Raw genomic sequence first — 57,060 nt, forward strand, 5'->3', positions numbered from 1 at the left:
GCCCAATGCTGCACCAGTGAGTAGGACATCACGACGCGCATACATGGAAAAGCCCCTGTCATAAACCGGAAACTTTCAAGGCTAGCCGTGATGGCGCAAGCTGTCGGGGCATTCTGTATCTGGATGTTTGGCCGCTTGGCCAGGGTCAGCCGAGCAGCAGACGCAGGTCCAGCCCCTGTTCAGTCATCGGCGGGCACCAGTAATAACCGCCAGTCAACGGCCGGCTGAAGCGATAGAGGGCATCCACCACGCCGTCTTCCAGGCCGCTCATGCGCCGCAGCTGGACATCGAAAGCGTCGAACGAACGGCCAAGCGCGACAAACGCCAGGCCTGCGCCGCGGTCGTCAGCCCACGACACCGAACGACGCACCATGAACGCTTCCGGCGCGTAGCTTTCCTGGGCAGTACGTTTGACGTGCGCCGATTCCGGCGCATCGTCGAGCTCTTCGTTATCTTCAAGCCGGCGGCCAATGATGTCGTCCTGCTCGGCCTGGGGCAGCGACTTGAAGTAGCCGAGGTCATGCTTCCACAACTGGAACGCTGCGTAGCTCGAACCCGCCAGGCCGGGCTCAGCGTCGGCGACGATGGCAGCCTCGACCGCAGCGTCGTCACTTGGATTTTCAGTGCCATCTTCGTAACCGGTAAGGTCTCGACCGCCCTGGTGCAGGAAGCCGTCGATGCTGTCGACCAAGTGCAGCGCCGGCGCCAGCTGAGCGATCAGCGCCTGGCTGCGCAGATACAGGTCACCACGTTCTTCGCCACGCAGCCACAGCCACAGCGCGTGCTGGGTGCTTGGGTTGTGTACCACTGCATCGAGCTCAGGAAACGCCTGCAAACCCGGAATTGCCCGGCCCAGCGCGGTCGCCATTGGCAGGCCGACGCCAGCAATCAGGCTGCGCCCGTCGACTTCGGCGAGCAGCGCATCGAGTACGCCAGGCAGGGCTTGCGCGCTGTGCAGGGTAAAAAACAGGTGACGGGCATGAACCGGCACCGGGGTGGCAAGCAGACCTTGCTGGAACGGCATGACGGGCGAATCCTCGGCAAAAGCGCGAATCCTACTGCGCTGATGGCTCGACCGCAACGCGGCCAGATCGCACAGCGCAGGCTGATTGCCATGGATCCGTTAACAAAACTTTACCAAGGCATGGCGTATTGCGATTACCTCTCATCAAAAGCCACCTACACTGCTCGCAATCCATTGTTCGAGACTGCCGCCATGACCGCCTCACCTTTGCTCACCGCCATGCTGCCGATCGCCTTGGGGATCATCATGCTCGGCCTTGGCCTGTCGCTGACCCTCGCTGACTTTGCTCGGGTAGCCAAGTACCCCAAACCGGTGGTCATCGGCCTGGCGTGCCAGATCCTGCTGCTGCCATTGGTGTGCTTCCTGATTGCCAATGGCTTTGGCCTGGAGTCGGCACTGGCGGTGGGCTTGATGCTGCTGGCAGCCTCGCCGGGCGGTACTACCGCCAACCTGTTCAGCCACCTGGCACACGGTGATGTCGCGCTGAATATCACCCTCACTGCGGTCAACTCACTCATCGCAATCCTGACCATGCCGCTGCTGGTCAACTTGTCGCTGAGCTGGTTCATGGCCTCTGATCAGGTCATTCCACTGCAATTTGCCAAGGTCATGCAGGTGTTTGCCATCGTTCTGCTGCCGGTGGCGCTGGGGATGATGATCCGGCGCTGGGCGCCAACCTTTGCCGGGCGCATGGAGAAGCCGATGAAATTGGTGGCGGCCTTGTTCCTGGCCTTCACCATCGTTCTGGCGCTGACCAAGGATTGGCAGACGGTGCTTGAGTACGCGCCAGTGGTGGGGGCGGCGGCATTGTTGTTCAACCTGCTGAGCCTGGGGGTCGGCTACTACCTGCCGCGCCTGCTGAACATCCCCAAGCGCCAGGCGATCGCGATCGGCATGGAAATCGGCATCCACAACGGCACCCTGGCGATTGCCTTGGCGCTGAGCCCGTCACTACTTAACAACCCCACCATGGCGGTGCCGGCGGCCATCTACAGCCTGATCATGTTCTTTACCGCCGCGGGCTTTGGCTGGTGGGTCAGCCGTGGCCACCAGGCTGAAGGGGTTAGCGAAGGACGCCGCGGAACGGTCGGCGACTGAAACGGTTATTTGAGCGCAGTTTTGCTGCGCTCACACAATTGACGCCTGAGCACGCGCAGGGGCGGCGCATAGAAGAAGCCAAACGACACGCAACCCTCGCGTCCCTTGACTGCGTGATGCAACCGATGCGCGCGGTGCAGCCGCTTCAGGTAGCGGTTGACCGGCCGCAGCCGGCGCGGCCAGTGCCGGTGAAACAGCCCGTCATGGGCCACTACATACAGCAGGCCGTAACCTGCCACACCCGCGCCAACCCACTGCAGCGGCGCATGCCCGGCCTTGCCCAGCGTTACCAGTGCTGCGGCAATCAACGCAAGGGCCGCAAGGTAGACATCATTGGTTTCCAGCACGCCCAACTGCGGCTGATGGTGCGAGCGGTGCAACCACCAGCCCCAGCCATGCATGATGTATTTATGCGCGAGCGTGCCGACGCCTTCCATGGTCACCAGGGTGCCGAGCAGGACGGCCAGATTGAACAGCATGGGAGAATCCGCAGTGAGTGGGCAAAGCAGCAAGGTTACCACTGCCCGCTGTAGGCTTCAGCCTGCCAGACGCAGAGAAACGTCGTTATGAAGCCATTGTCATGTTACTGCCGCTGACCCTCGCCCAGGTGTATACCGCAGCAACGCTATGGTGCACGGCGGCAATCGGCGTGCTGTGCAGCGTTGGTCTGTTGCTCGAGGCGACGCTGGGCAGCCTGGTAGTGCGCGCGCAGGTACTGGGCAACGCTCAGGCCGCTGCTCAGCTGGAGCGTCTGGTCAGCCGGGTGAGTCTGGAAAAAGGCGTGAGCGCGGTGCGCTGGTAAGTTCGCGAGTCGGCAGCTGACTGAACGCTGATCAGCCCTGCGCCTGGGCCATGCAATAGCGGTCCCGGCCCTGGCGCTTGGCTTCGTAAAGCGCGGCGTCGGCTTCAGCTACAAGCGCTTGCGAACTGATCGGTTGCTGCGCCGGATGAGCCACCGCGATACCGGCGCTGGCCGACACTACGCCAAACGGGCTGCCGGCGTGCTCGATAGCCAACCGGCGCAACTGCTGCAATGTCTCCTGCACGATCAGGCCGGCCCCATGGCCATCGGTGTCAGGCAGCAACAGGGTGAACTCTTCCCCGCCATAGCGCACCGCAAGGTCCGCGGGCCGCTTCAGCGCCTGCCCCAGCACTTCCCCGACCCGCCGCAAACATTGGTCGCCTGCCAGGTGGCCATATCGGTCGTTATAGGCCTTGAAAAAATCCAGATCCATCATCACCAGCGCCACCGGATAGCCTTGCCGCCGCGCCCTGGCGATCTCGACATCCAATACGGCGTCGAGCCGGCGCCGGTTGCCGAGCCCGGTCAGGCTGTCGGTCAGCGCCAGGTCCTTGAGCGTCTGGTGCGCCTGGTGCAAGGCGCGTTCGATGACAATGCGCTCACGTAGCTGACGCAGCACCACCCAACCGAACAGCGAAAGCCCGATCAACAATATCAACAACACGCCGATCGACTTGATCACATCCTGGCGCCATGCCGCCAGAATCGCATCGCGCGACAGGCCGGCCTGCACCACCAACGGGTAACTGGTCAGCCCACGGTAGGCATACAGCCTGGGTGTGCCGTCAACCACCGCTACAGTCTCGACCATGCCCTCGTTGGCATACGGCAGGTAGTTGCGAAACACTTCGCTGTCTGCCAGGCTGCTGCCCAGCACCTGCTTGACAAACGGCCTGCGCACCAGAATCGTACCGTCGCGCTTGGCCAGCACCAGCGCGCCGCTCTGGTCGATCTTGAAGTCGCCGTAGTAACGCACGAACCAGTCGACCTTGATCGTGCCCAACAGCACCCCGGCAAAGCTGCCATCGGGATAATTCAGACGGCGCGAAATGGGGATGATCAATTCTTCGGTAGAGCGGCTCTTGACCACCGAGCCGATCCTGATCTGCCGGCCCGTATGCTCACGGTGATAGATGAAGTAGTCGCGGTCGGCATTGTTGGCCTTCGGCGCTGTGACCGTATGATCGGTTGCCAGCCAAGTGCCATCCGCGCCGTACACGAACAGGCCATGCAACTGTGGCATTATTTGTACTTGTTGGCGCAAGAGGGCGTGCAGCCGCGGCCGATCGAGGTTGGTGAAGCCATCGCCCTCGAGGCGTTCAGCCAATGCGGCGGTAATCGCATCGACCTGCCGTATCGAGTCCTCGGCGTGCTGAGCACTGGCTCTGGCGAGGTTGACCACCGAGTTTTCAGCAAAGATGAAGGCTGCGCGATAGTCACGCCAGATCCGCCAGGCCTCGGTCGCGACGAATACCAGCATGACCACGGCCATGAACGCCAACACCAGGCGAAACATCGCCACGGCGCGGCCTTCACTGCTGGCAGCGAAAAGGCCGTGCTCATCAGGCTTATGGGTAAAAGGCATGCAAATCCCTTACGCTCGCTTGGCCTTTGACTATAGATCAGCGATGTTTGCGCGTACCCAGTTCGATCCAGGTCGGCGCGTGGTCACTGGCCTTGGGCTCATTACGGACCCAGGCATCGACGCCCGCGTTTTTCAGATACGGCACCAGCTCGGCATTGAGCAACAGGTGGTCGATGCGCAGCCCGGCATTGCGTTCCCAATGCTTGCGAAAGTAATCCCAGAAGGTAAACACCTGCTCATCCGGGTACAGATGCCGCAACGCATCCGTCCAGCCCTGATCCAGCAGGCGTTGGTAGCAGGCCCGGGATTCGGGCTGGAGCAAGGCATCCTTGCGCCATGAACGCGGGTCATAGATGTCCTTGTCGGTGGGTACCACGTTGAAGTCGCCGGCGAGCACAGTTGGGTGGCCGCTGTCGAGCAGCCCCTGGGCATGTTCGATCAGGCGCTCGAACCACTCCAGTTTGTAATCGAACTTTGGTCCCGGCTGCGGATTGCCATTGGGCAGATACAGGCACGCCACCAGCACGCCGTGGACAGCGGCCTCGAGGTATCGGCTCTGCGGATCATGTTCCATGCCTGGCAAGCCGCGGCGCACCTCCAGCGGCTCGGCGCCGCGGGCCAGAATCGCCACGCCGTTCCACGACGGCTGCCCCTGAAACAGGCAGCTGTAGCCTGCTGCTTCGATGGCCTGCAACGGAAACGTCTGATCTGGCGCCTTCAGCTCCTGCAAGCAGGCAATATCCGGCTGCTCCCGCTCAAGCCAGGCGAGCAATGCCGGCAAACGGCTGCGGATGCCGTTGATATTGAAGGTGGCGATCTTCAGCGCTTTCATGTGTCAGGGTCGTTGACGTGGGCCTGCACAGCTTCCTGCAGGGCGTTGACATGGGCCTCGTCGGCCAGTTGTTTCAGCGCCAACCAGTCGTCCCAGTCCAGCCCGCCGTCATCGCGCAAGGCTTCAGCCGTGCGGATCAACTCGTGGTGATAGGCGTCGGGCGACTCGCGCCGGTAGCTGACGTCATCATATTGCGCGTACCAGGCCGCCAGTTCGGGAATGCTGCGTTCAATGCTCATGCGTTTACTCCTGCCTGAACCTTTGAATGTCTGAACCCTGCTCGCCGCGCATCGTTCCCATTAGTGCGCCAGCGGCACAACGACAACAAAAAAATTAAACCTTTGCTGCATGCCAATGCTCAACCTTAGGCGACATTGACGTCGCGCCAACGCAAAGGTGTGAGAAATGAACAATCTGTTCCTGAAACGAATCGGACTGTCCGTCGCCCTGGGCATGGCCTCTTTGCATGCAATGGCGGCAAGCTCCGACGACTTCGTTGACGCAGCTGCCGAGTCCGGCATCGCTGAAGTCGTGACCAGCAATCTGGCTCTGGAAAAAACCCAGAGCGCCGACATCAAGACCTTTGCCCAGCAGATGGTCGCAGACCATACCAAGGCTAATCAGAAGCTCGGCGACATCGCCAAAAAGCATGACATCAGCGTGCCTGACGAGGCCGCGATGACCGACAAGGTCAAGAAAGTCATCCTTGAATGGCGTGACGAGTCGTTCGACAAGTCGTATGTGAACAACCAGGTCGCTGCGCACGAAAAAGCCGTCGAGCTGTTCAAGAAAGAGGCTGCTTCAGGCGACAAGCCAGACCTGAAAGCCTTCGCTGGCGAGACCCTGCCGGCACTGGAGAAGCACCTGGAGCATGCCAAACAGCTGCAGACTAAATACGACAAGTAACCCGAATTGGCGAGGCTAAGTATTTATGAGTAACGACCCACTTCGTGATGAAGTTCTAACCCGCCTCTTGCACGCGCACCCGCAAGGCCTGGGCAAGGAAGTGCTGGATAACTATCGCGGCGAGAAAGTCGTGGCCGGTATGCTCAAGACGCTGCAGGACGACGGCTTGATCCATGATGGTAGCGTTGAGGTTGATGCCGAGCATCAGATCAGCGTGCAGTATCCGATCAAACTGTCCAGCGCCGGCGTCGAAGCCGCCAAACGGGTCGAAGCCTAATCGACTCGTTCGCTCCTGCACCTTGTGCAGGAGCAGCTCGCGCCGCCAAGGCGCGAGCTTCCCTTCTTGAATTCCTGCCTTAGTGCTTCTTCTCGATATCGCGCGGCGGAACTGCTGGGCCCTGTGGGTCTACCTGCGGATCGTCCAGGTCTGGCGAGTCCGGATCAAAACCCAGGTCGTTATTTTCAGTGGCCTCATCTGAAGAGTGCGGGCCCCTATTCGGGTGCTCGTGCTCGTGGCTTTTCTCGTTGGACATGCGCAGATCTCCCATGAATGTCTATGGAAGAACCCTGCACAGCGGTAAAGTTTGATTTATTAATCCGCGCCCACATCACCGCGCTGCAAACTGGCCAGAGCATCGCTGCGGCTGACCAGCTCTGCCTTTAGAAAATCGAGCTGGCGGGCCTGCTCGGCGCAAAGTTCGCGCTTCTGCTCCAGTTGCTGCGTTTGCCCTTCCAGCTGGCGGCGCACTTCGTCGCTGGCCCCCTGCGCCTGTGCCAGAATCGTGCGCAAACCCTGCACCTGGGCGTCGCGCTGCTCCAACTGATCATTGATGACCTTGAGTTCAGCGGCGGCCTGGCGAGCCTCTGCCTGCAAACGCTCGTTGTCGCGATGAAGGCGAGTGGCCTCTTCCTGCCTGACGATCAAGCTCTGCTGCAACTGGCGCAGCTCTACCTGCAACTGCTGTACCTGCCCCTCGTGCCGGCGCTGCTCCTGCTCACGCTGCTCGCGGCTGGCGGTGCGGTAGTGTTCAAGTGCGTCGCGAGCGTGGCGATGCTTGTCCTCAAGCGAAGTGATCTGCTCATCCTTATCGGCCAGGCGCAGCTGCTGCTCGCCAAGCGCCTGATTGAGGCTGGCGCTGCGCAACTGTTCGGTTTGCAACGTGCTCTGGGTGGACGCGAGCTTTTCCGACTCGGCCTGCAGGGCATTGGTCTGAATCTGGATTTGCTGCTGCGCCGCAGCGAGTGCCTGCTGGGCGATGCTCAGCTGAGCCTGGAGCTGATCACGCTGCTCGGTGAACTCGCTTTCAGCTGCTTCGATGCGCGCATCGCTCTCCTCTCGCAACTGATCCGCCAGTTGTTCGACGAGCCGCGCCAAAGGCTCACTCAGGTTACCGGCAGCCAATTGGGTCGCCGCCGGATGCTCGCTCTCAAGTTCCTTCAAATAACGGTGAATGGTGGTCTTGGAGCCGGTATTACCCATTTCGATACGTACCGCATCAATGCTCGGGCGCTCGCCACGGGCAATCAAGGCCTGCCGCGCCTGCTGCACTAACGCCTTGTTGATTCCGCCCCGGGCCATGTCTGCTCCTACGATTTCGTAATGTGGTACGTACTATGTAATTACATATTAATTATCTACCTACCGACGGGCTTTAACAAGCCGTTGCTAACATTCAATAATCACGGCTTATCGCATGTGAGGGCGTTTAATCTGCGCTGCTCAGTGAGTGGACACAGCCGAGCTGTACAAACAGTCGAAATCGTAGTTTTGCAGGGTGTACAGCCCTGAGTAGCAAATCGCCACTAGTCATAAGGCTGTCATTCAACTGTCGTATTTTCAGGGGACTACTCAAGGCCGGGAAACGAACAGCAGTGATCCGCCTAACCCCCTCCTCTGCAAAGCTCCTGCCGCTGCTTCTACTGATGCTGTGCGCAGTCACTCTCACCTTTCTCTGGGGGCTGCATGCAACCCAGAAGAATGCTGCGCACCAAGAGGCGCTTGCGGCCAAGGCCGCCGAACATCTGAACCTGGCCAGCGTTGTCGCACAGAGCCTGCGCCAGTTGGTTGATCGTGCTCAGGCTGTGGGTCGCAGCACTCTGCAAGACGTGACGAAGCCGGCTCAGGATCGCCTCAGCCTGGTGAAGATCCTGGCCGCAGACCCGCTGCTTAAACGCATGAGCCTTTACGACAGCAACGGCGCACGGGTCTTTTCCAGTGATGCTGACGAACCGCAACGCCTGCCCAGTGAGTGGCTCGACCAACTGAAAACCCATGTGGCGCGCTACGGCTTGAAACCCTTCCTGGCACAAGCGCTGCCCAATGCCAGCGACACGTCGGAGCGACCCGTGCCGTTTCTAGTGCCCCTGTCCAACCTGCCTGGGCGCCAGATCGACAGCGTACTGTTGGTGCATCTGGACATCGGCTACCTCGCGCTGCTGTTCCAGCACATCGATCTGGGCGCCAGTGGCTTCATGCGCTTGCTGCAGGATGACGGCCAGGAGCGCCTGCGTATCGATGGCAGCGGCGTGGTGGTGACCGGCGAGGCGCTGCTACCGGTGCCGCCAGCCACTGGCGCAGACGCCGGCAGCCTCACTCAATTCGCCGCGGATGGCACCTATCAGAGCTTGTATCGGCGAGCCGCAGATCGTGGTTTCAGCGTTGTTGTCAGTCAACGCCACGAAGAAATCCTCAACCCGAGCACAGCCAACTTCGCCCGCCAGTTCTGGCTGAACCTGTGCATGACCATCATGATCCTCGCCAGCCTGGCCTGGAGCCTGCGTTTACTGAGCAAGCGCCAGGAGGCGTTCAGCGCCCTGGAGCAGGCGCAGCAGGTCAACCAGGAACTGATCGAGCGCCTCGAAGAGGCCCATCGGCGCAGCAGCCACGCAGCGGCAACCGATCACCTCAGCGGCCTGCATAACCGTCGCCAGTTCGTCGAAGTAGCCAGCAAAACGCTGACCCGCCAGCGCGGCAAACGCCGTTTGAAGGCGATCCTGTTCATTGATATGGACCGCTTCAAGTCAATCAACGACTCGCTCGGCCACCGCATCGGCGACCTGCTGTTGCAGGCCGTGGCCGGGCGCATTCAGCGCATGCTGGAAGACGGCGACGAGGCTTCGCGCTTCGGCGGTGACGAGTTCGTCGTGCTGCTCGCTGGCGAGCGCAGTGAAGACCAGCTCGACAACTGGGTGCGCGCTCTGGTCGAAAAGCTTTCGGCCACCTACGCGCTGGATGGCCAGGAGGTCAATACCAGCCCCAGCGTCGGCGTCAGCATCTGCCCGCGCGACGGCCAGGACATCGACGCGCTGATCCGCAACGCCGACGCCGCCATGTACTCGGCCAAGCAGGCGGGGCGCGCTCAGTATCGCTTTTTCGACCCGTCGCTGAACGTTAGCGACCTTCACGCGTTCAACCTTGAGCAGGCGTTTGGCAGTGCCCTGGCCGAGCGTCAGTTCGTTTTGCATTTCCAGCCGCAGATCCGGCTCGACAACCTGCAGGTGGTGGGTTACGAGGCCCTGGTGCGCTGGGATCACCCAGAATTCGGCCTGCTCTACCCTGACCGCTTCATCGGCCTCGCCGAGCGCAGCGGCTTCATCGTCGCGCTGGGTTGGGAGGTGCTGCGCATGGCCTGTGAGGAACTGGCCAGCTGGACCGCACGCGATCCGCACACACGGATCGCCGTCAACGTCTCGGCGCTGCAGCTGCGCCAGGCCGATTTCAGCGAACGATTGTTGAATGAGCTGGACCAGCTCGGCATCGCTGCGCAGCGCCTGGAACTGGAGATTACCGAGACCACCGTGCTCGATCCGGAAGGCACTGCGGTCGATCACCTGCAGCGCCTGCGCGCCGCGGGTATCGGCATCAGCCTGGACGACTTCGGCAGTGGTTACGCCGGCTTCGCCCATCTGCACGCGCTGCCCCTGAGCAAGTTGAAGATTGACCGGGCACTGATCGCGCCGCTATGCAACAGCTACGATGACAGCCCGATCGTGTCCTCGACCATCATCCTGGCCAAACGCCTGGGCCTGGAGGTAGTTGCCGAGGGCGTCGAAACCCGCGAACAGGTGGTCTGCCTGAAGCTCGCCGGCTGCGACATCGCCCAGGGCTACCACTTCAGTCGGCCGTTATCGCCTACGCAACTTCACGAGTATGCGCCCTTCAAGGCCATCGAAGAGCAGCTCTGCCTGGAGCACTGAGGCTGTACTGACGCTTGACCAGCCCCCACGTTGGTCAGCAGCCTGCGGCTGGTTTATTGTGTGGGCTTCAGTTCACCACAATCCTGCCCCCATGACCGACATCGAGCGCTACGTCCGCGCCGCCACGCGTGACAATACCCGGCGCAGTTACCAGGCCGCCGTCGAGCATTTCGAGGTGCGCTGGGGCGGTTTTCTGCCGGCCACCGCCGACAGTATCGCCCGCTACCTGGTCGAGCACGCTGAACAGCACGCGGTCAGTACGCTGCGCCTACGCCTGGCGGCCCTGAGCCAATGGCATATCAGTCAGGGCTTTCCCGATCCGACCAAGGCACCCTTGGTGCGGCAGGTCCTGCGCGGCATACGCACCTTGCACCCGGCGCCGGCCAAACAGGCCGCGCCGCTGTTGCTGCAACATCTGCAGACCGCTGTCGCACGCTTTGAACAAGAAGCGCAGCTGGCGCGTGAACGAAATGACATGCCCGGCTTGTTACGTGCGCGCCGGGATGCGGCCTTGCTACTGCTCGGTTTTTGGCGTGGCTTGCGCGGCGATGAGTTGGCACGCCTGCGCGTCGAGCATATTCAGGCCCAGGCCGGTGTCGGCCTTACCCTGTACCTGCCGCGCAGCAAAGGCGACCGCGAGGCACTTGGCGTACAGCACCGCACCCCGGCGCTGAAAGCGTTGTGCCCGGTGACGGCGTACCTGCAATGGCTGGAAGTGGCGGGCATTGCCCATGGCCCGGTGTTTCGCAAGCTCGATCGCTGGGGCAACCTGGGCCAGGCGCCACTGAACAGCAACAGCCTGATTGCCGTGCTGCGTGGCATGCTCGAACGCACCGGGGTGCCCGCCTCACTGTATAGCGGCCACTCATTGCGACGCGGTTTCGCCACCTGGGCCACAGCCAATGGCTGGGAGTTGAAGTCGTTGATGAGTTATATCGGCTGGAAGGACGCCAAATCCGCGCTGCGCTACATCGATGCAGCGCAGCGCTTTGGCGATCTGGCAGTCCTGCCCATTGCTCAGGAGCGCTTGCTCATTCCTTGAACGGATGGCGGGCAATCCCCGCCACTTCCGGGCGGATCATGTACAGGTCACCTGCATCCGGATAGTCGAGCAGCTGCGCCGGGGTCATGCCAAAGCGGGCGGTGGTGATGTACAGCGTGTCCAGCTCCGGGCCGCCAAAGCAGCAGCTGGTCGGCCGCGGCACCGGCATTACCACCTGGTCGCTGAGGTGACCGTGGCGGTCATAACGCAGCAGGCAGCTGCCGTTGAACTGGCACATCCAGATGCCGCCTTCCTTATCTAGCGCAATGCCATCCGGGCGACCCAGCTCGGCCGGGGTTTCGGCAAACAGGCTGATCTCGCCCAGCACGCCACCGGCGAGATAATCAGCACGGTAGATCGAACGCGCCACCGAATCGACGAAGAATAGCGTCTGGCCGTCTTGCGACCACGCCAAACCGTTGGGCAAGGACATCTCGCGATGGATCACTTCGGCATGCATTTCGTGATCGAAGCGGTACAGTGCGCCGGTCTTGCCGCTCGGGCCTTCGTCCATCAAACCGGTTACAAAATAGCCTTGGGGATCACAGGCGCCGTCGTTGAAGCGGTAGCTGGAGCGGTGATGCACGGGCGCCGAATACTGACGCACCTTGCCTTCGCCAAGGTCCAGCAGCGCAGCACTGGCATCCTCGGTGAAGATCAGATTGCCTTGGTCGGTCAGGGCCAGAGCGCCAATTTTCGCAGCGGATTCGTAAACCCGTTCGACATCGCCCTGCGGCGTCAGCCGGTTGATGCGGCCGCCGGAAATATCGACGAAATAGAGTAAGCCGCTGTGCGCATCCCAGACCGGGCTTTCACCAAGGTCGGCACGGGTACGGGCGACTTTGACTGGCGCGTAATGGCATTCCTTGATGCGACTCCAGCGCTCGGCGACTTCGCTGAGGCTGGCGGCTTCTACCCGGGCCAGATCGCGAGGATAGCTGACGCCGCTGTTCTCGCAGAAGCGTGTAGCGGTGAACTGGCCGTTGCTGGCGCGCAGGATGTAGCCGGTGTCGCGGCACAGTTCACTGGCCAGGTAGAGCAGGCCTGGGGTCACCCATCCAGGCTTGAGGTCCTCACTGGGCTGGCTCACTCCCCACATGCGGGTCTTGGCCACAGGCGAAATCGCATTGACCAGGATGCCGTGGGCCAGGCCTTCCATGCTCAGCGCATTCATGATCCCGACCTGGGCCATCTTGCCTGCGGCATAAGCCACTAGCCCAGGCTGGGCATAGCGCTGGTACATAGCGCGATCAGAGGTGGTCAGGACCACCCGCGGCGCCGCCGAGCGCTTGAGGTGCTTCCAGGCGTGCTTGGCCAGCCACACCGGCGCATGCACGCTGATGCCCAGCGCACGCTCGAGAAACGCCTCCTCTTGCTCTTCGATGTCCTGATAGCCGACCCAGCCGGCGTTGTGAATCAGGATGTCGAGTTGGCCGAACTGCTCGATGGCAAGGTCGATCAACTGCTGGCAGCCGGCCTCATCGTCCAGGCGGCCAATGTGCGCAACCGCCTCGCCACCCTGGGCCTTGAGAGCCTGCAACGCTTCAGTTACCAGTGCCTGATCTTCGCCTTCGCCGGCGCGATCGGTGCCCAGGTCACTGATCACTACCCGTGCGCCCTGAGCCAGCAGTGCCTTGGCATAATCCAGGCCAAGCCCCTGGCCTGCACCGGTAATAATCGCGACTTTATTTGTGAATGGCATCGACGAATCCCCCCGATTCTCATCCACAAACGATAACAATAAAAAAATCAATGACTTAATACTAAAAGCATGCAACCTTGATATCTAATAGATATCACCGGGACCCTGCAAGCGGATGGCTCCGCCCGGCCGGGTTACTCATATAGATAGCGCCAGTACTGGCGTCCAGGCTTCTGCGCCGCCCAAGCACACATTATGATGGCGCGCTTGCAGAGGGCCTGCGAGCCCACGCCCCTGCACCCGTTCGCCTCGATGAAGGAAAGTAGAATGATCGAGACCCGTTTGCTCAGGCAGTTCATCGCCGTGGCTGAGGAGTTGCACTTTCACAAGGCAGCTATTCGTCTGCACATGGCGCAGCCGCCTTTGAGCCAAGCGATCAACCGCCTCGAGGACAAACTCGGCTTCAGCCTGTTTCTGCGCAACAAGCGTGGGGTCAAGCTGACCGCCGCTGGCATGGCATTTCTGGAAACCGCTTATCGCACCCTCAAGGAACTCGAGCAAGGCATCGAGTACGCCCGCAATGTCTCCGAGGGCGTGTGCGGCAAGCTGACCATCACGGCCATTTCGATTGCCTACTACGAGTCGCTGCTGAACTCGCTGCGGCGCTTTCGCGAAAGCTACCCGAACGTGCGCCTGACCATTCGTGAAATGCCGTCGGCGTCCCAGGCCGCCGCCTTGTTGGCCGGCGAAGCCGACATCGCCTTCATGCGCAAGCTGCCACTGCCGCCAGATATCATCGAATCACGCCTGATTCTCAATGAACAGATCGTGATGGCCTTGCCGGCCCATCACGAAAAGGCTCGTCACGCCAACGTCGACCTGCGCGAATTCGCCGAAGAAGACTTCGTATTCACCCCGCAGGCATTGGGTAATGGCTACTACAGCCAGCTGATGGCGCTGTGCGAGTCGGCAGGCTTCTATCCCAAGGTGGTACAGGAAGCGTCGCAGATCCACACCTTGATCGGCTTGGTGGCCTGTGGCTTCGGTGTGGCCCTGGTGCCTGAATCGATCGCCAACTCGACGCTGCGTGATCGGGTCCTGTTCCGCCCGATCAAGCCCATTGGCGATCAGCCCAACGCCAGCATGGGCCTGTACATGAACTGGAGCAACCAGAACGCCTCGCCGGCGCTGGGCAGTTTCATTTCGATGCTCGACCTCGGCGCACCCAAGCGCTTCAGCGACACCCTCCTCGACCTCGCGGCCCAGGAAAGCATCCTCAAGCGCGACCTACACCGATAGCTGGTTGTGCCGCAGCCAGGTATCCAGCGCCAGTGCTGTTTCCAGGTTGTTACGGCGCAGCTGCGAGTTGAAATAGCCCTCGGCGTGATCCAGTTGCGTGATCAGCTGAGCTCGATCGATGACCGCGAACGCCGGGCTGTCGGCCGTTGCCAGCAGCTGCCGGGTGCGCTCGCGCAGAAAGCGCTCGTAGGCCAGGTTTGCCGAGGTCGGATAAGGGCTTTTCTTGCGCGCCAGTACGGCCGGTGGCAGTAGATCAGCCGTCGCCTGTTTGAGCAGCCACTTTTCCTCGCCTCCTCGACCTTTTATCGACCACGGCACGTTGTGCACGTACTCGACCAGCTCATGATCGGTATACGGCACACGCACCTCGAGGCTGGCGGCCATGCTCAAGCGGTCCTTGCGGTCGAGCAGGATCGGCAGCCAGTGGTGCAGGTGCAGGTGGCTGATCTCGCGCATGCGCCGCTCGACAGCGTCGTCGCCCGGCAGATGCTGCACTTGATCCAGTGCCTGGTGATAGGCGCTGTCCTGATAGCCGGCAAAATCGCAGTGGCGGTTGAAGTCCGGGTTTATCAGTTCTGCCTGCAGCAGTTGCATCCGTGACAACCAAGGCATCCGCGCCGCAGCGATGGCCTGCGGATCGCGACACCAGGCATAACCGCCAAACACCTCGTCCGCGGCCTCGCCTGAGATGGCCACCGTCGAGTGGCCACGGATGGCTTTGAACAGCAGATACAGCGAGGTATCGACATCGCCAAAGGTCGCCGCTGAATCATTGGCCAGGTACACCGCCTGCCTCGCCTGATCGGCAACCAGCTCGCAGTTGTCGATCAGGATGGTCTGGTGCTGGCTGCCGATATGCGCGGCGGCGGCCAGGGCATACGGCTCGTCGCGCTCCGGGCGGAAGGCATCGGCCTGGAACTGCTCGGCCTGGCCGACGAAATCCACCGAGAACGAATTGACCGTACCGCCCTGTTCGGCTTGCAACTTGCGCTGGGCCATCGCTGTGAGAATGGTCGAGTCAAGCCCGCCGGACAGCAACGAGCATACCGGTACGTCGGCATACAGCTGCTCGCCCAGCGCTTTACCCACCAGTTCGCGGGTGCGCTCAATGGTGCTTTGCAGGTCGTCTTGATGCTCACGTCGTTGCAACTGCCAATAGCGCTTGAGCTTGACCTGGCCGTTCGGCCGCCACGATAGCCGATGCCCCGGTGGCAGCTCACGAATGCCGCGCAGCGCCGTGCGCGAGCTGCCCCGCGACAAGCTCAGGGCATCGACCAGCCCCACCACGTCGAGCCGTTTGCTGAAATCCGGATGGGCCAGAATCGCCTTGATCTCCGAGCCGAACAGCAGGCCCTGGCCATGTTCGGCGTAGTACAGCGGCTTGACCCCGAGGCGATCGCGTACCAGCAGGAAGTGCCCGTCCCGCTCGTCGAACACGGCAAAGGCGAACATCCCCGACAGCTGCTCGCTGCAATGCTCACCCCATTCCAGGTACGCATGCAGCACCACTTCGGTGTCGCTGCGGGTCTGGAACTGATGCCCGGCCAGACGCAGCCGCTCGCGCAATTCGTTGTGGTTGTAGACCTCGCCGGTATACACCAGCGCCACTTGCTGGCCATTGCCGAAGCGGTAAGTCATCGGTTGTACGCCGCCAGCAAGGTCGATGATCGCCAACCGCCGGTGGCCGAGCAAGGCATGCCGGTGGCGCCAGCTGCCGCTGGCGTCCGGGCCGCGCAGGGCCAGGGTGGCGGTCATTGCCGCCAGCAGCGGCGCGTGTTGCTCCAGGTCGCGACTGAAGTCGACCCAGCCTGTAATTCCACACATGGTTGCCGCTCCTTATTGACCAGCCTCAGCGGCCGGCACCCGCCCGACCAGCGCTTGCAGGCGCTTGGCAATGTCCAGCAACTGCCGCTCGCTGTCGCGTCGGCCCATGATCTGCACCGACAGCGCCGCCTTGCCATCCGGGCTCAGGCATATCGGCACGGTGATGGCCGGAAGGCCGCTGAAGCTGGCCAGCGGGGTGAAGCTGATTTTCTGTGAATAGTCGCCGTCGGCAGGCGATGGGATGGTCGAGTCGCCGGGCTGCGGATCACGCCGGTCGAACGGCCGATTGGGGTCCATCGGGAATACCACGAAGTCCACCTGGGCGTTGTCGAACCAGCTGTCGATACCCGCTCGAACGCTGTCCATACGTTGCTGGATGGCGTTGTACTCTTCCTCGCTGACACCGGCACCGACGGCCAGTGCGCTCTGCGTCGACCAGTGCAGTTCGCAGTCGAACACCTGCTGCCACGCCGCAGAGGCCAGCCACGCATCACGGGCGCAGAGTTGCCAGGCGTCGCCGCGGCACGCCCACAGTTCAGGCATGTCGACATCACTGTCGGCCATTTCAAGCTGCACCACGGCGCTGCGCGCCTGAGCAAGCATGGCGAGCATCTGCGCGCTGGTCAGGCCCGGTTCCTGCACATGGCTGAGGAAACCGACCCGGTACTGCTGCTTGAGCGGCAGCTGCTCGCCGAGCAGACCATCGATGCCAAGCATCGGTAGCAGCAGGTCGAGGTCATCGGCGCTGCGCGCGACCCAGCCAAGGGCGTCCATGCGCGGAGACAGGGGGAATACGCCGGCCAGATTCCCGGCCTTGTGCGTCATGCGCAAGCCGACCATGCCGCAGTGCGACGCAGGCCAGCGGACCGAGCCGAGCACATCGGTGCCCAGCGAGATATCACACAGCCCCGCCGCCACCGACACCGCCGAACCGGTGCTCGAACCCGAAGGGTCGATGCTCGGGTACAGCGGGTTGCGGCAACCGCCACCAAAGGCGATGTTCAGTTCTGTGGTGGTTACCTTGCAGGTCAAGGCCACCCGTGGGTCCAGCCAGGTCAGTGCTTCGGCGCTGCGCGCTGGGTAGTGGCGGTAGCTGCGCAGGCCCAGTCGGGTCGGCAAACCCGCAACGTCGACGGTGTCCTTGACGCCCAGGCGGAACCACGGCGCCTCGGCCGGGCGGGTGCTGACCAGGCAACGGTAGTGGCCGTCGGCATGCACCGCCCATTGCTCATACTGCGCTGCCCAATCGGCGGCCAATGCTTGATTGGCCTGCAGTTGCGCATAGCGCTCACGCAGGGTCAGGGCCAGGTAATTCGGCACCTGTTGGCCAACTGCTGCGGGACCGCAGTTGGCCAGGTAGGCGTCGATAGCATTTTCGGTTTTAACGTATGACATCGGTGTATTCCTTGACAGTTGATGCCGCCGCCCAGGCTTGTGGCTTGCCTGTGGCAGACAGCGGTAAGTGATCAACGTGATGGATATGCAGCGGCCGCGGCGTGCCGGGCGGGAGGTGAGAAAACGCAGCCAGCACAGCCCCGCTGCTGACTGACGAATCGCCCAGCACTATGGTGTAGGCCTCGCCACGCAAACCGTCGCGTAGCGGCACGCAGGCCAGGCTTGCGCAGCCCAGCAGCGTGCCCAGTTCGGCGCCTAGCCGGGCCAGGTCGAGGCGAACGCCATTAACCTTGATCAGGCTACTGACCCGGCCCAGCCACTGCACCCGGCGCGGGTCGAGCACCTGCACCAGGTCGTCACAACAGTGGCTTGGCGCTGCGCAGGCCTGGCCCTGCTCACAGGCAATGCGTGGGCTGGCAATTTCCAGGGGCGCGGGCTGGCCTGCGGGCGTCAGTAGCTGAACGTCGTCAAGCAAAGTCCACGGCTGCTCCGGCGTGCTACTGGCATCCAGTTCGCGGACGGCAATCGCGCCGGTTTCGGTCGAGCCGAGCACCTCGATGAAACGCACCTGCGCATCGGCAAACTGCTGGACCACAGCCAGTGCGCCGGGTGGCAACATCGATGCGCTGTGCATGACCAACAGCGGGCGCTGGCCAGCCAGGCGCTTGAGCAGTGCTGGCAGCAGCTTCCAGGTACTGGCGATGGCCAGGATCACGCACTGGCCCTGGCCAGCCAGCGTTGGCAGTTGCTGTTGTTCGAACGAGCACAGCTGTAGCGCCGCCCCATTTACGCGCGCACCGGTTTCGCCGAGGATCTGCCCGTAGCTGTGGCTGACCGGGGCAAAGCTGATGATCTCGCTGACCTCGGGCGCCCAGCGCTGATAGATCAGCCGCGCCTCCTGCTCCATCTGCGCGCGGCTGCGCAGCCACTGGCGCGGCGCGCCGCTGGAGCCGGAGGTATGGAACATCTGCTCGGCGCTCACTCGGCGGCCTGCAGGGTGAGCTGGTCTTCGACCTTCTGCGCAACGAAGCGCTGCATCTTGTCCAGGGTCTCGAACCAGAAACGCACATCGTCGCTGAGGTAGTCCACCTCGATGCTGAACCGGTCCTCGACGGCAGTAATCACCTCGACTGCCATCAGGCTGTCGAAGCGCTCACCGAGAAAGTCGCGAAAGCTGGCCTGGCTGTCGATGCCGAGGACCTCGGGGCCGAGCAATTGGGCAAGCGTCTGGCGGATCTGGAGTTCGATGGAGGGGGTATTCACGAGCCGGTGCTTCCTTGTTGAGTGCTTGCGTTGATCAGTGCCGCGCCCGCGCTGTAGAACACCTGTTCAGGCGCGATCGGGTCAAATTGCAGATAGATGAAAGCTGTGCTGTAGCGGCTGCGCAGCCCCGCGTACAGGCCGTCGGCCAGGGTCTGCTGCGCGAGCATGTCGCGCTCGCTGGAGAGCGTGATGCGCACATGAAACTGCGCAGGCTGGCCGTCACGGTCCTGGCTGGGCAAAGGCATGCCGGCGCTGAACACGCAGTCCAGCGGCAGCGGCGCGAAGAACACCATGCAATGCGCGGGGTCGGCGCCCAGGCTCTTGAGAACGCGGGTAAAACCCAGCGCAATGCGCTTGCGCTCGATCAGCGGCAGCGGCGCGCAGGCGACGGTAATGGTCGGCATGCTTGGTGTCCTTATGACAGTTGCAGGTTGGGCAAATGGCGGCGGCGGCCGTCGACGAATGCCTGCAGCAGACGGCCCAGGCAGGCTGACAGCGCATCGCTGCCCTCCAGATACAGCGGCGACCAGGCAAAGCCTTGCGCGGTGCTGACCTTGTCGAGGAAGAAGCGCAGGTGAGCGATGTCCACCGGCAGCTCGAATGCCAACGCCATGGCCACCGCCTGATAGGTGCTGAGCAGGTCGGGGATACGTTGACCGTGATTGGCGAAGCCACCCTGACGAACCTTGTGCGCCGCCAGCAGCACAGCCGCAGCCTGCTGCACGGGTTGGCCGAGATAGGCAAGACAACTGAGCGCCTGCAAACCGGCGCGCAGCGATGAAGCGCCTCGCGGATAGGCGCTGTAGGTCAGACGCCCGCTGTCTTCATGCTGGCAGCTGCCGATAAACCGCTGCAGGCCATCCAGCGCCACGCAGCTGCTGTCTCCCAGCGACTGCAGGATGGCCACCGCGGCTGCAGTCGAGACCATGTCCGAGCCGCGTCCTTCCCAGAAGCCAAAGCCGCCATCCGGGTTTTGCAGCGAGGCCAGCCATTGGCCGATTGCCTGACGGGCCTGTGGCTGCTCGGCAAACGCCCCGGCTGCCAGTCCCCAGGCGGTGCAGCGCACCTCGGCACCGCGCCCGGGCATGTACATGATCCCGGCCTCGTTGGGCATCTGGCAGCCTTCGATCCAGCGCAACGCCGCAGCACGCTGGCCGCCGTCGAGGGTGCCGCCGAGGATCCCGGCGGCGCTGGTCAGCACATCCGCCGCCGTGCTCGCTTCGCGGTAGGTGTAGCCGCCACCCGGTGTGGCCAGGCTGGCGATATAGTCAGCGACTTCATCGGCCAGCCAGGCGACTGGCTGCCCGAGTGCTTTGAGTGAGCCCACCGCGCAGAACACCGCCCAGACGTCCTCGCCGTCATAACCCTGCCAGCGGACAAAACCGCCTGCGCCGCTGCGGCGGGCAACGATCCAGTCGCTGCAACGCTTTGCGTCCAGTGGTAGTGCGTGCAACTCTGCCAGGCTTGCAGTTGCCCGGTAGGTTGCCCACAGGCACGCCGACTCGGCCGACGCGCTGAAGCGAAAGCCGCCGTCAGCCAGCTGCTGCGTCTGCAACCAGGCGACCAAACGCGTGCGGTCCCACGCAGGCGCCGGCAGCCCGGCTCGTTGCAGTGCGCGGGCGGCCATCACGCCATAAAAGCAGGCGCGCGTATCGGCGACATCGCGCTCGGCAAACTCAGCCGACCAGCTCAGGCCACCATTGGCGCATTGCAGACCCTCAAGCCAGCGGTACAGCGGTTCACGCTGCTGGACCTCGCCTTGGCAGACTTCGAGCAACGTGCGCAAGGCGTAGTGCGTTGCCCAGGCATCTGCCGTCTGACCCGGGCACATAGCGTAGGCGTCGCCGTCGAACAAGGTGTGCAGCCATGCGGCAGTGGCGTCTGTGTCGCTGACTGTCGCCGCCAGATCCTTGAGGGTTTCGGTGCAATAGAAAGTGGCCCAGGCATCGGACGGCATACCCTTGCTCCAGGCATAGCCGCCATCACGGTTGCGCCGTGACTGGATATACGCCTGCAGCTGCGGCACATCGGCACTGCCCAGGCGCTCGACCCAGGCCAGGCTGCGGATCGCAGCGTAGGTGCACCAGAGGTCAGCCTGATGATTGGCCAGGCCCTGCCCTTGCGGAAACTTCGGCAACAAGGCGCTCATTGCGCACCGCCGACAAAGCGCAGATTGGTTTTTTTCCAGCTCTTTTGCGAGGCGCCGCTCTTGCTCAACACCGACAGGTTGTTGATGAACAGGATGCGGCTCCAGCGCAGGCGCATGTGAGCTTGCGAATGGGCCTGAAGGCGCGCCTCGATCGCCGCCTCCTGACCAGTGTCCCAGAGCACATCGCGCTCCAGGATCAGCGCGGCGCTGTCCTTGTCGCGGTCGACTTCGATCATGTAGCCCGTGGCGTCGCAGTTGCCGTAAACAACTTCCTCGACGGCGCGAATATCCAACGCCACGCCGCCGACTACCACGGCATCGTTGTCACGGCCATTGATCAGCAGGCTTGGGCTGAGCTGGCCGGCCTCGCAGGCGCCGCTGATGGTCACGCTGTCACCGGTATCCAGGCGCAGCAACGGCCGCGCATACAGGTTCAGCGGCGTTACCACCAGACGCCCGCTGAGACCTTGCGCCAGCGGCACCAGTTGGCCGTCCTCCAGCAGCAGTTCGAAGTAGTTGGTGGTGCAGGCCAGACGCATCTGTTGATCTTCGCCAACTGTCGCCAGGGTGCCGGTCTCGGTACTGCCGTAACTGGCATCGAATACCTCGCACTGCCACCAGCGCGCCAGGCGCTGGCGGAACGGCTGGGTGTTGACCTCGCCCAGCAGCATGATCGTCTGCACCGACAGGGCGAAGCCGTCGAGCATCCCCCGCTGTTTAAGGTAGCGAGTCAGCTGGACCAGCACGCCTGGGGCAATGAACAGCACGCTCGGCTGGTAGGTGGCGAAGGTCTTGCATACCCGCTCCCAGTCGGTGATACCGGTGGTAAACGGGTACAGGCGCACGTGGGAGACGTCCAGATAGTCGCAGACGTTGGCAATCAGATCGCCGACCGGGACGATATCCGACGGCATAAGGTTGGCGACCCTGGAGCCTGGTCTGAGTACCGCGCGCCACTGGCTGGCGACGCTGATGGCATTCCAGATGATGTCTTGCTTCAGGCGCGGAGTTGGCGTCGGTTCCCCAGTGGTGCCGGTGGTGGCGTAATAGCGCGCCGCATCACCCAGGCCGACCGTGCAGAAATCCAGCGGGGTGGCCTTGAGGCTAGCCTTGGGCGTGACCGGCAACTGGGCAAAGGCTACGCTGCTGAAGGGGCCAATATCCGCGTAATAGCAGCTATTGCGAGCTCGTTCCCAGGCGGCCTGCAATTTGCCGGTGTAAAAATTCTGACAAGGCATATTCCTGCCGAACTGGCGAAGTTCGCCCTCGGCTGCCGCTACGACTGAATGGTCGTTTTCCTTGTGAACCAACATCGCCCCGCCCTCTCGAATAAGTTGCGCCGAGAATTGGCGAGTGAAGACCTTGAGTAAAATACTTTTGGCGAAGCAGCGGTGATAGATCGAAAGTATTAGTAGCCCCTGAAATACAAGTTTAAGCCCCCGTCAGCGGCTGTGGTCTGCGCCACGCCCCGCGCGCTCTGGGGCAACTGCGCGTATCAGATTGAGACCTTTATTGTATTTCCCTTGAACTGTCGTCGCTGCGCACTATCGCCGCTCCTTGCAGCAGGTGCAGGGCGAACGACGACACTCAGGGAGCGACACCGATCATGCTGACTCAAGGCGCCAACGTGCCCGACGGCCCACTGGCCTGGAGCCTCAACTCCTGGCGCGATCGCAGCGCTGCGCAGCAACCGCTGTATCACGACCAACCTGCCCTTGAGCAAGCGCTGGCATACTTGCGCCAGGCCCCCGCGCTGGTCAGTCGGCAGTCGATCAGCCTGCTTACGGCCTTGCTGGCCCAGGCCCAGCAGGGCCGCGCGTTTGTCTTGCAAGGCGGTGATTGCGCGGAAGGCTTCACCCAGACCGATCAGGCTGCGCTGAATCGCTTTGTGCAATTGCTGCAGCAGATGAGCCAGCTGCTGACGCGGGGTGTACAGCGGCCAGTGATCAAGATCGGCCGCCTGGCTGGGCAGTACGCCAAGCCACGTCCCAGTGATATCGAAACCCGTGATGGCCTGAGTCTGCCGGTGTATCGCGGCGATATCGTCAACCAGGCCGAGTTCCGCGCAGCAGCGCGGCGGGCAGATCCGCAGCGCTTGCTTGCAGCCTATGCTCACTCGGCCGCGACCTTGCGCGATATCCGCACCCTGCAGGGTTTCATGGACAGCGATGGCCTGTGCGATCAGGCGTTGTTCATCTCCCACGAAGCCTTGCTGCTGGAATACGAGCAGGCGTTGACCCGGCAACAGGACGATGGCTGCTGGTTCAACCAGTCCACCCACCTGCCGTGGATTGGCCTGCGCACCGCCCAGCCCGACGGCGCCCATGTCGAATACCTGCGTGGGGTGAGCAACCCGGTGGCGGTCAAGGTCGGCGCTGAAACTTCGGCCAGCGCACTGCTGCAGCTGATCAAACAGCTTAACCCGCACAACCAGCCGGGCCGGCTGACGCTGATCCACCGTATGGGTGCGGCGCTGCTGGAACAGCACCTCGGGCCGCTGATCGACGCAGTAGAGCACGCTGGCGCACGGGTGTTGTGGCTGTGCGACCCCATGCACGGCAATACCCGCACCCTGCCCTGCGGCACCAAGACCCGCGCCTTCGATGACATCCTGGCGGAAATAGAGACGGCCTTCGCCGTGCATGCCCGGCATGGCTCGGTCCTCGGCGGGCTGCACCTGGAATTGACCGCTGAAGCAGTGACCGAGTGCCTCGGCGGCCCGAGCCAGCTGCAGCCGGAGGATCTGCACCGCTGCTATCTGAGCAAGGTGGATCCACGCCTGAATGGCGAACAGGCGTTTGCCTTGGCCCAGCACTTGAGCCGGATGCCGCCATGCCGTTAGCCATATACGTGTTTTCGCTGTGCACCTTTGCCTTCGGTTTGTCCGAGTTCGTGGTCGCCGGTCTGGTTTCGGCAATGGCGGACGATCTGAGCAGTTCAGTCGCTGCGGTGGGCGTGGCGATTGCGGCGTACGCGTTGGGTGCCGCCATCGGCGCACCATTGCTGACTGCGGCGCTGGCGAGCTGGCGTGACCGCTCGCTGATGCTGCTGACGGTAGCAGCGCTGGGGGTGGGCAGCCTGCTGCTGGCAAGCGTCGAGCAGGTGTTGACCTTGCACCTGGTGCGCTTTGGGATTGGCCTGGCCCACGGCGTGTTCATGGCGGTAGCGGCCAGTGTCGCAGTCAAGCTGGTAGCACCCGCACAGGCTGGGCGGGCATTGTCGGTGGTATGGATGGGCTTGACGGTGTCGTTGGCACTCGGGGTACCGCTGGGCACGCTGCTGGGCAGCTTCTGGTCGTGGCGGGTGATATTTGTCGCGCTGGCGCTACTCGGTTGTTTGAGCTTGATCGGCTTGCTGCGCTGGATGCCGGTTCAGGCCGGTGCGGTGGCTGCTCAGCCTGGCGCGGGGCTGAGCGGCCTGCGCGCCGTACTACTGCGGCCGTTGTTGTCCGTTGCCGTGGTGTCCATGCTGGTCAGCGTCGCGGTGTTCAGCTTTTTCAGTTACGTGTCGCCGTACCTGCTGGAGGTGAGCCAGGCCGGGCCACGCTTGTTGAGTGCGGGCATGCTGCTGTTTGGCGCCTGCACGATTGCTGGCAATCTGGTTGGCGGCTATGCCGGCGACCGCTTTGCGATAAACCGCTGCCTGTTGCTGGCCCTGCTCATGCTGGTGGTCACGTTAATGCTGCTGTATGTGTTCAGGCAGTCGCCATGGGCAGTGCTCGGCCTGGTCGGGGTGCTGGGGGCAGTGTTCTTCGCCATCGTCACGCTGTCCACGTTGCGCCTGCTCAACTTGGCCAAAAGCGTGGCGCCGCTCGCCAGCGGCGTGGCCTCGGGGTTGAACATTGCTGCGTTCAACCTCGGCACAGCGCTCGGCGGCGGGCTCGGTGGCCTTTTGATCGGTCAGCTCGGCCTGGCGTGGTTGCCGCTGGCAGGCGTCGGCGCCGGGCTGTTGGCAATTGCTGTGCTACTCAGCCAGACGCCTGCTGATGTGGCCTATGAAGCTGAAACTCAGCGCTGAGCCTTGGCGCACTGCCACAGCCTGGCAACATCGCTGGCACGCGCCTGCAGCAGTGCCGGCGCCTCGCTGCAGGCCTGAGCCAAGGTCATCGGCCCACTGGCCAGCGCAAACGCGGCATCGATGCCATGGCCGTACAGTTGCTGGTAACCCTCGCCCAGGGTGCCGGCCAGCACCACCACCGGCACACCATGACGTTTGGCAACCCTGGCCACGCCCATGGGCGTTTTACCGCGCAAGGTCTGCGCGTCAAAGCGGCCTTCGCCGGTGATGACCAGATCGGCGCCCTGCACCAGTGTATCCAGCCCGGCCAGCTCGGCGACCACCTCCACTCCAGCGCGGAAACGCGCGTCCATGAATGCCTTGGCCGCAAAGCCCATGCCGCCGGCAGCGCCGCTACCGGGCGACTCCCTGAGGTCTTTACCCAGCAGTTGCGCGCAATGGTCGGCAAAATGGCCAAGTGCGAGATCCAGCGCTGTCACCTGCTCAGGGCTGGCGCCTTTTTGCGGACCAAAAATCGCCGAGGCGCCATTCGCCCCACACAGTGGGTTGTCGACGTCTGCAGCGACTTCGACCTGCACCTCAGCCAGGCGCGGATCAAGCTCACTGGCGTCGATCCGGGCCAATTGCGCCAAGGCCAAGCCGCCTTCGGCCAGCGCCTGGCCATCGGCATCGAGCAAACGCAAGCCAAGGGCGCGGAGCATGCCGCTGCCGCCGTCGTTGGTGGCACTGCCGCCAATCGCCAGGACGATGCGTTGGGCACCCGCAGCCAATGCCGCGCCGATCAATTCGCCGGTGCCCCAGGTGCTGCTGCGACAGGCGTCGCGCTGCTCGCCGGGGACCAACTGCAAGCCACTGGCTTCAGCCATTTCGATGATTGCCGTGTGGCTCTCGGCGAGCCAGCCCCAGCTGGCCTCGACCGTCTGCCCCAGCGGCCCGCGCACCGCTTGGCGGCGCAGCTCACCGTGGCTGGCCGCGACAATCGCCTGCAGCGTGCCTTCGCCGCCATCGGCCATCGGACACTCGATCAGCTCGGCCTGCGCCCATACCTCGGCCAGGCCGCGCGCGATGGCCTGGGCGACAGCAGCGGCGTCGAGGCTGTCCTTGAACGAATCGGGGGCAATGACAATTTTCATGGGATTCTCCTGATCCTGTTGCAGCGATGCTGACAGTTGCGTCATCCGCAGGCCTCGGTCAGATGCACAAAAGCCCGGCGCCGTTGTTTGGGCAAACGCCTTTGCCACTCAGCTCAGTCGGCGGGCAACAGCTGCAAACCCAGATACAAGGTCAACATGCCGTCCAGCCGCTGTGGGTCGACTTCGCCCAGCTCGGCGATACGTTCCAGGCGATAGCGCAGGCTGTTGCGGTGGATGCCCAAGGCATCGGCACAGGCCTGGCTCTGGCCATCATGGGTGCACCAGGCGCGCAAGGTATTGAGCAACTGGCCGCTGGCGTCCTTGCTACGAATGCGCAGCAATGGCTCGAGCAATTCATCCAGCGCGTCGTCGTTGCGGTGACGCCACAGCAGTGCTGGCAAGCGGTAGCGGGTCAGGTTCAGCAAGCGCTCGGCAGGCAGCACTTCGCGCCCATAGGCAAGCAAATCACGTACCCGCCGGTAGCCGCGTCGCAATTGCTCAAGGCTTTGCGCTGCCGGGCCAACGGCCAGGCGCTGGACATGCCAGCCATGGCGCTGCAGCCGTTCGAGCAGGCGCTGTTCATCCAGCGCAACCGCTGCCGGCCGACACCACAACAGCGACTGACGGGCCGGGCTGACGCACCAGCCATCCGGGTAACGGCTCATCAGCCAGGTGGCCAAGGCTTCTGCAGGCGGTCCGGACTCCAGCTCGAACAGGCACGGCACCCGTGCCAATTGAGGCTTGAGGCCAAGTTGCTGGGCCTCGTCGAGCAAACGCGTCGAATCACCACTACTGCCCAGCAACAATGCCAGCAAGTCATCACAGCGCTGGCGTCGCCAGTGTTGCTCGACTTGCAGGTGACGCTGAGCCAGGAGCATCTCGGCGGTCATCCGCACCAGCTCGCCGTAGGTGCGCAATTGCTGCGGATCACCGGTCAGGCCGAGCACGCCGATCAAGCGGCCATCGAGCATCAGCGGCAGGTTGACGCCGGGCTGCACGCCCTTGAGGCACTTGGCCGCGTCATTATCGAGCTCGACGATCCGGCCATTGGCCAATACCAACTGGGCACCTTCATGGCGGGTGTTGATGCGCTCTGCTTCACCGCTGCCGAGGATCAGGCCCTGGCTGTCCATGACGTTGACATTGCACGGCAGGATGGCCATCGCCCGGTCGACGATATCCTGCGCCAGGTCATGGTCCAGTTCGAACATTCAACGGTCCTTGCAGTGATAGGATTTGGGCCGCAGCACAGCGGCCAGCGCTGACACCTGTGCATAAGCACAAAGACAGCCGCGCTGCGCTCGCCGAGACTCATCAGGCGAGCGCCGAAACAGGCGACGCGGTAACAATCATAACAACAGAGATCCCGATCATGGCACACAGCTCTGCCCCTGACCAAGGCCACGATAGCACCCGCAATGCGCTGTACCGGCGCATCACGCTGCGGCTGATTCCATTCATTTTCATCTGCTACCTGTTCAACTACCTCGACCGCGTCAACGTGGGTTTTGCCAAGCTGCAGATGCTCGATGCACTGAAGTTCAGCGAAACCGTCTATGGCCTCGGCGCCGGGATTTTCTTCATCGGCTACGTGCTCTGCGGCCTGCCCAGCAACCTGGCGCTGAACCGCTTCGGGCCACGGCGCTGGATCGCCTTGATGATGATCGCCTGGGGCAGCCTGTCGACCTGCTTGATGTTTGTCACCACGCCGACCGAGTTCTACGCCCTGCGCCTGCTCACCGGCGCCGCCGAAGCCGGCTTCTTCCCGGGCGTGGTGCTGTACCTCTCGCGCTGGTTCCCTGCGGATCGACGTGGGCGGATCATGGCCCTGTTCATGTCGGCGATCCCGGTTTCGGGGCTGCTTGGCGGGCCATTTTCTGGCTGGATTCTGCAGCACTTTGCCGCCGGCCAGCACGGTTTGGCGGGCTGGCAGTGGATGTTCCTGATCCAGGGCCTGCCGACAGTGGTGCTGGGCGTACTGGCGATCAAACTGCTCAGCGACGGTTACCAGAAAGCGCCGTGGCTCAGCCCGGCCGAGCGGCAGATCATCGAAACCGACCTTACCGCCGATGCAGCACGCAAGCCGGTCAGCAGCGGTGACAGCGTGTTGTCGGTGCTGACCAATCCGCTGATCTGGACCTTTGGCTTCATCTACTTCTGCATCCAGAGCGGCGTGTACGCGATTAACTTCTGGCTGCCGTCGATCATCAAGAGCATGGGCTTTGACAACCCATTGCTGATTGGCTGGTTGAGCGCGATCCCTTATCTGCTGGCCGGCCTGTTCATGATTCTGGTAGGCCGTTCGGCTGATCTGCGCAACGAGCGCCGCTGGCACCTTGTGGTGCCGATGCTGATGGGCGCGATCGGCCTGCTGATCGCGGTCAACTTTGCCGGCAATCCGCCGATTGCCATCCTTGGTCTGTCGATCGCGACCATGGGCGCCCTCACCGGTTTGCCGATGTTCTGGCCGATGCCAACTGCGTTGCTCAGTGCTGCCACTGCGGTGGCTGGCCTGGCGATCATCAACTCGGTCGGGCAGATGGCAGGCTTCCTCAGCCCGTATCTGGTGGGCTTCATCAAGGATCAGACTGGTTCCACCGATGCTGCACTGTACTCGCTGGCCGGGCTGATCGTGATCGGCAGCCTGGTGGCCCTGCGCGTCACCCGTGCAGGCGCCTTGAGCAGCGCCCGCGCCGATTGATACGGCTGAACGTTGCCGGGCCTGGCGCCCGGCAACACTTCAACGCCACAACGCGACGACCCCGCCCTCCTTGCCCAGCACCGGGTCCAACTCCGGCAACGCCACCTTGGCAATCCGCGCTACCGCCTGCGCGTGGCCACGGGCGTTGGGCCGCTCGATCTCGTAGTCTTCCTGCCCCCGCGGGTAACCGCCAACCACGACAAAGTCCTCACTACAGGTCACGCAGCGATGGCCGGTGCCCGCCGGCAGCACCAGCACGTCGCCCGCTTTGACGCTGATGGTCTGCCCGGCGGTACCACCCAGGGTCAAGCGCGCTTCCCCCTGCGCTACGCCCAGTACTTCATGCGCGTTGGGGTGGAAGTGGTGGTAGGGAAACACCCCATCTCGCCATAACGCAGGCCACCCGTGCACCTCGAACAGCGCCTCAAAGGCCGCCGCTCGGTCCGTGCCGTGTGGCCACTGCATCGCATAAAGCAACACCGGCAACAGGCTGTTCGGCGTCGAGCCGTCGTCGGTAAAACGTAGCTGGCGCGGCTCAACCGGCCGCGGCGCGATAGATTGCTGCTGGTCCATGATCTGCCCCTCCCAGGCTTGTATTCTGTTGAGAAGCTAGAATGCCGTCAGGCGTTCCATTTCAAGCAGGCGCTCACTGCCTCAGGCTTTTGCGCTATGGTTGCAGTCTGACCGGCACTTCGAACCGGCCCACGACAATAACAGCACGGGGAGCGCCCATGACCGCGCCTACCACCGACACCCGCGCCAGGGAACTGGCTGCGTTTATCGACTGCCACTTTGCAGAGCGCGGCCTCGCGCCGGAAGCGGTGATCGCCGAATCGTGGTTTCGCAGCATCAACCAGCACCACCTCGACCCAGGCCTGCGCCATGTCGACAATATCCTCAGCGCCGCCGAGATTCGCCAGCATCAGGCTCAGCACGAGGCTTACCTGAGCATCGCCGGGCAAGGCGTCAACGGCCTGGCCCGAAGGGTGGTCGATGCGGGCTTCGCCGTGCTGCTCAGCGATGCCGACGGCATTACTCTGGATGCGCGCCTGCCGGCCGATCACGACCGTTATTCACGCGCTGGGCTGATTGTCGGCGCGCGCTGGGACGAATCGATCGCTGGCACCAATGGCATCGGCACCGCGCTGGCGTCGGGGCAGGCGCTGACCATCCACCGCCAGGAGCATTTTCTTGCGGCCAACGCCCGCCTGAGCTGTTCGGTGTCACCGATCTTCGATGCGCAGAATCAGTTGCTTGGCTGCCTCAACGCAACCTGCCTGTTCAACGATGGGCCAAAACAGGCGCAGCACCTGACCCTGCACCTGGTTACGCTGTACGCGCGGCTGATCGAGAACACCCATTTCCGCCAACGTTACCGCGACCGTCTGACCCTGGCTCTCAAGCCTCGCGACGACATCACCGATCTGGCCAACGAGCAGCTATTGGCGCTGGATGAAGGCGGCCGTGTGATCGGCGCCAACCGGGCTGCATTCATGGCCCAGCCTGGCGCCCTGCTGGGCTTGCGCATCGAGCAGTTGCTGCCCGCCACTATCGATGAGCTGCTGATGCTCACCCGCGGCGGCGCTTGCGGCACCCAACTGCGCGAGCCTGGCAGCGAGCTGATCATCGAAGTCGGGTTGCGTGTGCCGGCTGGCTACGGGCTGCGCGCCAAGCCTGTGGCGCCGGCCCCAACTGCAGCCCGCCACCCGACACTTGAGCAACTTGCCGGCGGCGACAGCCAGCTGCAGCAAAGCGTGCAGCGTCTGCGCAAGGTGCTGGACAAGGACATCTGTATCCTCATCACTGGTGAAACCGGCACCGGCAAAGAAGCCTTTGCCCGCGCCGTGCACCAGGCCAGTCGCCGTCAGGCCGGGCCGTTCGTTGCACTCAATTGCGCGGCGATCCCCGAGTCGTTGATTGAAAGCGAGCTGTTTGGCTACCGCAGCGGCAGCTTCACCGGCGCCAACCGCAAAGGCATGAAGGGCAAGCTCGAACTGGCCAATGGCGGCACGCTGTTCCTCGATGAGATCGGCGACATGCCTGCACACCTGCAAACCCGCTTGCTGCGGGTGCTGGCCGAGCGTGAGCTGCAACCCCTGGGGGCCGAAGCGCCAGTGGCGTTGGATATTCAGGTGGTGTCGGCGACCCACCAGGATCTGGCCAGCATGATTGCTGACAAACGCTTCCGTGAAGACCTCTTTTACCGTTTGTGCGGCATGCGCATGAGCCTGCCGGCGCTACGCCAGCGCAGCGATCGCGCCGAGTTGATCGAGCACCTGCTGCGACGGCTGCCCGAAGCGCAAGGGCTGCAGCTGGATGCCGAGGCTCACCGCTGCCTGCTGGGCCACCCCTGGCCTGGCAACGTGCGCCAATTGCTGAACGCGCTGCGCTACGCAGCCGCGCTGGCGGAAAATGGCGTGATAAGCCTGAATTGTCTGCCGGAGGAGTTGCTGGCGAGTGCGCCGCGGACGCCGGTCCTTGGACAGCCACTGCGCCTGGAGGCTCAGGTCGAGGATGCCGAAGCCCGGCATTTGCTCGATGTACTGCGGCGCGAGCGTTGGAATATCAGCGCGGCAGCAGACGCGGCGGGAATTTCCCGATCGACTCTGTACCGCAAGATGAAACGACACGCAATCGTGCCGCCGAATCAGGCTGACTGAGCGCAGCACTGGCCGCTGCACGAGCGTGCCGGCCAGTGCTGCCCCCCCATGTTACTCAGCCCTGGATATACACCACTTGCGTGCGCGTGTACTCATACAGCCCATGCTTGCCATCTGCCCCGCCCACCCCAGACTTGCGTGCTCCGGCGTGGAAACCCTGCATGGCCTCGAAGTTCTCGCGGTTGATGTAGGTCTCGCCAAAATCGATTTCGCGGCTGGCTTTGAGTGCGGCGTTCAGGTCGCGGGTATATAACGACGAGGTCAGGCCATATTCGCTGTCGTTGGCCAAGGCAATCGCTTCATCCAGGTCGTCGATGATCTGGATCGGCAGGACCGGACCGAAGATCTCCTTGCGCATGATCTCCATGTCAGCCGAACAGCCGGCCAGCACCGTCGGTTGATAGTGGAAGCCCGCACCAAGATCAGCTACCTGCCCGCCGGTAATCACCTGGGCGCCCTGCCCGACTGCCGTGCGCACCATCTGCGCGACCTTGTCCAGCCCGGCCTGATTGATCAATGGGCCCATGTCCAGGTCAGCCTGCAGCGACGGGTCGCCATAGCGCGTGGCGGCCATCGTCTGCGCGACCTTGTCGATGAAGGCATCCGCCACATCGCGCTGCACATACACCCGCTCGGCGCAGTTGCACACCTGCCCGGTGTTGATCACCCGCGAGGCAACGATCGCACGCACGGCCAGGTCCAGGTCGGCGTCGGCCAGCACGATAGCGGGCGCCTTGCCGCCCAGTTCGAGGTTGAGCTTGGTGATGTTTGGCGCTGCCGCAGCCATGATCCGCGCCCCGGTGGCGACACTGCCAGTGAAGCTCACCAGGTCAATACCGGCATGGCTGGTGAGGCAGTGGCCGACACTTGCACCTTTGCCGCCGACCACGTTGAACACCCCTGGCGGTAGATCGGTTTCGGCCACCAGCCGGGCAAACTCGTAGCAGTTGATCGGTGTCTCTTCGCTGGGTTTGATCACGATGGTGTTGCCGGTCAGCAGCGCCGGCGCCATCTTGCGCGCAATCAGGAAGAACGGGAAATTCCACGGCAGCACCCCCGCAACCACGCCCAGGGGTTTGCGCAGCAGGAAGATGTGTTCGTTGGCCCGATCACTGCTCAGCACCTCGCCCTCCAGGCGGCGCGCCCATTCGGCCATGTAGTCAAGATAGTCCGCAGTGAAGTTGACCTCCACCAAGGCCAACGCCGGCACCTTGCCCTGCTCCTGGGTGATGATGCGCGCCAGGCGCTCGGCATTGGCCCGCACCTTGGTCGCGATCTGGCGCAAGTAACCGGCGCGCTCGATGGCAGGTCTTGCCGCCCAGCCTTTCTGCGCACGGCGCGCTGCGTCAATCGCGCGTTCGACCTGCTCAACGGGTGACTCCGGCACCGCCCCCAACAGCTCGCCGTTGGCCGGGTTGAACACCTCGATCAGTTGTTCGCTGGCCACAAAAGCGTTGTCGATATAGTTCTGGTACAGATTATCGCGCATCGTCATGTCACTCCTTGGAGGTATTGTCGGCAAGCGGCGTGGCGGCTGCGGGCTTGGCGCCGAAGCGCTGCCAGACACTGCCTTCGCTTTGCAGGTCGTGGGCGCGCTTGATCAGGTATTGGTGCACCTGTTCCACCTGCTCAGGCTTGAGCGCTTCGGCGAACGAAGGCATACCGTCCGGGATGCGCCCGCCATAGAGAATGCCGAGGAACATCTGGTGTTTTTCCGCGGTGAGCTTGCGCAGGTCCGGCAGCACGCCGCCGCTGACGGCATGGATGCCATGGCACTGCGAGCAGTTGCCGTCGTAAAGCGCAGCACCGGCGGCTACGGTTTTTTCGTCAGCAGTGAGCGCTGGCGGTTTCGGCGTGTCGGCCGGCGGTGGTGGCTCACGCAGGGTGGCGTTGCCGCCGATCTTGTAGGTCAGCACCTGGGCGAACGGCTGCACGCCGGCGCGCAGCGACAAGGCCCCGGCAAAGGTCGAGAACGCCCCGCCCCAGCCGGCCATGAAGGTCACGTATTGCTCGCCATCTACCGAATACGTGATCGGCGCAGCCATCACGCCGCTGGCAGCCGGTGATTCCCAGAGCTTTTTGCCATCGTCGGCGGCGTAGGCGATCACCCGGCCATCGGCACTGCCCTCGAACACCAGGTTGCCCGCCGTGCTCAGGGTGCCGCCGTTGAAGATGGTGATATACGGCACTTCCCAGGCAGGCGCCTGCTTGACCGGGTCCCAGGCGATCAACTTGCCTGACCAGGTTTTGGCCATTTCCAGCAGGCCTTCCGGGCCTTCGGGCATCATCCCGGTGCGCAGGCCGAGCTGGTACACGCTCTTGAACGGGTGACGCTTGGGCGCGTCCGGGATGTGCTCGTAGTAGGCCGACATGATGTGCGCCGGGATGTACACCAACCCGGTGTTGGGGTTGTAGGACATCGGGTGCCAGTCATGTGCGCCCCAGAATGCCGGGGTCACCAGCTTGCGCTTGCCGTCCTTCCAGTAGGCAGCTGCCTCATCATCGACGATTGGCCGGCCGGTCTTCATGTCGATGCCCTTGGCCCAGTTGACCGGCACGATGTTCTTCGCCGAGAGCAACTCGCCGGTGGCGCGGTCGAGTACATAGAAGAAGCCGTTTTTCGGCGCCTGCATCAATACCTTCCGCTGTTTGCCGTTGATCGGCAGTTCGGCGAGGATCATGTGCTGGGTGGCCGTGAAGTCCCAGGCATCGCCCGGCGTGGTCTGGTAGTGCCAGGCGTATTCGCCGGTATCGGCATTGACCGCCACGATCGACGACAGGAACAGGTTGTCGCCCTTGGCCTGGCTGCGCCATTTCGGATCCCACAGCGAGCCGTTGCCGACGCCGATATAGAGCAAGTTCAGTTCTGGGTCATAGGCGAACGAATCCCACGCCGTGCCACCGCCGCCCTGCTCGACAAAGGCATCGCCGTGCCAGGTCTTGCTGGCGATTTCCATCGCCTTGTCTTCAGGCGGCAGCTTGGGGTCGCCAGGCACGGTGAAGAAGCGCCAGGCCTGCTTGCCGGTTTCGGCATCATAGGCGGTGACGTAGCCACGCACGCCAAATTCGGCGCCGCCGTTGCCGATCACCACCTTGCCATTGACCACACGCGGCGCGCCGGTGATGGTGTAGCTGCGTTTGTCGTCGCTGCGGGTGTCGACCGACCATACGCGCTTGCCGGTCTTTGCATCGATGGCCTCCAGGCGGCCATCGAGCACGCCGACATAGACCTTGCCCTGCCATACGGCTACGCCACGGTTGACCGCATCGCAGCAGGCTTCACCGGCCCGATGGCGATCGGACTGCGGATCGTACTTCCACAGCAGCTTGCCATTGCGTGCGTCCAGGGCATACACCACCGAAAATGGCCCTGTGGTGTACATCACGCCGTCGACCACGATAGGCGTGGCCTCGACGCCGCGGTCCAGATCGAGCTTGTAGCTCCAGGCCAGGCCCAGTTGATTGACGTTGCCGTCGTTGATGGTGTTCAGCGGGCTGTAGCGCTGCTCATCGTAGGTACGGCCATGGCTCATCCAGTTGCCGGGTTCTTTGTCGGCGTCGATTATGCGCTTGCCATCGACCTCGGCGGCAAACGCCGGGGCCAGGCAAGCCAACGCCAGGACGGCGCAACCTGCGGTTCTCATCAAGGCACCCGGCATGGGCCGGCGGTGCGGACCTGATTGGGTCATCGGGGAATCTCCGTTCTTGTTATTGGCGACACCCAGGGAATGTGTCGTGAACAACAGGAGCAACGGCTGTGCCAGCACCAGAGATACCACTGAAAGCCCCGTCGTAGAGAGCTTTGTCCACTGTCGAACGCAAGCCATCGAGCCTACGAGTCGCCGCAGTTTCGGCACACGTGGCGCAGGAATGGAACAGGTGTGTCAGTCCGGGAGAAGCTTCGATTGCAGGCTGCGAAGACGTCCCAGCAACAGACTCCCGATCAGCGCTGCAAGGACGAATGCCATCGCTAATGCCTGCAGCAAGTCCCCTTCTGCCAACGCGACCCCTGCGCTGCACAAGCCGCCAAGGGTAAATACCAGCGTGTTATTCAGAGCGGCTGCCGTCCCTGCAATCTCAGGGTGTAGGCTCAACGCCCAGGTAGTCGCGGCCGGGCGCACAATCGTTGTACCGGCACTGCAGACCACCATCGACAGCATGATTCCGGTGACGGTCAAATTCAGCACGTACAGCCAGAGAAACAGCGACAACCCGGCGACGCCGATCAAAAGCAGCCCCAGTCTGATCTGTGCACTCACCTCGATGCGTTTGTTCAAGGCACTGGCGACCACGCCGCCAATGATATAAGCCGCACCGTAAGCAATGAATATCAGTGAAAAGGCGTAGTCGGTCATCCCCAGCAGATCCATGAACAGCAAGGGTGACGTGACAATGAAAGAGAAGTGGCAGGCAAATGCCATTGCCGACAGCAGCGAATAGCTTATGAAGCGTCGATCCTTGAACAACGTGCGATAGCCGCTCCGTGGGGCGACAGGACGCGTAGCGTCTGTGAGCGAAACACTACACAGCAACACAGCTAACGCCGCGAGCACGACAAAGGCCTGAAAGCTGCCCTGCCAACCAAGCCACTGTTGCAAAAAACTGCCTGCCAGCGGTGATAGGGAGATAAACAAACCGCTGGCGGTAGTCAGCAAAATTCGCATCGAATTGCGCCGATGGTCGCTATACAGGTCCTGAACCAGTGCATGGCTGAGTACAAAGCAACCGCATCCAGCGGCCTGCACCAAGCGGAACACCATAAAGGACGAAAAGTCCCAGGCATAAATACAACCCACGGCACCTGACGCCGCCGTTATCAGTCCGACTAACAACAGGCGTTTACGGCCAAGGCGATCGGATAGCGGCCCGATCCAGCACTGCGACAGCGCGGCCCCAACGGCGAACAGGCTGATGGACCAGGCGATATCTGGGGTGGGCACCGAAAATTGTGAAGACAACGCTGGGAATGATGGAAGTATCACATCTAGTGGGAATATCCCCAGTAAGCTCATCAGTATCAGTACAGTAACTAACAGCCGATTTTCAGATGGTTGATCTTTAAGCACTACGCACCTCAGCACTGCGAATCAGCGGCATGGTTACTGGCGGATACTGCGTCTCCAGGCTGCATCAAGCATCGCTGTCTCGTTGTGCGCGTGGCAATAAGCACAGGCAGGAAAAAGATCCCATAGCGTTGTGAGGAATTTCGCTAACTATCAGCTGCGTATAAACATCATGTTGAGTATTTGAAAATGCTGTTGGCGCTGCGCGACACAACGCCGCGCACATTTACAGGCAGGATCAGGCAACAACCCCGCTGTTTTGCCCTTTCAAACCCCACCGCTTGCCTGTAAAAAAGGTCATCCCCCTCCCCACTCAAGGACCTTCCCCATGCTCTATCGCCCTCTTGGCCAAAGCGGCCTGCAGGTTTCAGCCCTGACCCTGGGCAGCATGATGTTCGGCGAGCAGACCAGCGCCGAGGATTCGCTGCGGATCATCGACAAGGCCTGGGATCAAGGCGTCAACTTTGTCGACACCGCCGACGTCTACAACGGCGGGCGCTCGGAGCAGATCGTTGGCGAGGCGGTGGCGCGCAAGCGGCAGGACTGGGTGGTTGCCTCCAAAGCGGGATTCGGTGCAGTGGACGGCTTGCCCAACCGCAGCGGGCTGTCGCGCAAGCATCTGTTCAATGCCATCGAAGCCAGCCTGACGCGTATGGGTACCGACTACCTGGATATCTACTACCTGCACCGCGAAGACCACAGCGTGCCGCTGGAAGAAACCGTGAGAGCCATCGGTGATCTGCTGCAACAGGGCAAGATCCGTTACTGGGGCGTGTCCAATTTCCGCGGCTGGCGCATCGCCGAGATCTGCAACGTGGCCGAGCGCCTGGGTGTGGCCAAGCCGGTTGTGAGCCAACCGCTGTACAACATCGTCAACCGCCAGGCCGAACCTGAACAGTTGACCGCTGCGGGTTATCACGGGCTCGGCGTGGTGCCGTTCAGCCCACTGGCACGCGGCGTGCTCAGCGGCAAGTACGCACCGGGTTCCGAGCCTGACGCTGGTAGCCGTGCCGGGCGCCAGGACAAGCGCATCATGGAAGTGGAATGGCGTCAGGAGTCACTGACCATCGCGCGCAAGATCCAGGCCTACTGCGAGGGCAAAGGCGTCGGTATCGTCGAGTTCGCGATTGCCTGGGTGCTGAACAATCGCCTGGTCAGCTCGGCGATTGTCGGGCCGCGCACCGAAGCGCAGTGGGACACCTATGCCGGGGCACTGCAGGTGAAAATCACCGCCGAAGATGAAGCCTTCATCGATGCGCTGGTGACCCCAGGCCACGCCTCGACCCCAGGCTTCAACGATGTAGCCCACTTCGTCAGCGGCCGCCTGGCGCGTTAACGAGGCCACTCACCTGCCGCTGCCCCTGTAGCGGCCTTGTGTCGCGAAAGGCGCGCGCAGCGGGCCCAGACATCAGCTTCGCCGCCGACATTGCCGGGCCAGCTCTGCTGGCCTTTCCGACCGGTCCGGCGCCCCGGCAAGGCCGCTCCTTGTCCGCGTAAGTATTGGTGAATCTGGCACCCGGTAAATTGCAGATGACTTGAAAGGCATTACGCGCTAACGGCCACTTGACGACCCAAGCAGGTGGCTGATCGCGGTCTTGAGCTTCATCGGCCGCACCGGTTTGTGCATCAGGGTGTGGCCGAGCAGGCGCACTTGCTGCTTGAGCTCGTTGCTGTAATTGGCGGTGATCATCAGCACCGGTATGGCCCGGTCGCGGCAGGCGTTGATCGCCGCTACCGCCTCGATGCCGGTGCGGTCATGGTCCAGGTGATAATCGGCGATCAACAGGTCGACTCGCGCCCGTGGCAGGGCGACCTGACGCTGCAGGTCCGCTTCACTGGCCGCCGTGGTGACCTTGCAGCCCCACTGTTCGAGCAAGCTGCGCATGCCGGCGCAGATCGCCCCGTCGTTATCCAGCACCCAGATTCGCGCGCCCTGCAGCGATTGCAGGTGAGGCATGTCCTGCTGCAACGCTAAGCATTTGCTCACAGGGCGCTGGCAGCACGGGACTTCGACCGAGAATACCGAACCTTTGCCGGGCACCGAGCGCAGCTGGATGGGATGCCCGAGGATACCGGCGATCTTGTCGACAATCGCCAGGCCCAGCCCCAGGCCGCGATCCTGGTCCGGCCGCTGCGCCTCACCACGTTTGAACTCCTGGAACACTTCGCGGCACTTGTCCGCTGCGATGCCGATGCCGGTATCCCACACCTCGATCAACACCTTGTCGCCGCGCCGCCTGCAACCGAGCACGATCCGCCCGCTGGGGGTGTAGCGTACGGCGTTGCTGAGCAGGTTGCGCAGGATCCGCGCCAATAGCTGCATATCACTGCGCACGCGCAAGCGGCTCGGCACGTAGTCAAGGCGCAAGCCCTCGCTGGCGGCGACGGTAGCGTGCTCGGCCGCGAGGTTGTCGAGCAGGTCGCTCAGGGCAAAACTGGCGACATCGGCGCGGATCACCCCGGCGTCGAGCTTGGAGATATCCACCAGCGTGCCGAGCAGGCTCTCGACGCCATCCAGGGCGTTGCTGACGTTCTGGATCAACGGGCCTGCGCCAGGCTGTTCGAGCAGGGCACTGGTAAACAGCCGGGCGGCATTCAGCGGCTGCAACAGGTCATGGCTGACTGCGGCGAGAAATTTGGTTTTCGACAGCGTGGCCTGCTCGGCATCGGCCTTGGCATCGCGCAGGCTGGCTTCCATACGCCGGCGCTGGTTGATTTCGCCGAGCAATTGGCGATTGAGGCTGGTCAGTTCGGCGGTGCGCTCGTGCACGCGCAGTTCCAGGTGCTGATAGGCCTGATGCAGCGCTTCGGCATGGGCGTAGCGCTCGGTGATATCGGTGAAGGTGTTGACGAAACCGCCTGTGGGCAATGGATGCGTACGAATTTCCAGCATGCGCCCGTCGAACAGGCGCTGCTCCAACTCCGGCAGCGGCTGGCCGTGGTCGTCGCGGCTGGCGGGCGTCAGCAAGGCCAGCTCGCTGTCGGCAATTACGTCGGCAAACTGCCGATGGCTGGCAATCGGTGCCAGGCCGCTGACCTCGAGAAAGCGTCGGTTCCACAGCTCCAGCACGCCCTCGGCGTTGACCATGGCCAGCCCCTGCGACAGGTTGTCGACCGCCCGCTGCAGCAGGTACGACTTATGCGCCAGGGCCTGCTCGCGGCGGTGATTCTCACGCAGCTTGACCCGGGTGACATCAGTAAACAGCATCACCCGGCCACCGTCGCGGGTCGGCCGTTCGCTGACCTGCAACCAGCGCTCGTTGCGCAGCCGATACAACGGTTGCTCGTCGCTGCTGGCACGGGGTTCTTCGCGCAGCAGTTTGTGCATCAGGCGTTTCACCTCGACCAGCTGCATACCGCTGGCCACGCGCAACCGGCTGTTGGCCCAGAGCGCCTTGAAGCGCCGGTTGAACAGCACCACGCGCAGGTCGGCATCGAACAGCACGAACGCATCGGAAATACTCTCGATGGCATCCACCAGCCGCTGGTGGGCGGTTTCGGCGCGGTGATGCGCGTCGCTGAGCAACAGGTGGCTGGCCTTGAGTTCGACCAATACCTGGCTCAAGGCATCCGTGCGCTCGCGCACCTGCTCGGCCAGCACCACCGAGTGCTGGAACGCGGCAAAGGCATCGTCCGGCCGCGCCGCACCCGACTCCAGCCGCTCGATCAACGCTGCATTGATGCGCTTTAGCTTGTGGTTGTCGCGTTGCAGCTGGCTGATCTGCTCAGCTGGCGATGCGCTCGCGGGGCCGTCCGATGGCAACGCCGGTGAAGGTCTGGTTGATATGCATGCCATTGAACTGCTCCCCATAGGTGTTGAAGCCCAGCACCTGCTGGCTGCGCAACAACGCGCTGACCTCAGCCACAGCAGCGCCCTCGCCCTCCAGCTCGAGGCGGCGCAGTACGCAGTCGCAGCCGATGGTCAGCAGCAACGGCCCGAGGCGCTGGCGCAGGCCCTCGAACAACGATTGCAGGTTGGCCAGCAGCGGACCGGGGCGCATTGCAGTGAGGACGATGCCGTTCTCCACCGCGCAATAGAAGCTCAGGCTGCCATCCTCATGTACCTGCTGAATGGCCCGCACGTAGTGGTTCTGGTTGATCCGCAGCGCCAGCGGGTGCGCCGCAAACAGCCGATGATCGAGCGCGCCCACGGGTACACCGATCAACTGGGCGTATTCAGCGGCTGCCGGCTCGGCGTTCAGCTCATAGACCCGGCGCAACTGACGGTCAGCGCGGGTCACCACCAGTTTCTCGCTGCGCGGCTGAATGTGATCGGCGCTGAACACCTCGAACTCCAGCCAGGTATTGACCAGCAACAAAACCGCCGCACCGCTGTGGAAGGCACCGTTGTAATACACATGAGTGCGGCTGAGGTGATTGTCATCACCTGCCGAACCGCCGAACTGCGGGATATCGCCCAGCGCCGCTGCCAAGGCAGCCAGCACCACCTCTTCCCGGCTGGACAGGCCGTCGAACAGGGTCAAGGCAAAGCTGTGCGCCTTGATCGGTGCCAGGCTGTTGCGTCGGCAGTCTTCGACCAGCTGGGCAACCAGCGCCTGCGCGTCGAGCAGGCTGAAACCGGGTACCGCTTCCACGAGGCCCGCGGCGATGGAGAAGTAGCGCCGGTCGAAACCGACCGCGGTGATACAACCGCGCGCATAGCCCTCCGGGGTCAGTTCGCCGGCGCTGGTGCAGCCGGCCAGCCCCACCGCCGGAAATTGCGCCTGCAGAGCAGCCGCCAATGCCGGCAGATCGTATTCGGCAGAGCAGAAAAACAGCACAAAGCCTAGCTCGGCATGCCGCAGTTGATCAGCCAGCTCACCGGCTGCCTGAGTAGCGCAGGTAGCCCGCGACAGTGCGCTGAAGACGCCTTCGCTCATAAGTCGATTTCCGAGAGAGATACAGCCATGGCCGCAGGATAGGCAAGCCTGCGGCTCAGCCGAATGCTACTTGGGTAGGGGGTCGGGGTGGCATTGGTTGTACGCGGCCCTCGCGCTAAATACCAAGGGCTGCGGCCAGACGTTGCAGGCCGGCGATAAGCGCCAGGTGCAGCGGATAGAACGCATAACCCCAGCGCCCTACCCGCGATACCTGCCAGCGTTCCTGACGCGCCAGCCACAGGCCTATTGGCAACGACATTGCTGCGGTGCTCAGGATGACCAGGGCGATGGGTTGCAACGGATGCGCACGTAACCAACTGTTGGTCACGTTGCCCGCCACCGCCAACGCACACGGCAGCAGCCAGCCGGCGCCGCCGTAGCGCCTGGCGATCAGTATCGCGGCGGGGAGCAGGACCCCAGGCAAGCCGTACATCAGGTGATCACTGAACAGCGCTGCAGTCAGCGCAGCGCTCAAGCCGAGCAGGCAGGCCAGCGCCTGTCGATGGTGTATTGCCCAAGCCAGCAACAACCCGAGCGTCAGGGTCGGGATCACGTTTAGCGTCTGCGAACCGGTGTCCAGCCAGCGGTACGGGCCTTCGGACAGCACGCCAAATACCAGCAGCCAACCGAGATAGCGCGCCGCGCTGCGGCTGGGCCACATAGCCGGGTCGCTGCGCCCGACGTTGATTGCCAACGCCAGGCAGAACAACGGAAATGCCAGCCGGCCGATGACGAACAAGCCGTCGGCAGCTGGCCATAGGTAACGCAGGTGGTCGGCGACCATGGTCACGATCGCCGTCCACTTGACCAAATCCAGCCCGGCCGAGCGCACAGTTATTGTCCGGACTCGCTGCTCGCCATTGGCTGCAGGTACTTGGCGGTCCATGCCGCCAACGGCAGCGGCGGATGTTGGTGAATGATGCGGCGCCAGATCAGAGCAAGGTCTTCCAGGTTGAACATCGAGTTGGCCGATGTGCCCGACCAGGCTGTTGGCGTGCCGACGATCCATTGGCCAGTGCTGTCGCGGCTGGCCATCTGGAAGCGGAACGTGTAGTTGCCGGGAATGCCCATGCGCAGGTCGGTCACCACCAAGGCATCACCGACCTCGTCGTAACGCAGCCAGTCTCCCGTGAACCAGCGCAGACGCGCGTGCAGTGGGTCCTTACCAAGAGGCTTGGCTGCCTCGAGGTTGCGCGAATGCCGCAGCATTTCCGGCGGCTCGTGATCGAACACGCTGCTGACACCCTCGAAGTAATGGCCGTCCGCGGTTTTCGCCATCACCCGCCAGACCAGACTGTTAAAGGCGACAGGCACGGCACGCACTTCGGTCACTGCTACGCCTTGCTGATCCAAAGCAGCCGCAAAGCGCTGCTCGGCATGCATACGCGCGCCCAGGCCAAAGCCGAGGTAGGCCGTACTGAACAGCAATGCACAAGTCATCAACGCAATCGCCCTGCCCTGCATGCCGCGAATCGCCGCGAACAGCACAGTAAATAACAGCGGCAACGTGTACACCGGATCAATGATGAACACCGCCGCCCAACTTTCCGGGATCAGTTGCAACGGCCAGAACAACTGGGTGCCATACACGGTGAAGGCATCAAGTACCGGATGCGTGATGAGCACCAGCCAGAACGCGGCGAACAGCCTTGGCCAGCGATAGCCGCGCTCCGGCCAGTACTTATGGCCAAGCCAGGTCACCAACCAGGCCAACAACAAGGCCAGGCCGGTGAGCACGAACAGTGAATGCGAGAAACCACGGTGGAAGGTCATCTGCGACACCGGATCGGCATAGCGGATGATCACATCGAGGTCTGGCAAGGTGCCCAGGGCGGCGCCGTAGAGCAATGCCCGGCGGCCTTGAATACGGCCTAGTACCGTGCCTTGCAGCGCTGCGCCGAGCACCGCTTGAGTGAGTGAGTCCAAGGGTCAGGTTTCCACAAAAAGTCTGTTGGCAACCTACCTGCATCGCTGGCGACTGTGCAAACGCTATCGCCGCAGCGCAGCGTTTGCAGCGGGCTGGCAACTCAGCCATCTGTGAGCGGCGCGGGGCTTACAGCAACTGCCAGGTGTAGGCCAGAATCAGCCGGTTTTCGTCGATATCGCTGCGATAATTCGAGCGCGCCACCGCGTTTCTGACGCGAATCCCCAAACCCTTGAACACCCCGCTCTGCACCGCATAACCAATATCCAGATCGCGCTCGCGGTCCTTGCCCTCGAAGCCGCGGCCGGTATCGACATTGTTGCCGGTTATGTAGCGCACCGTCGCGGTCAGGCCAGGGATGCCCATGGCGGCGAAGTTGTAGTCATAGCGCGCTTGATAGGAGCGCTCATCGGTGTAGGCAAACTCATAGGTGGGCACCTCGTTGCCCAGCGGGGTGATATTGGCGAATACCCGTGGAAACGGGCTTTCGCCATAGATGCCCTGATAGCCGACGTGAAAGCTGTGTCCGCCATGCCGGGCTGTCAGCAACGAGAAGAACGCCTGGTTGTCGATCTGGCCAAGCAAGGCATCGCCGTCCTCGCGGGCGGTGAAATAACCCAGGTTGGCGCTGAGCACCCAGTCGCCGAACGGCTTGCTGTGCTTGAGGCCGACAAAGCCCTGCTGGTAGATGTCTTCGAGCTGGCCATACCACAGGCTGGCGCTGGTCTGCTTGTCGTTGAAGACATAGTCACCGCCCAGGTAATTGAACGCGTCACTCGCGACCTGGCGCATCGGCACATGGCCAAGCATGGCGTTGAGCTTGTCATCCCCGCCTTCGTTGCGCAGGTGCGTCGAAGACAAATGCCCAACCTGCACGGTCAGCCCGTTGATCTCGGCAGAGTTGAGGCTGACGCCCTGATAGGTGGGTGGCAGCAGGCGAATGTCGCTGAAGGTCAGCACCGGCAGATTCGGCTGCAGCTCGCCAACGCGCAGCTCGGTTTGCGACACGCGTGCTTTGAAGGTGCCAGCCAGGCGACTGTAATCGCTTGCCGCACGCCCGTCGCCATGCACTGGCAACAGTCCGCTGTTGACCCGGTCCGGGCTGCTGTCGAGGCGAATCCCGAGCAAGCCCACTGCATCCACGCCGAAACCGATCGGGCCAGGGGTGTAGCCGGACTTGAAATCGAGGATGAAGCCCTGGGCCCACTCCTCGGCCTTGGACTGCTGGTTGGCGCCGACGATGTCAGAGAAATCCCGGCTGAAATAGTAGTTGCGAGAACTGAGGCTGGCTTTGGCATCTTCGAAAAAACCGCTTTCGGCAGCCAGCAAGGGTTGGCTGAGCAAGGTTATGCCCAGGGCGACACAAGGGTTAGGGTTCATTGCGAAGCTCTCTTGATCTTGTTTTTATGGATGGATCGCTACTACGGTTTTGCACTACGGTTTTTCAGGAGTTACGGTGCAAGGCATCCCCCGCCTGCGGCCGCCGCAAACGCAGCAAGGCATGCGCACAGAGGCCGAACAGCAAGCCCCAGAACGCTGCCGACAAGCCCAGAAAGGCAACACCGGAGGCCGTCACCAGAAAGGTGAACAACCCGGCATCACGCTCGCTCGGTTCGGCCAGGCTGCGGGCCAGTGCCTCGCTGATCGCGCCATACAAGGCGAGCCCCGCCAGGGCGGCAATCAATGCAGCAGGAAAAGCGGCAAACAACGACATCAGGGTCGCCCCGGCGATGCCCAGCAGCAGATACAAGCCACTGCCGGCCAATGCCGCGATGTAGCGTCGGCGCGGGTCTTCGTGGGCCTCGCGGCCGGTGCACAGGCTGGCCGTGACGGCGGCGAGGTTGAGTCCGTGGCAGCCGAACGGCGCCAACAGCATGCCGCCCAGCGCACTGGCACTGATCAACGGGCTTGCCGGCGTCTGATAACCAGCATTGCGCAGCACGGCCATCCCCGGCATGAACTGCCCGGTCAGGGCCACCAGCACCAGCGGCAAGGCCAGGCTGAACACTGCCGACAGGCTGAATTGCGGGGTGATCAACTGGGCGGTAGCAAACTCCAGGACCAGCGCCTCACTGCGCAGCTGGCCGCTGAGCACTGTGATCAACGCGCCAACGGCCAACACCGCCGCCACCGCATAGCGGGGCTGCAAGCGCCGCATCAGCACATAAGTGATGAACATCGCCACGACCAGCATCGGTTGCACCGGCAAGGCGCGGAATACCTCGACACCAAAGCTGAACAGGATGCCGGCTTGCATACCTGCCGCAATCGAGCCCGGCAGGCGTGCGATCAAGCCGTCGAACGCACCACTCAGGCCAATCAACAGCAAGATCAGATTGGCCACCAGATAGGCGCCGACCGCTTGCTCGAGACCAATCTGCGGCAGCGCAGTCACCAGCAGTGCCGAGCCTGGAATCGACCAGGCGATAACCACCGGCACTCGATAACGCAGGGTCAATACCGCGCCAAGCACGGCGCTGCCCATCGACACGGCCCACACCCAAGAGGACAACTGGCCGTGGGGCAGGCCCGCAGCCTCGGCAGCATGGAAGATGATCACCAGCGGGCCGGCGTAGGAAATCATCGTCGCCAGCAGGCCGGCGACGATGGCAGACAACGAACAATCCTTGATCAGGTCTTTCATGGGACCTCTGGCCAGACCGGGGCCGGACGGGATGTCCGGCATGGGTTGTTCAAGCAACATCAAGTGAGGCCGATTACGCCTGCTGCAACGCCCGCGGCCGACCGCTGCGTTGCTCGGCCTCGCTGTCCGGCGCGCGCTGCAGCAGGAAGTCGAAGCGCAGCTCGGCATAGCGCCCGCTCACGCCCCGCGCGCCGTCTTCGCGCACCTGCACTTCGCCGACCAGGCCGTCACGGGTGGCGTAGGCGAAGTCGTCCCACAGGTACTTGTCGCCAGCCAGGTTGATCTGCGTGGTCAGGTGCCGATAGCCCGGCGCCGAGATGAAGAAGTGGATGTGCGCCGGGCGCTGGCCATGCCGGCCGAGCAGGTCCAGGCACTCCTGGGTCGGGCCTTGCGGGTCACAGCCGTAACCCGATGGCACGATCGAGCGCGCGCGGTAATAGCCCTCGGCATCGGTGACAATGCGCCGACGCAGGTTGTATTCGGACTGGCTTTGGTCGAAGAACGAGTAAGTGCCACGGGTGTTGGCATGCCACAGGTCAACCGTGGCGCCGGGCACAGGCTGGCCAGCCGGATCGAGCACCTGGCCTTCGAGGAACATCACCGTGGCTACGCCCTCCTCGCTGCCATCGTCCATGCGCACCTGGCCCGTGGCAATGGGCGCGCCGGCGACATACAACGGCCCCTCGATGGTGCGCGGAGTGCCACCGGCAAGGCCGACGGCGGCGTCCTTGGCGTCCTGCAACAGGTCGAGAAAGTGCTCGATACCAAGGCCGGCGACCAGCAACCCCGCCTCACCACGACCGCCCAGGCGGTTGAGATAGTCAACGGCGTGCCAGAACTCGTTTTCGCTGATCTCAAGGTCCTCGATCAGGCGCGCGCTGTCCTGCAGGACGCGCAGGATGATCTGCTTTAGCCGAGGGCTGCCTTCATCGTTGGCAAACCCTGCGGCTTGTTCGAAGAACTTGGTCAGTTCGCCAGTGTGGGAAATTTTCACGGTCATGTTTGCTTACCTCTAATAATTGTTCCTGGGCGAGTCGGGCTCGATCAACGGTCGTCGCTGTGGACTGACGAGGGATGCCGGCACAGGCCGGTCACTTCGATGGCCATATGCGGGAACAGCGGCAACTGCATCAGGGTGTCGTGCAGCGCCTCGACACTGGGCACGTCGAACACGCTGTAGTTGGCGTAGTGCCCGGCAATGCGCCACAGGTGACGCCAGGTACCGTCGCGTTGCAGGCGCTGGGCCAGCTGCTTTTCGTCAGCCTTGAGCTGGGCGGCCCGGGCCGGGTCCATGTCGACGGGCAGGTTCACGGTCATCTTCACGTGGAACAGCATGGGTTTCTCCTTGGGTAAGGTCGCAATCAGCGCCGGGCGAAACGCGCCAGGCGGGTTTCATCCAGGTTCAGGCCCAATCCGGGCGTGCGTGGTACATGCAGTTGGAAGTCGCTGTAGCGCAGCGGCTGCTCGACAATGTCTTCGGTCAGCAGCAGCGGCCCGAACAGCTCGGTGCCCCAGGTCAGCTGGCGTAGGGTCAAAAAGGCGTGGGCCGAGGCCAGGGTGCCGACCGCGCCTTCGAGCATGGTGCCGCCGTACAGGGCGATGCCGGCGGCTTCGGCGATCTGCGCGGTACGCAGCACGGCGCGGGGGCCGCCGTTCTTGGCGATCTTCAAGGCGAACACGCTGGCAGCACCGTCGGCGGCGAGGCTGAAGGCGTCTTCCACGCTTTCGATCGACTCGTCGGCCATGATCGGTGCCGGGCTGCGCTGGTTGAGGCGGACTTGCCCGCTGCGGTTGATCCGCGCGATCGGCTGCTCGATCAGGTCGATGCCGTTGTCGCCAAGCACCTGGCAGGCACGCAAGGCCTGCGACTCATCCCAGTACTGATTGACGTCGACGCGCACGCTGGCGCGCTCGCCCAGCTCACGCTTGATTGCCACCACGTGGCGCAGGTCCTGCTCCAGCGGGTTGGCGCCGATCTTCAGCTTGAACAGCCGATGGCGGCGGATCTCAAGCATGTGCTCGGCTTCAGCGATGTCGCGGGCGGTGTCGCCACTGGCGAGGGTCCAGGCTACTTCGAGGCTGTCGCGCACCCGGCCACCGAGCAACTCGCTGACCGCCAGGCCCAGGCGTTTGCCCTGCGCGTCGAGCAGGGCACTTTCGATGCCCGACTTGGCGAAGGTGTTGCCCTTGGCCAGCTTGTCCAGCTTGAGCATGGCGGCATTGATGTTGTCGGCTGGCAGGCCGACCAGCGCCGGAGCCAGGTGCGCGTCGATGTTGGCCTTGATCCCTTCCGGGCTTTCGTAGCCATAGGCCAGGCCACCGATGGTGGTCGCTTCACCAATGCCTTCGACGCCGTCGCTGCAGCGCAGGCGCAGCACCACCAAGGTCTGCTGCTGCATGGTGTGCATCGCCAGCTTGTGCGGGCGAATGGTCGGCAGGTCGACGATGATCGCCTCCAGCCGGTCGATAGTCGGGCTTGTCATGCAAGGCCTCCAGTTGCGTCAGTCAAAGGGTTACGCCTGCGCCAGCGTGGCCAGGCCGTGGCGCCGGCTGCTGGCCAGGTGCACGGCCATGGCCAGCGCGGCAACCGCGCCGGGGATGGCAAAGGCGATGAAGTTGAGTTGCAGCGGCAGGTTGATGCCCATCAGCGCGCCGCCCAGCAGCGGGCCGACGATGGCGCCGTTGCGGCCGATACCGGAGGCCCAACCGAGGCCTGTCGAGCGCATCGACAGGCCATAGAGCTGGGCCGCGCCGGCATACAGCAGGATTTGTGTGCCGATGGTGGTGGCGCCGGCAATGAAGATCAGCAGGTACAGCACGGGCATCGGGCTGTTCACCCCAAGCAGGCTGATCGACAGCGCCGCCGCGACAAAGAAGGCGATCTTGACCTTGACCAGGTTGTAGCGATCACCCAGCCAGCCGCCGAGAATTGCCCCGGCCATGCCGCCGAAGTTCAGGGCCAGCAGGAACGACAGGCTTGAGCCCAGGCTATAGCCGGCGTTGGCCATCAGTTTCGGCAGCCACGAGCTGAGCGCATAGACCATCAGCAGGCAGCAGAAAAACGCCAGCCACAGGGCCAGGGTGCGCACCGCCAGGCCGTCACGAAAAAGCTCCAGCACCGACGCGCCCTTGCCTTTGCGCTCGCTCGCCTGCAATACATCGTCGGCCTGCACGTCGCAGTCCGGATCAAGCCGTTTGAGCAGCGCACGAGCTTCGTCGGTACGGCCCTGGCGCACCAGAAAACCAATCGACTCGGGCAGGTAGTAGAGGATCACCGGCAACAGCAGCAACGGCAGCGCTGCGGCAAAGAACATCGACTCCCAACCAAAGCGCGGCAGCAAGAAGATGCCGACACCTGCCGAAAGCATGCCGCCCAGCGAGTAACCGCTGAACATGATCGCCACCAGCGTGCTGCGCAGGCGTTTGGGTGCGTACTCGTTCATCAACGCCACGGCATTGGGCATCAAGCCGCCGCAGCCGAGCCCGGCGATGAAACGGTAGATGCCGAACTCGCTGGGGCTGCTGGCAAAGCCGTTGAGGATGGTCGCGCCGGAGAACAACGCGAAACAGATGGCGATGCCCTTCTTGCGCCCGATCCGGTCCGCCAGGCTACCGAACAGCAGCGCACCGAACATCATGCCGAACAGCGCGTAGCTGCCCAGCGCGCCGGCTTGCAGCGGGGTCAGGCCCCACTCCTTCATGATCACCGGCAGCACTACGCCATAGATGAACAGGTCGTAGCCGTCGAATACCAGCAGCAGGCCGCACCAGGCCATGACCATCCAGTGGAACGGTGAAAAGCGAGCGTTATCAATGATCGGGTGAACATCCAGGGTTCGCATGGCATCGGTCTCTGTTGTTTTTGTTGTGAGAGGTAAACGCAGGCTGGGCGACTGTCAGCCGAGGTCGCCGCCGCCAACCGGCAGGGTCACGCCGGTGATGTAAGACGCCTCGTCGGAGGCGAGAAAGAGGATCGCGTTGACCTGTTCGTCAATGCTCGCGTAGCGCTTCATCAGGCTGCTGTCCAAGGTCTGGGCAACGATCTGCTGGTACCAGGCCTTGTCCTGCTCGCTCTGCGCATCACTGTTGCGCGGCACCCGCCGAGGTGGCGCTTCGGTGCCGCCGGGCGCAGTGGCGTTGACCCGAATGCCGCGCTCAGCGGTCTCGAAGGCCAGGCAGGCGGTGAGTGCATTGACACCGCCCTTGGCTGCGCCATAGGGCACGCGGTTGATGCTGCGGGTGGCAATCGACGACACGTTGACGATGGCGCCGGCACCACGCTCGAGCATGTACGGCAGCGCTGCATGGCAGCACCACAGGGTCGGGAACAGCGAACGGCGTACTTCGGCCTCGATCTGTTCCGGCTCATAGTGCTCGAACGGCTTGGCCCAGATGGTCCCGCCGACGTTGTTGACGAGGATGTCGATCCGGCCAAAGCGCTCGACCGCGCTGGCCATGACCCGGGCGCACTCGGCGTGCTGCTCGAGGTCGGCAATCAGCGTCAGCGTGCCCTCGCCGGCCAGTTCATGAACCAGCTCGGAACGGTCTACGGCTACAACTTGAGCGCCTTCGGCCTTGAGCCGCCAGCACACGCCGCGGCCAATGCCTTGGGCCGCGCCGGTGACCAGCGCGACCTTGCCTTGGAATCTGTTGCTCATCTCTGCTCTCCCCAGCGCCGCCTTCGTCTGCACGCGGCGACGCTGCTGCCATTGGCAATAAAAAAGAGGCCAGCCGCACCCGCACGATGCGGCCAGCCCCCAAGGAAACTCAGGCCGCGGCGGCGAACTTCTCGTAATAGAAGTTGGCCGGGGTGATGCCCTGTTCGCGGATGTACTGGCTGACCGCCTCGACCATCGGCGGCGGGCCGCACAGGTACACGTCGACATCGCCGTTGTTCAGGTGCGCCGGTTCGATGTGCTGGGTGACGTAGCCCTTTTGCGGGTACTCACTGTCGGGGTTGGCAACGCAGGCGCTGTAGGTGAAGTTGCCGATGCGCGCAGCCAGCGCCTGCAGGCGGTCGAGCTCGACCAGGTCAAAATCGTTGGTCACGCCGTAGATCAGGTGCAGGGGATGCACGCTGCCGACTTCGGCGATCTTTTCCAGCATCGCCGTGAACGGCGCCAGGCCGGTGCCGCCGGCCAGCAGCAACAACGGCCGCTGGATCGGGCGCAGGTAGAAGCTACCCAGCGGGCCGGCCAGGCTCATGCTGTCGCCGGCCTTGGCCAGGCTGGTAAGGAAGCTGCTCATCAGGCCGCCGGGAACGTTGCGGATGAGGAAGCTGACTTCGCCATCCTTGGGCAACGAACTGAACGAATACGCGCGGCTCTGACCGCTGCCCGGCACCTGCAGGTTGACGTACTGGCCTGGCAAGAAGGCCAGGCTGCTCAGCGCTTCACCCTTGATCGACAGGGCAATGGTGCTGGCCGACAGCTGGCGCACATCGCTGATCTCGGCCTGGAAACTGCCCTGCTCGGCTTTGCACAGCTGCGACGATGCCGGGATGCGTAGCACGCAGTCGGATCCAGCGCGCATCTGGCAGGTCAGCACGTAACCCTGGCTGATTTCTTCTGTGCTGAGGGCGTCTTCGATGAAGTCCTCACCCAGCGCATAGCTACCCGCCTCGGCCTTGCACTTGCAGGTGCCGCAGGCGCCGTCACGGCAGTCCAGGGGGATGTTGATGCCTTGCCGATAGGCCGCATCGGCAACGGTTTCGTGGCCTTCGGCATTGATGAAGCGGGTGATCCCGTCTTCGAAATTGAGTGCGATCTGGAAGCTCATGTTGCACCTCGCGCACGAGCCTGCCCGCAGCGCGCCCTGTGGCACGCCGGTCAGTACTCGTCTTGACCAGAAGTCAGATGTGGTAGATGTCGATGACCTGGCGAACGTAGTCGTTCTTCAGCACCACTTTCTTGGCCTTGATCAGCGGCTGCTCGCCGCGCAGATCCAGGGTGTAAAAGCTGCTGCCGAAATAACTGTCGGTGGTCTTGTAGCGAAAGCTCAGGGTGTGCCAGTTGAAGCGCACCTGACACTGCTCGCCACTGTGCTCGACAATCTCGATATTGCTCAGGTTGTGCGAGGTGCGGGTATCCGGAACTGTGGCACTTGAGCGCTCGGTCTGGATGCGGAATACGCGGTCCTCCAGCCCTCCTCGGTTGCCGTACCAGATCAGGGAAATCTCGCTTTGCGGGTCTTCGGTGAGCTGGTCGTTGTCATCCCACGATGGCATCCAGAAGGTCGCATCACTGGCATACAGCTCCAGCCACTGCTCCCACTGACCATCGTCGAGATAGCGCGCTTCGCGGTAGAGAAAGTCGCGCACGGTGTCGTATAAAGTGCTCATCGCACGGCCTCCACTGGGATCAGCTGCGGCTCCTGCTCGAGTGCCTTGAGCATGGTTTCCTGCCAATACTTGTGCTGCAGCACGAACAGGCCTTCATCTTCGGTGCGCACGCCTGACAGCAATGGCTTGAGCTCGATCTCGCGGGCGGCCTCGTCGGCCCCTTCGACCCAATGCTCGGCGCCGCGCGACATGTCGTTCCAGCCAGTGCCGCCGCCGTAGCCGGTCTGGCACGAGCGGAACTCTTCGAGGTCATCCGGGGTGGCCATGCCACTGACGTTGAAGAAGTCTTCGTACTGGCGGATGCGCTTGGCGCGGGCCTCGCTGCTCTCGCCCTTGGGTGCGATGCAGTAGATGGTGATTTCGGTCTTGTTCACCGAAATTGGGCGGGCGATGCGGATCTGCGAGCTGAACTGGTCCATCAGGTACACGTTCGGGTACAGGCACAGGTTGCGCGAGTTCTCGATCATCCAGTCGGCACGGGCCTGGCCGAAATCTGCCGCCAGTTGCTCGCGGCGCTCGTAGGCCGGGCGGTCTTCCGGGTTGGCCCAGCGCGTCCACAGCAGCAGGTGGCCATGGTCGAACGAGTAGAAGCCGCCGCCCTGTTTGGCCCAGGCACCGGCGCTCATGGTCTTGATCTCGGCAGCGCTTTCGCGTTGCTTGCGCTGGTTCTGGGTAGCGGCGTAATTCCAGTGCACCGAGCTTACGTGGTAGCCGTCGGCGCCGTTTTCGGCAGTGAGCTTCCAGTTGCCTTCGTAGATGTAGGAGCTGGAGCCACGCAGCACTTCCAGGCCCTCGGGCGACTGGTCGACGATCATGTCGATGATCTTGGCCGATTCGCCCAAGTGCTCGAGCAGTGGTTTCACATCGGCATTGAGGCTGCCGAAGAGGAAGCCGCGGTACGACTCGAAGCGCGCCACCTTGGTCAGGTCGTGCGAGCCGTCGCAGTTGAAGCTGGCTGGGTAACCGGCATTGCCCGGGTCTTTGACCTTGAGCAGCTTGCCGCTGTTATTGAAGGTCCAGCCGTGGAACGGGCAGGTGTAGCTGGCACGGTTACCGCGTTTGTGCCGGCAGAGCATCGCCCCGCGGTGGCTGCAGGCATTGAGGAAGGCGTTCAGCTGGCCATCCTTGTTGCGCGCGATGAACACCGGCTGGCGGCCCATGGTCAGCGACAGGAAGTCGTTCTTTTCAGGGATCTGGCTTTCGTGGGCCAGGTAGATCCAGTTACCTTCGAAGATGTGTTTCATCTCCAGGTCAAACAGGCGCGGGTCGGTGAACATCTCCCGCTTACAGCGGTAGACGCCCGATTCCCGGTCGTCCTCGAGCATGGCATTGAGGTAGTCGAATCCCAGGAACATGGCCAGGGTCTCCATTGTTATTGTTCAGACCAGGTCAGGTTAGGACGAGCGCGGCGGGGGCAATATCCGGATTGTGCAGAGTGCTATCCGTTTTCTGCAGGCTTGTTGCAGGAGACTGAGGGTGTGGCGCCAGGGCGGCGCCAGCGCAGGTTCAGGTGCGGCGTTTGAAGGTTTCCGAAGGCAATTCGGCGAATTGCTGGCGGTAGCTCTCGGCAAAGCGGCCCAAGTGCATGAAGCCGTAATCCATCGCCAGCTCGGTCACGCTGCGCACCGAGCAGCTCGGGTCGGCCAGACACTCGTGCAGGCGCTGCAGCTTGCGCTGGCGTACATACTGCTTGGGCGTGGTGCCCAGATGCCGATCGAACAGCGCATACAACGAGCGCAGGCTCATGCAGGCCTGCTCGGCCAACGCCTCCGCCGGCAGCTCAAGCTTGAGGTTGCGCTCGATGTAATCAAGGATGCGCTCCAGGCTGGCGCCCGGCGCGCCGAGGTTCTCCCGCTGAACATTGGTGCTCATCAAGGTCAGCAGCTTGCTGGCGACGATCTGGCTGTAGTGGCCCTGCACCCGCGGCAACGAGTCACTGACCTCCGCCTCATGGCAGACCATGCCCAGCAGGTTGACGAAGCCGTCCAGCTCATCCAGCCGGTAATGATTGCGCAAAAACCGCACGCCACCGCTGGGCCGCTGCCAACGCTGCTCGTCGCAGATCGATTCGAGCAGCCGGGTCGGCACCTTGAGGATGAATTTTTCGCAGTCTTGCGAGTAGGTCAGGTCGACCGGATCATCCGGGTTGATCAACAGCAACTCGCCCGGCACCAGGTGATGCTCGCGCTGTGGCCCGCGCCACAGGCAATTGCCGTGCAGCAACACCTGCAGGTGGTAGATCGTTTCAAGCGCTGGCGAAGTAACCCGCACGCTGCCGCCATAACTGATGCGGCACAGGTCCAGCTCGGCCAGTTTGCGGTGGCTGAGGCTGGCTTGCGGATGGGTGGTGCGCGACAGGCCGATGCAGTGCTGGCCTACATGCCGGTTGACGTAATCGGAGACGGCATACGGATCAGCGTGGTGAAACACACTGCTACGCTCGCTCAACAGGCGGTTTTCCATAGGCAAGGCACTCGGCTCATTATTGTTATCGTCGCCGCTTCCTACTGCCTCAACGGTGAGTGGTTGCGGTCGTACACGCTCAGTCTATCGGGCCGGTCGCCGCGTATAGCAGGCAAGTGACAACCGGTGGCTTGACTACACACTACGCAATGCAACCGCTGCCAGGCAATGCGACCTCAGTAACGCCCGGGCGAACACCGCGCTCGCGCGGCCAGCAATTGTCCGATTATCGAACGCAGGCGATGGGCGCAGGCTCTAGATCAGTCTTCGCCTAGGGTTGATAGCCCTTTTTACTGACACAGCTTGCAATCATCCGACTACACCGCTCGGTTACTTTCCTCACACCGCAATCGGCGCTTCTGCTAAAAACGCCTGCATGCCCTCTTGTCTTTTGCTTCACCTCAAACGTCGCTGGCTCAGCTGGCTGTGCATGGCCGTGCTCATGATCGGCCTGCCGGCCGGCTGCAGCGTGCTGCAACACAAGGAGCGCGAGTTGGTGTTTCGCATCGAGCCCGGCCAGGCCAGCTGGTTCCGTGGCTTGCCCGCAGGTGTGCAGGAACTCGACCTGCGCCCGCGCACCTTTACCGCCAACCAGAGCCTGCATGCCTGGTGGTGGCCAGCCCAGCGCGCCGACGCACCGGCCATCCTCTACCTGCACGGCGTGCGCTGGAACCTCACCGGCCAGCTGTTTCGCATCGAGCAACTGCATGCCATGGGTTACTCGGTCCTGGCCGTGGACTACCGCGGCTTCGGCCAGAGCCGCGGCGACCTGCCGTCCGAGGCGACCGTCTATGAAGATGCGCAGGTGGCCTGGGAGCGCTTTGCCCAGCTGCAACCGGACCGCAACAAACGGCTTATCTTCGGTCACTCGCTCGGCGGCGCGGTGGCCGTGGAACTTGCTGCCGAGCTGAGTCGTCAGGCGCAAAAAGACGGCAGCCAGAGCGCTGCGCGCGGCTTGATTCTGGAATCGACCTTCACTTCGCTCGGCGATGTTGCGGCTGTGGTAGCCGATACCGCCCTGCCAGTGCGCTGGCTGCTGTCGCAAAAATTCGATTCGATCGACAAGATCGACCAGGTCGGCATGCCGGTACTGCTGGTGCACGGCCAGGACGACCGCTACGTGCCGCCACGCTTCAGCCAGCAATTGTACGAGGCCGCGCAGCAGCCCAAGACCCTGCTGCTGGTGCCTGGTGCCAGCCATAACAACAGCATGAGCCTGGCCGGCCCGCGCTATCGCCAGGCGATCAAGGCACTGCTCTAGCGCGGTCTATTGCACTGGCAGGAAGTTCATCAGCAACAAGCTTTGCGCGTAGTTCAAGCCAATCCGCCGGTAGCGTTCGTCGAGCATCTGCGCCAACAGGTCGAGCCGGGCGACGATCTTGCCGAACTCGACCGCGAAGCTCAGGTTGCTGCCTTCTTCGGAAATCTCGTTGGAGAACAGCAACAGCACGCCATTGGCGTCCTGACGCTGGCTGAGCATCCAGGTGGCTTTCTCGATGTTGCGCGCGGCGTTGTTGACGAACAGCGGGTCGATCGCATCGGTCATGTAGAACTCGCTGCGTCCGCCGTGGGCGGTGATCAGCATACTGCCGATGGCATAGATGAAGGCGCCGACCCGATCGCCGCGGAACTCCGGGCTCAGGGCGTAGCTGAGGGCGGCCAGATCGCGCCGCTGACCGAGCTGCGGCAGCGGCTGGCGTTGCTCGATGGCCAGGCGAATCTGCCGCTCGGCGGTAGCGGCGTCAAGGTAGCCGGACTGCTTCCACTGGTTGGGATTGCGCGCGTACAGCTTGTTCATCAGCAGGTAGAGGCTTTGCAGGTTGTCGCGCATCGCCAGGGTGGCCATGCGGTCGACACTGGTCTGGAACAGCTCGCTGGGTTTACCGTCACTGAACTGGCTGACGATATCGCGGCCCTGTTGCTCGGTGCACGCGCACAGCAGGCTCAGGGCGCCGGCCAGCAGCAGGCGGGGGCAGGTTCGCAATACGGGGACAAGCATCGGCACCGGGGTCTTGATCAACGACGGGGCCGGGGATCGGCTCTGCCTGACCAGACATAGAGCGTGAAATGGCGAAAAAGTGCAGTTGCGCAGGCCAGTCAGGCCTGCGCAACGGTATTGCAGGGGCTCAGCCGGTCACATGGCGTGACGCAACAACTCGATCATTTGCGCATGCAAC

General features: G+C 62.9%; 51 protein-coding genes and 2 pseudogenes (2 of these 53 cut by a window edge). 13 read left to right on the forward strand and 40 right to left on the reverse strand.

Annotated elements, in window-relative coordinates; translation table 11 throughout:
• A protein-coding gene (locus HU736_RS04615; protein WP_186698079.1) for an aldo/keto reductase crosses the window boundary here: on the reverse strand, positions 1–45 show its 5' portion. Its footprint begins 864 nt before the window's first position; the window shows 45 of its 909 coding nt (coding positions 1–45); it begins with the start codon at positions 43–45; its stop codon lies beyond the left edge, outside the window.
• A gap of 100 nt (positions 46–145) precedes the next feature.
• Positions 146–1,024 carry a Dyp-type peroxidase gene (locus HU736_RS04620; protein WP_103437327.1) on the reverse strand — a complete coding sequence of 293 codons (879 nt, stop codon included), beginning with the start codon at positions 1,022–1,024 and terminating at the stop codon, positions 146–148.
• Between the two features lie 192 nt (positions 1,025–1,216).
• Here HU736_RS04620 and HU736_RS04625 point away from each other — a divergent pair, with 192 nt between their 5' ends.
• On the forward strand, positions 1,217–2,122 hold the full coding sequence (locus tag HU736_RS04625; protein ID WP_186698077.1) for a bile acid:sodium symporter family protein: 906 nt from the start codon (positions 1,217–1,219) through the stop codon (positions 2,120–2,122).
• Between the two features lie 5 nt (positions 2,123–2,127).
• Here HU736_RS04625 and HU736_RS04630 read toward each other — a convergent pair whose 3' ends face one another.
• Positions 2,128–2,601, reverse strand: a complete 474-nt coding sequence (locus tag HU736_RS04630) for a sterol desaturase family protein (RefSeq protein ID WP_186698074.1) — start codon at positions 2,599–2,601, stop codon at positions 2,128–2,130.
• Between the two features lie 95 nt (positions 2,602–2,696).
• On the opposite strand from HU736_RS04630, the pseudogene HU736_RS04635 reads away from it, so the two are divergent.
• Positions 2,697–2,924: pseudogene (locus tag HU736_RS04635) on the forward strand (hypothetical protein); the annotation flags it as partial.
• Between the two features lie 31 nt (positions 2,925–2,955).
• On the opposite strand, the gene HU736_RS04640 reads toward HU736_RS04635, so the two are convergent.
• Genes HU736_RS04640 through HU736_RS04650 form a run of 3 tightly spaced genes read right to left on the reverse strand, consistent with a single transcriptional unit; the run spans position 2,956 to position 5,580 of the window.
• Positions 2,956–4,509, reverse strand: coding sequence for a sensor domain-containing diguanylate cyclase (locus HU736_RS04640; protein WP_186698072.1), 1,554 nt, complete (start codon positions 4,507–4,509; stop codon positions 2,956–2,958).
• 37 nt (positions 4,510–4,546) lie between these two features.
• Positions 4,547–5,341, reverse strand: a complete 795-nt coding sequence (gene xth / locus HU736_RS04645; protein ID WP_103437330.1) for an exodeoxyribonuclease III — start codon at positions 5,339–5,341, stop codon at positions 4,547–4,549.
• Positions 5,338–5,580, reverse strand: a complete 243-nt coding sequence (locus HU736_RS04650) for a hypothetical protein (protein ID WP_101319466.1) — start codon at positions 5,578–5,580, stop codon at positions 5,338–5,340. The genes xth and HU736_RS04650 overlap by 4 nt, the downstream gene beginning before the upstream one ends.
• 166 nt (positions 5,581–5,746) lie before the next feature.
• On the opposite strand from HU736_RS04650, the gene HU736_RS04655 reads away from it, so the two are divergent.
• Together HU736_RS04655 and HU736_RS04660 are read left to right on the forward strand one after the other, a co-directional pair.
• On the forward strand, positions 5,747–6,247 hold the full coding sequence (locus tag HU736_RS04655) for a DUF4142 domain-containing protein (protein WP_186698070.1): 501 nt from the start codon (positions 5,747–5,749) through the stop codon (positions 6,245–6,247).
• Positions 6,248–6,272: 25 nt separating this feature from the next.
• Positions 6,273–6,524 (forward strand): hypothetical protein, encoded by a 252-nt coding sequence (locus HU736_RS04660; protein ID WP_101319470.1) that lies wholly within the window; start codon positions 6,273–6,275, stop codon positions 6,522–6,524.
• A gap of 79 nt (positions 6,525–6,603) precedes the next feature.
• Here the strand turns inward: HU736_RS04660 and HU736_RS04665 are convergent, their stop codons facing one another.
• Both HU736_RS04665 and HU736_RS04670 read right to left on the reverse strand, forming a co-directional pair.
• Positions 6,604–6,780: a DUF6021 family protein gene (locus tag HU736_RS04665; RefSeq protein ID WP_181003798.1), complete on the reverse strand. Its 177-nt coding sequence runs from the start codon at positions 6,778–6,780 to the stop codon at positions 6,604–6,606.
• 59 nt (positions 6,781–6,839) lie between these two features.
• A complete protein-coding gene (locus tag HU736_RS04670) occupies positions 6,840–7,826 on the reverse strand; it encodes a DNA-binding protein (protein ID WP_186698068.1) in 987 nt (328 codons plus the stop codon).
• A 293-nt stretch (positions 7,827–8,119) separates the two neighbouring features.
• Between HU736_RS04670 and HU736_RS04675 the strand changes: the two genes are divergently transcribed.
• Positions 8,120–10,444, forward strand: coding sequence for a putative bifunctional diguanylate cyclase/phosphodiesterase (locus tag HU736_RS04675; protein WP_186698065.1), 2,325 nt, complete (start codon positions 8,120–8,122; stop codon positions 10,442–10,444).
• A gap of 91 nt (positions 10,445–10,535) precedes the next feature.
• Positions 10,536–11,486, forward strand: a complete 951-nt coding sequence (locus HU736_RS04680; RefSeq protein ID WP_186698063.1) for a site-specific integrase — start codon at positions 10,536–10,538, stop codon at positions 11,484–11,486.
• On the opposite strand, the gene HU736_RS21750 is transcribed toward HU736_RS04680, so the two are convergent.
• Both HU736_RS21750 and HU736_RS21755 read right to left on the reverse strand, forming a co-directional pair.
• On the reverse strand, positions 11,476–12,528 hold the full coding sequence (locus tag HU736_RS21750) for an SMP-30/gluconolactonase/LRE family protein (protein WP_225913016.1): 1,053 nt from the start codon (positions 12,526–12,528) through the stop codon (positions 11,476–11,478). The two genes, HU736_RS04680 and HU736_RS21750, sit on opposite strands and share 11 nt — an antisense overlap.
• Positions 12,529–12,591: 63 nt before the next feature.
• Positions 12,592–13,188: pseudogene (locus HU736_RS21755) on the reverse strand (SDR family NAD(P)-dependent oxidoreductase); the annotation flags it as partial.
• A 267-nt stretch (positions 13,189–13,455) separates the two neighbouring features.
• On the opposite strand from HU736_RS21755, the gene HU736_RS04690 reads away from it, so the two are divergent.
• On the forward strand, positions 13,456–14,427 hold the full coding sequence (locus HU736_RS04690) for a LysR substrate-binding domain-containing protein (RefSeq protein ID WP_186698059.1): 972 nt from the start codon (positions 13,456–13,458) through the stop codon (positions 14,425–14,427).
• Here the strand turns inward: HU736_RS04690 and asnB are convergent.
• Genes asnB through HU736_RS04725 form a run of 7 tightly spaced genes read right to left on the reverse strand, consistent with a single transcriptional unit; the run spans position 14,416 to position 22,296 of the window.
• On the reverse strand, positions 14,416–16,251 hold the full coding sequence (asnB, locus tag HU736_RS04695; RefSeq protein ID WP_186698057.1) for an asparagine synthase (glutamine-hydrolyzing): 1,836 nt from the start codon (positions 16,249–16,251) through the stop codon (positions 14,416–14,418). The two genes, HU736_RS04690 and asnB, sit on opposite strands and share 12 nt — an antisense overlap.
• 12 nt (positions 16,252–16,263) lie before the next feature.
• Positions 16,264–17,646: an amidase family protein gene (locus tag HU736_RS04700; protein WP_186698054.1), complete on the reverse strand. Its 1,383-nt coding sequence runs from the start codon at positions 17,644–17,646 to the stop codon at positions 16,264–16,266.
• Entirely contained in the window at positions 17,633–18,613 is a 981-nt protein-coding gene (locus HU736_RS04705) for a class I adenylate-forming enzyme family protein (RefSeq protein ID WP_189691610.1), read from the reverse strand. Before HU736_RS04705 ends, HU736_RS04700 begins: the two co-directional genes overlap by 14 nt.
• 11 nt (positions 18,614–18,624) lie before the next feature.
• Positions 18,625–18,909 (reverse strand): acyl carrier protein, encoded by a 285-nt coding sequence (locus HU736_RS04710; RefSeq protein ID WP_103437340.1) that lies wholly within the window; start codon positions 18,907–18,909, stop codon positions 18,625–18,627.
• The gene (locus HU736_RS04715; protein WP_150569239.1) at positions 18,906–19,313 is read right to left on the reverse strand and encodes a hypothetical protein; all 408 of its coding nucleotides are present in this window, start codon (positions 19,311–19,313) and stop codon (positions 18,906–18,908) included. The genes HU736_RS04710 and HU736_RS04715 overlap by 4 nt, the downstream gene beginning before the upstream one ends.
• An 11-nt stretch (positions 19,314–19,324) precedes the next feature.
• The gene (locus tag HU736_RS04720) at positions 19,325–21,058 is read right to left on the reverse strand and encodes a prenyltransferase/squalene oxidase repeat-containing protein (protein ID WP_186698049.1); all 1,734 of its coding nucleotides are present in this window, start codon (positions 21,056–21,058) and stop codon (positions 19,325–19,327) included.
• Positions 21,055–22,296 (reverse strand): phenylacetate--CoA ligase family protein, encoded by a 1,242-nt coding sequence (locus HU736_RS04725; protein ID WP_225912971.1) that lies wholly within the window; start codon positions 22,294–22,296, stop codon positions 21,055–21,057. The genes HU736_RS04720 and HU736_RS04725 overlap by 4 nt, the downstream gene beginning before the upstream one ends.
• A gap of 368 nt (positions 22,297–22,664) precedes the next feature.
• Between HU736_RS04725 and HU736_RS04730 the strand changes: the two genes are divergently transcribed.
• Both HU736_RS04730 and HU736_RS04735 read left to right on the forward strand, forming a co-directional pair.
• The gene (locus tag HU736_RS04730) at positions 22,665–23,900 is read left to right on the forward strand and encodes a 3-deoxy-7-phosphoheptulonate synthase (protein WP_186698045.1); all 1,236 of its coding nucleotides are present in this window, start codon (positions 22,665–22,667) and stop codon (positions 23,898–23,900) included.
• Positions 23,891–25,075 carry an MFS transporter gene (locus tag HU736_RS04735; protein ID WP_186698043.1) on the forward strand — a complete coding sequence of 395 codons (1,185 nt, stop codon included), beginning with the start codon at positions 23,891–23,893 and terminating at the stop codon, positions 25,073–25,075. The genes HU736_RS04730 and HU736_RS04735 overlap by 10 nt, the downstream gene beginning before the upstream one ends.
• Here HU736_RS04735 and HU736_RS04740 read toward each other — a convergent pair.
• Positions 25,066–26,208 (reverse strand): glycerate kinase, encoded by a 1,143-nt coding sequence (locus HU736_RS04740; protein WP_186698041.1) that lies wholly within the window; start codon positions 26,206–26,208, stop codon positions 25,066–25,068. The two genes, HU736_RS04735 and HU736_RS04740, sit on opposite strands and share 10 nt — an antisense overlap.
• 113 nt (positions 26,209–26,321) lie before the next feature.
• A complete protein-coding gene (locus tag HU736_RS04745) occupies positions 26,322–27,419 on the reverse strand; it encodes a sugar diacid recognition domain-containing protein (RefSeq protein WP_103437347.1) in 1,098 nt (365 codons plus the stop codon).
• A 161-nt stretch (positions 27,420–27,580) separates the two neighbouring features.
• On the opposite strand from HU736_RS04745, the gene HU736_RS04750 reads away from it, so the two are divergent.
• Positions 27,581–28,909: an MFS transporter gene (locus tag HU736_RS04750; RefSeq protein ID WP_186698039.1), complete on the forward strand. Its 1,329-nt coding sequence runs from the start codon at positions 27,581–27,583 to the stop codon at positions 28,907–28,909.
• 39 nt (positions 28,910–28,948) lie between these two features.
• Here the strand turns inward: HU736_RS04750 and HU736_RS04755 are convergent, their stop codons facing one another.
• Positions 28,949–29,482 (reverse strand): cupin domain-containing protein, encoded by a 534-nt coding sequence (locus tag HU736_RS04755; protein ID WP_186698037.1) that lies wholly within the window; start codon positions 29,480–29,482, stop codon positions 28,949–28,951.
• Positions 29,483–29,640: 158 nt separating this feature from the next.
• On the opposite strand from HU736_RS04755, the gene HU736_RS04760 reads away from it, so the two are divergent.
• On the forward strand, positions 29,641–31,569 hold the full coding sequence (locus tag HU736_RS04760) for a sigma-54-dependent Fis family transcriptional regulator (protein WP_186698036.1): 1,929 nt from the start codon (positions 29,641–29,643) through the stop codon (positions 31,567–31,569).
• 55 nt (positions 31,570–31,624) lie between these two features.
• Here the strand turns inward: HU736_RS04760 and aldA are convergent, their stop codons facing one another.
• The 3 genes from aldA to HU736_RS04775 form a co-directional block, all read right to left on the reverse strand.
• Positions 31,625–33,058 (reverse strand): aldehyde dehydrogenase, encoded by a 1,434-nt coding sequence (gene aldA / locus HU736_RS04765; RefSeq protein WP_186698034.1) that lies wholly within the window; start codon positions 33,056–33,058, stop codon positions 31,625–31,627.
• Between the two features lie 7 nt (positions 33,059–33,065).
• The gene (locus tag HU736_RS04770; protein WP_437180454.1) at positions 33,066–35,213 is read right to left on the reverse strand and encodes a PQQ-dependent dehydrogenase, methanol/ethanol family; all 2,148 of its coding nucleotides are present in this window, start codon (positions 35,211–35,213) and stop codon (positions 33,066–33,068) included.
• Positions 35,214–35,453: 240 nt separating this feature from the next.
• On the reverse strand, positions 35,454–36,581 hold the full coding sequence (locus HU736_RS04775) for an MFS transporter (protein WP_186698516.1): 1,128 nt from the start codon (positions 36,579–36,581) through the stop codon (positions 35,454–35,456).
• Positions 36,582–36,960: 379 nt separating this feature from the next.
• Between HU736_RS04775 and HU736_RS04780 the strand changes: the two genes are divergently transcribed.
• Positions 36,961–37,968, forward strand: coding sequence for an aldo/keto reductase (locus HU736_RS04780; protein WP_186698029.1), 1,008 nt, complete (start codon positions 36,961–36,963; stop codon positions 37,966–37,968).
• Between the two features lie 216 nt (positions 37,969–38,184).
• Here HU736_RS04780 and HU736_RS04785 read toward each other — a convergent pair whose 3' ends face one another.
• The 15 genes from HU736_RS04785 to HU736_RS04855 all read right to left on the reverse strand — a co-directional run bounded on the left by HU736_RS04785 (position 38,185) and on the right by HU736_RS04855 (position 54,883).
• A complete protein-coding gene (locus HU736_RS04785) occupies positions 38,185–40,428 on the reverse strand; it encodes a PAS domain-containing hybrid sensor histidine kinase/response regulator (protein ID WP_186698027.1) in 2,244 nt (747 codons plus the stop codon).
• Positions 40,358–41,512, reverse strand: coding sequence for a nitric oxide-sensing protein NosP (nosP, locus tag HU736_RS04790; protein WP_103437354.1), 1,155 nt, complete (start codon positions 41,510–41,512; stop codon positions 40,358–40,360). The genes HU736_RS04785 and nosP overlap by 71 nt, the downstream gene beginning before the upstream one ends.
• 115 nt (positions 41,513–41,627) lie before the next feature.
• Positions 41,628–42,398 (reverse strand): TraX family protein, encoded by a 771-nt coding sequence (locus HU736_RS04795; RefSeq protein ID WP_189691609.1) that lies wholly within the window; start codon positions 42,396–42,398, stop codon positions 41,628–41,630.
• A complete protein-coding gene (locus HU736_RS04800; RefSeq protein WP_186698024.1) occupies positions 42,347–43,438 on the reverse strand; it encodes a metal-dependent hydrolase in 1,092 nt (363 codons plus the stop codon). The genes HU736_RS04795 and HU736_RS04800 overlap by 52 nt, the downstream gene beginning before the upstream one ends.
• A gap of 127 nt (positions 43,439–43,565) precedes the next feature.
• Positions 43,566–44,816, reverse strand: a complete 1,251-nt coding sequence (locus HU736_RS04805; RefSeq protein WP_186698022.1) for an OprD family porin — start codon at positions 44,814–44,816, stop codon at positions 43,566–43,568.
• A gap of 64 nt (positions 44,817–44,880) precedes the next feature.
• A complete protein-coding gene (locus tag HU736_RS04810; RefSeq protein WP_186698020.1) occupies positions 44,881–46,080 on the reverse strand; it encodes a benzoate/H(+) symporter BenE family transporter in 1,200 nt (399 codons plus the stop codon).
• Between the two features lie 73 nt (positions 46,081–46,153).
• Entirely contained in the window at positions 46,154–47,080 is a 927-nt protein-coding gene (catA, locus tag HU736_RS04815) for a catechol 1,2-dioxygenase (protein ID WP_186698018.1), read from the reverse strand.
• 44 nt (positions 47,081–47,124) lie between these two features.
• Positions 47,125–47,415, reverse strand: a complete 291-nt coding sequence (catC, locus tag HU736_RS04820; protein WP_186698016.1) for a muconolactone Delta-isomerase — start codon at positions 47,413–47,415, stop codon at positions 47,125–47,127.
• Positions 47,416–47,441: 26 nt separating this feature from the next.
• Positions 47,442–48,563, reverse strand: a complete 1,122-nt coding sequence (locus HU736_RS04825) for a muconate cycloisomerase family protein (protein ID WP_186698013.1) — start codon at positions 48,561–48,563, stop codon at positions 47,442–47,444.
• Between the two features lie 30 nt (positions 48,564–48,593).
• Entirely contained in the window at positions 48,594–49,922 is a 1,329-nt protein-coding gene (locus HU736_RS04830; RefSeq protein WP_186698011.1) for an MFS transporter, read from the reverse strand.
• A 54-nt stretch (positions 49,923–49,976) separates the two neighbouring features.
• Complete coding sequence (locus HU736_RS04835) at positions 49,977–50,738, reverse strand: 1,6-dihydroxycyclohexa-2,4-diene-1-carboxylate dehydrogenase (protein ID WP_101319534.1); 762 nt, start codon at positions 50,736–50,738, stop codon at positions 49,977–49,979.
• Positions 50,739–50,847: 109 nt separating this feature from the next.
• Complete coding sequence (gene benC, locus HU736_RS04840; protein WP_186698009.1) at positions 50,848–51,858, reverse strand: benzoate 1,2-dioxygenase electron transfer component BenC; 1,011 nt, start codon at positions 51,856–51,858, stop codon at positions 50,848–50,850.
• Between the two features lie 73 nt (positions 51,859–51,931).
• Positions 51,932–52,420, reverse strand: coding sequence for a benzoate 1,2-dioxygenase small subunit (gene benB / locus HU736_RS04845; RefSeq protein ID WP_186698007.1), 489 nt, complete (start codon positions 52,418–52,420; stop codon positions 51,932–51,934).
• On the reverse strand, positions 52,417–53,775 hold the full coding sequence (gene benA, locus HU736_RS04850; RefSeq protein WP_186698005.1) for a benzoate 1,2-dioxygenase large subunit: 1,359 nt from the start codon (positions 53,773–53,775) through the stop codon (positions 52,417–52,419). Before benA ends, benB begins: the two co-directional genes overlap by 4 nt.
• Before the next feature lie 151 nt (positions 53,776–53,926).
• Positions 53,927–54,883 (reverse strand): AraC family transcriptional regulator, encoded by a 957-nt coding sequence (locus tag HU736_RS04855; RefSeq protein ID WP_103437365.1) that lies wholly within the window; start codon positions 54,881–54,883, stop codon positions 53,927–53,929.
• Positions 54,884–55,259: 376 nt separating this feature from the next.
• Between HU736_RS04855 and HU736_RS04860 the strand changes: the two genes are divergently transcribed.
• A complete protein-coding gene (locus HU736_RS04860; protein WP_186698003.1) occupies positions 55,260–56,144 on the forward strand; it encodes an alpha/beta hydrolase in 885 nt (294 codons plus the stop codon).
• A gap of 6 nt (positions 56,145–56,150) precedes the next feature.
• Here the strand turns inward: HU736_RS04860 and HU736_RS04865 are convergent, their stop codons facing one another.
• Positions 56,151–56,882 (reverse strand): hypothetical protein, encoded by a 732-nt coding sequence (locus HU736_RS04865; protein ID WP_103438778.1) that lies wholly within the window; start codon positions 56,880–56,882, stop codon positions 56,151–56,153.
• Between the two features lie 135 nt (positions 56,883–57,017).
• On the reverse strand, positions 57,018–57,060 hold the end of the coding sequence (gene hisN, locus HU736_RS04870) for a histidinol-phosphatase (RefSeq protein WP_186698001.1). Its footprint extends 749 nt past the window's final position; only the last 43 of its 792 coding nucleotides appear in the window; its start codon lies off the right edge, out of view; it ends in the stop codon at positions 57,018–57,020.

This window comes from Pseudomonas shirazensis (assembly GCF_014268785.2).
Classification (GTDB): Bacteria; Pseudomonadota; Gammaproteobacteria; order Pseudomonadales; family Pseudomonadaceae; genus Aquipseudomonas; species Aquipseudomonas shirazensis.

Bases quoted from the DNA above. Each gene is read 5' to 3' on its own strand.
- HU736_RS04620 (WP_103437327.1), bottom strand. From the start codon at position 1,024: ATGCCGTTCCAGCAAGGTCTGCTTGCCACCCCGGTGCCGGTTCATGCC.
- HU736_RS04625 (WP_186698077.1), top strand. From the start codon at position 1,217: ATGACCGCCTCACCTTTGCTCACCGCCATGCTGCCGATCGCCTTGGGG.
- HU736_RS04630 (WP_186698074.1), bottom strand. From the start codon at position 2,601: ATGCTGTTCAATCTGGCCGTCCTGCTCGGCACCCTGGTGACCATGGAA.
- HU736_RS04640 (WP_186698072.1), bottom strand. From the start codon at position 4,509: ATGCCTTTTACCCATAAGCCTGATGAGCACGGCCTTTTCGCTGCCAGC.
- xth (WP_103437330.1), bottom strand. From the start codon at position 5,341: ATGAAAGCGCTGAAGATCGCCACCTTCAATATCAACGGCATCCGCAGC.
- HU736_RS04650 (WP_101319466.1), bottom strand. From the start codon at position 5,580: ATGAGCATTGAACGCAGCATTCCCGAACTGGCGGCCTGGTACGCGCAA.
- HU736_RS04655 (WP_186698070.1), top strand. From the start codon at position 5,747: ATGAACAATCTGTTCCTGAAACGAATCGGACTGTCCGTCGCCCTGGGC.
- HU736_RS04660 (WP_101319470.1), top strand. From the start codon at position 6,273: ATGAGTAACGACCCACTTCGTGATGAAGTTCTAACCCGCCTCTTGCAC.
- HU736_RS04665 (WP_181003798.1), bottom strand. From the start codon at position 6,780: ATGTCCAACGAGAAAAGCCACGAGCACGAGCACCCGAATAGGGGCCCG.
- HU736_RS04670 (WP_186698068.1), bottom strand. From the start codon at position 7,826: ATGGCCCGGGGCGGAATCAACAAGGCGTTAGTGCAGCAGGCGCGGCAG.
- HU736_RS04680 (WP_186698063.1), top strand. From the start codon at position 10,536: ATGACCGACATCGAGCGCTACGTCCGCGCCGCCACGCGTGACAATACC.
- HU736_RS04690 (WP_186698059.1), top strand. From the start codon at position 13,456: ATGATCGAGACCCGTTTGCTCAGGCAGTTCATCGCCGTGGCTGAGGAG.
- asnB (WP_186698057.1), bottom strand. From the start codon at position 16,251: ATGTGTGGAATTACAGGCTGGGTCGACTTCAGTCGCGACCTGGAGCAA.
- HU736_RS04700 (WP_186698054.1), bottom strand. From the start codon at position 17,646: ATGTCATACGTTAAAACCGAAAATGCTATCGACGCCTACCTGGCCAAC.
- HU736_RS04705 (WP_189691610.1), bottom strand. From the start codon at position 18,613: ATGTTCCATACCTCCGGCTCCAGCGGCGCGCCGCGCCAGTGGCTGCGC.
- HU736_RS04715 (WP_150569239.1), bottom strand. From the start codon at position 19,313: ATGCCGACCATTACCGTCGCCTGCGCGCCGCTGCCGCTGATCGAGCGC.
- HU736_RS04720 (WP_186698049.1), bottom strand. From the start codon at position 21,058: ATGAGCGCCTTGTTGCCGAAGTTTCCGCAAGGGCAGGGCCTGGCCAAT.
- HU736_RS04725 (WP_225912971.1), bottom strand. From the start codon at position 22,296: ATGCCTTGTCAGAATTTTTACACCGGCAAATTGCAGGCCGCCTGGGAA.
- HU736_RS04730 (WP_186698045.1), top strand. From the start codon at position 22,665: ATGCTGACTCAAGGCGCCAACGTGCCCGACGGCCCACTGGCCTGGAGC.
- HU736_RS04735 (WP_186698043.1), top strand. From the start codon at position 23,891: ATGCCGTTAGCCATATACGTGTTTTCGCTGTGCACCTTTGCCTTCGGT.
- HU736_RS04740 (WP_186698041.1), bottom strand. From the start codon at position 26,208: ATGAAAATTGTCATTGCCCCCGATTCGTTCAAGGACAGCCTCGACGCC.
- HU736_RS04745 (WP_103437347.1), bottom strand. From the start codon at position 27,419: ATGTTCGAACTGGACCATGACCTGGCGCAGGATATCGTCGACCGGGCG.
- HU736_RS04750 (WP_186698039.1), top strand. From the start codon at position 27,581: ATGGCACACAGCTCTGCCCCTGACCAAGGCCACGATAGCACCCGCAAT.
- HU736_RS04755 (WP_186698037.1), bottom strand. From the start codon at position 29,482: ATGGACCAGCAGCAATCTATCGCGCCGCGGCCGGTTGAGCCGCGCCAG.
- HU736_RS04760 (WP_186698036.1), top strand. From the start codon at position 29,641: ATGACCGCGCCTACCACCGACACCCGCGCCAGGGAACTGGCTGCGTTT.
- aldA (WP_186698034.1), bottom strand. From the start codon at position 33,058: ATGCGCGATAATCTGTACCAGAACTATATCGACAACGCTTTTGTGGCC.
- HU736_RS04770 (WP_437180454.1), bottom strand. From the start codon at position 35,213: ATGAGAACCGCAGGTTGCGCCGTCCTGGCGTTGGCTTGCCTGGCCCCG.
- HU736_RS04775 (WP_186698516.1), bottom strand. From the start codon at position 36,581: ATGAGCTTACTGGGGATATTCCCACTAGATGTGATACTTCCATCATTC.
- HU736_RS04780 (WP_186698029.1), top strand. From the start codon at position 36,961: ATGCTCTATCGCCCTCTTGGCCAAAGCGGCCTGCAGGTTTCAGCCCTG.
- HU736_RS04785 (WP_186698027.1), bottom strand. From the start codon at position 40,428: ATGGCATGCATATCAACCAGACCTTCACCGGCGTTGCCATCGGACGGC.
- nosP (WP_103437354.1), bottom strand. From the start codon at position 41,512: ATGAGCGAAGGCGTCTTCAGCGCACTGTCGCGGGCTACCTGCGCTACT.
- HU736_RS04795 (WP_189691609.1), bottom strand. From the start codon at position 42,398: ATGGACCGCCAAGTACCTGCAGCCAATGGCGAGCAGCGAGTCCGGACA.
- HU736_RS04805 (WP_186698022.1), bottom strand. From the start codon at position 44,816: ATGAACCCTAACCCTTGTGTCGCCCTGGGCATAACCTTGCTCAGCCAA.
- HU736_RS04810 (WP_186698020.1), bottom strand. From the start codon at position 46,080: ATGAAAGACCTGATCAAGGATTGTTCGTTGTCTGCCATCGTCGCCGGC.
- catA (WP_186698018.1), bottom strand. From the start codon at position 47,080: ATGACCGTGAAAATTTCCCACACTGGCGAACTGACCAAGTTCTTCGAA.
- catC (WP_186698016.1), bottom strand. From the start codon at position 47,415: ATGCTGTTCCACGTGAAGATGACCGTGAACCTGCCCGTCGACATGGAC.
- HU736_RS04825 (WP_186698013.1), bottom strand. From the start codon at position 48,563: ATGACAAGCCCGACTATCGACCGGCTGGAGGCGATCATCGTCGACCTG.
- HU736_RS04830 (WP_186698011.1), bottom strand. From the start codon at position 49,922: ATGCGAACCCTGGATGTTCACCCGATCATTGATAACGCTCGCTTTTCA.
- HU736_RS04835 (WP_101319534.1), bottom strand. From the start codon at position 50,738: ATGAGCAACAGATTCCAAGGCAAGGTCGCGCTGGTCACCGGCGCGGCC.
- benC (WP_186698009.1), bottom strand. From the start codon at position 51,858: ATGAGCTTCCAGATCGCACTCAATTTCGAAGACGGGATCACCCGCTTC.
- benB (WP_186698007.1), bottom strand. From the start codon at position 52,420: ATGAGCACTTTATACGACACCGTGCGCGACTTTCTCTACCGCGAAGCG.
- benA (WP_186698005.1), bottom strand. From the start codon at position 53,775: ATGTTCCTGGGATTCGACTACCTCAATGCCATGCTCGAGGACGACCGG.
- HU736_RS04855 (WP_103437365.1), bottom strand. From the start codon at position 54,883: ATGGAAAACCGCCTGTTGAGCGAGCGTAGCAGTGTGTTTCACCACGCT.
- HU736_RS04860 (WP_186698003.1), top strand. From the start codon at position 55,260: ATGCCCTCTTGTCTTTTGCTTCACCTCAAACGTCGCTGGCTCAGCTGG.
- HU736_RS04865 (WP_103438778.1), bottom strand. From the start codon at position 56,882: ATGCTTGTCCCCGTATTGCGAACCTGCCCCCGCCTGCTGCTGGCCGGC.